The organism is Maribacter litoralis, assembly GCF_902506355.1.
In the GTDB taxonomy this organism is placed as follows: domain Bacteria; phylum Bacteroidota; class Bacteroidia; order Flavobacteriales; family Flavobacteriaceae; genus Maribacter; species Maribacter litoralis.
The window spans coordinates 2509804-2567474 of the sequence record NZ_LR733271.1 but is presented as its reverse complement, the minus strand read 5'-3'; the positions used below and the strand labels follow the sequence as shown (position 1 = coordinate 2567474).

General features: G+C 36.4%; 61 protein-coding genes (1 of these 61 running past the window's edge). 18 read left to right on the top strand and 43 right to left on the bottom strand.

Annotated features, from left to right (window positions below):
- Nucleotides 1-39: 39 nt before the first annotated feature.
- The 29 genes from rpsK to rpsL all read right to left on the bottom strand — a co-directional run bounded on the left by rpsK (nucleotide 40) and on the right by rpsL (nucleotide 14834).
- Nucleotides 40-432 carry a 30S ribosomal protein S11 gene (rpsK, locus tag EXIGUO8A_RS10735; RefSeq protein ID WP_027064807.1) on the bottom strand — a complete coding sequence of 131 codons (393 nt, stop codon included), beginning with the start codon at nucleotides 430-432 and terminating at the stop codon, nucleotides 40-42.
- A 9-nt stretch (nucleotides 433-441) separates the two neighbouring features.
- Complete coding sequence (gene rpsM / locus EXIGUO8A_RS10730; RefSeq protein ID WP_116770437.1) at nucleotides 442-816, bottom strand: 30S ribosomal protein S13; 375 nt, start codon at nucleotides 814-816, stop codon at nucleotides 442-444.
- Nucleotides 817-818: 2 nt separating this feature from the next.
- Complete coding sequence (gene ykgO, locus EXIGUO8A_RS10725) at nucleotides 819-935, bottom strand: type B 50S ribosomal protein L36 (protein WP_013305171.1); 117 nt, start codon at nucleotides 933-935, stop codon at nucleotides 819-821.
- 8 nt (nucleotides 936-943) lie between these two features.
- Nucleotides 944-1159, bottom strand: coding sequence for a translation initiation factor IF-1 (infA, locus tag EXIGUO8A_RS10720; RefSeq protein ID WP_013305172.1), 216 nt, complete (start codon nucleotides 1157-1159; stop codon nucleotides 944-946).
- A 3-nt stretch (nucleotides 1160-1162) separates the two neighbouring features.
- Nucleotides 1163-2506, bottom strand: a complete 1344-nt coding sequence (gene secY, locus EXIGUO8A_RS10715) for a preprotein translocase subunit SecY (protein WP_058103815.1) — start codon at nucleotides 2504-2506, stop codon at nucleotides 1163-1165.
- Between the two features lie 14 nt (nucleotides 2507-2520).
- Entirely contained in the window at nucleotides 2521-2973 is a 453-nt protein-coding gene (gene rplO / locus EXIGUO8A_RS10710) for a 50S ribosomal protein L15 (protein WP_159303111.1), read from the bottom strand.
- 12 nt (nucleotides 2974-2985) lie between these two features.
- Nucleotides 2986-3165, bottom strand: a complete 180-nt coding sequence (rpmD, locus tag EXIGUO8A_RS10705) for a 50S ribosomal protein L30 (protein ID WP_027064811.1) — start codon at nucleotides 3163-3165, stop codon at nucleotides 2986-2988.
- Nucleotides 3166-3175: 10 nt separating this feature from the next.
- Nucleotides 3176-3700 (bottom strand): 30S ribosomal protein S5, encoded by a 525-nt coding sequence (gene rpsE / locus EXIGUO8A_RS10700; protein WP_116770435.1) that lies wholly within the window; start codon nucleotides 3698-3700, stop codon nucleotides 3176-3178.
- Nucleotides 3701-3709: 9 nt separating this feature from the next.
- Complete coding sequence (rplR, locus tag EXIGUO8A_RS10695; protein WP_058103818.1) at nucleotides 3710-4066, bottom strand: 50S ribosomal protein L18; 357 nt, start codon at nucleotides 4064-4066, stop codon at nucleotides 3710-3712.
- A 12-nt stretch (nucleotides 4067-4078) separates the two neighbouring features.
- Entirely contained in the window at nucleotides 4079-4621 is a 543-nt protein-coding gene (rplF, locus tag EXIGUO8A_RS10690) for a 50S ribosomal protein L6 (RefSeq protein WP_058103819.1), read from the bottom strand.
- A gap of 19 nt (nucleotides 4622-4640) precedes the next feature.
- Nucleotides 4641-5039, bottom strand: a complete 399-nt coding sequence (gene rpsH / locus EXIGUO8A_RS10685) for a 30S ribosomal protein S8 (protein ID WP_058103820.1) — start codon at nucleotides 5037-5039, stop codon at nucleotides 4641-4643.
- A gap of 66 nt (nucleotides 5040-5105) precedes the next feature.
- The gene (gene rpsN, locus EXIGUO8A_RS10680) at nucleotides 5106-5375 is read right to left on the bottom strand and encodes a 30S ribosomal protein S14 (RefSeq protein ID WP_116770434.1); all 270 of its coding nucleotides are present in this window, start codon (nucleotides 5373-5375) and stop codon (nucleotides 5106-5108) included.
- Between the two features lies 1 nt (nucleotide 5376).
- Nucleotides 5377-5928, bottom strand: coding sequence for a 50S ribosomal protein L5 (gene rplE / locus EXIGUO8A_RS10675; protein WP_058103822.1), 552 nt, complete (start codon nucleotides 5926-5928; stop codon nucleotides 5377-5379).
- 2 nt (nucleotides 5929-5930) lie between these two features.
- Nucleotides 5931-6245 (bottom strand): 50S ribosomal protein L24, encoded by a 315-nt coding sequence (gene rplX, locus EXIGUO8A_RS10670; RefSeq protein ID WP_116770433.1) that lies wholly within the window; start codon nucleotides 6243-6245, stop codon nucleotides 5931-5933.
- Between the two features lie 13 nt (nucleotides 6246-6258).
- Nucleotides 6259-6627: a 50S ribosomal protein L14 gene (gene rplN / locus EXIGUO8A_RS10665; RefSeq protein ID WP_027064819.1), complete on the bottom strand. Its 369-nt coding sequence runs from the start codon at nucleotides 6625-6627 to the stop codon at nucleotides 6259-6261.
- Nucleotides 6628-6630: 3 nt separating this feature from the next.
- Nucleotides 6631-6888 carry a 30S ribosomal protein S17 gene (gene rpsQ / locus EXIGUO8A_RS10660; protein WP_027064820.1) on the bottom strand — a complete coding sequence of 86 codons (258 nt, stop codon included), beginning with the start codon at nucleotides 6886-6888 and terminating at the stop codon, nucleotides 6631-6633.
- A 12-nt stretch (nucleotides 6889-6900) separates the two neighbouring features.
- Complete coding sequence (gene rpmC / locus EXIGUO8A_RS10655; protein ID WP_159303110.1) at nucleotides 6901-7092, bottom strand: 50S ribosomal protein L29; 192 nt, start codon at nucleotides 7090-7092, stop codon at nucleotides 6901-6903.
- Between the two features lie 12 nt (nucleotides 7093-7104).
- A complete protein-coding gene (gene rplP, locus EXIGUO8A_RS10650) occupies nucleotides 7105-7533 on the bottom strand; it encodes a 50S ribosomal protein L16 (RefSeq protein ID WP_036152144.1) in 429 nt (142 codons plus the stop codon).
- Between the two features lie 20 nt (nucleotides 7534-7553).
- Nucleotides 7554-8270, bottom strand: coding sequence for a 30S ribosomal protein S3 (gene rpsC / locus EXIGUO8A_RS10645; protein ID WP_058103826.1), 717 nt, complete (start codon nucleotides 8268-8270; stop codon nucleotides 7554-7556).
- 1 nt (nucleotide 8271) lies between these two features.
- Complete coding sequence (gene rplV, locus EXIGUO8A_RS10640) at nucleotides 8272-8679, bottom strand: 50S ribosomal protein L22 (RefSeq protein WP_116770431.1); 408 nt, start codon at nucleotides 8677-8679, stop codon at nucleotides 8272-8274.
- 3 nt (nucleotides 8680-8682) lie between these two features.
- On the bottom strand, nucleotides 8683-8961 hold the full coding sequence (gene rpsS, locus EXIGUO8A_RS10635; RefSeq protein WP_036152139.1) for a 30S ribosomal protein S19: 279 nt from the start codon (nucleotides 8959-8961) through the stop codon (nucleotides 8683-8685).
- 14 nt (nucleotides 8962-8975) lie between these two features.
- Nucleotides 8976-9800: a 50S ribosomal protein L2 gene (rplB, locus tag EXIGUO8A_RS10630; RefSeq protein ID WP_116770430.1), complete on the bottom strand. Its 825-nt coding sequence runs from the start codon at nucleotides 9798-9800 to the stop codon at nucleotides 8976-8978.
- A 9-nt stretch (nucleotides 9801-9809) separates the two neighbouring features.
- Nucleotides 9810-10100 carry a 50S ribosomal protein L23 gene (gene rplW, locus EXIGUO8A_RS10625; RefSeq protein ID WP_073242596.1) on the bottom strand — a complete coding sequence of 97 codons (291 nt, stop codon included), beginning with the start codon at nucleotides 10098-10100 and terminating at the stop codon, nucleotides 9810-9812.
- A 4-nt stretch (nucleotides 10101-10104) separates the two neighbouring features.
- Nucleotides 10105-10737 carry a 50S ribosomal protein L4 gene (gene rplD / locus EXIGUO8A_RS10620; RefSeq protein WP_058103829.1) on the bottom strand — a complete coding sequence of 211 codons (633 nt, stop codon included), beginning with the start codon at nucleotides 10735-10737 and terminating at the stop codon, nucleotides 10105-10107.
- A gap of 5 nt (nucleotides 10738-10742) precedes the next feature.
- Nucleotides 10743-11360: a 50S ribosomal protein L3 gene (rplC, locus tag EXIGUO8A_RS10615; RefSeq protein ID WP_116770429.1), complete on the bottom strand. Its 618-nt coding sequence runs from the start codon at nucleotides 11358-11360 to the stop codon at nucleotides 10743-10745.
- 145 nt (nucleotides 11361-11505) lie between these two features.
- Entirely contained in the window at nucleotides 11506-11811 is a 306-nt protein-coding gene (rpsJ, locus tag EXIGUO8A_RS10610) for a 30S ribosomal protein S10 (protein WP_007094989.1), read from the bottom strand.
- Nucleotides 11812-11820: 9 nt separating this feature from the next.
- Nucleotides 11821-13953: an elongation factor G gene (fusA, locus tag EXIGUO8A_RS10605; protein WP_116770428.1), complete on the bottom strand. Its 2133-nt coding sequence runs from the start codon at nucleotides 13951-13953 to the stop codon at nucleotides 11821-11823.
- Nucleotides 13954-13959: 6 nt separating this feature from the next.
- On the bottom strand, nucleotides 13960-14436 hold the full coding sequence (rpsG, locus tag EXIGUO8A_RS10600) for a 30S ribosomal protein S7 (RefSeq protein ID WP_116770427.1): 477 nt from the start codon (nucleotides 14434-14436) through the stop codon (nucleotides 13960-13962).
- Nucleotides 14437-14459: 23 nt separating this feature from the next.
- Entirely contained in the window at nucleotides 14460-14834 is a 375-nt protein-coding gene (gene rpsL, locus EXIGUO8A_RS10595; protein ID WP_036152127.1) for a 30S ribosomal protein S12, read from the bottom strand.
- A 400-nt stretch (nucleotides 14835-15234) separates the two neighbouring features.
- On the opposite strand from rpsL, the gene EXIGUO8A_RS10590 reads away from it, so the two are divergent.
- The 6 genes from EXIGUO8A_RS10590 to rlmB all read left to right on the top strand — a co-directional run bounded on the left by EXIGUO8A_RS10590 (nucleotide 15235) and on the right by rlmB (nucleotide 26123).
- Nucleotides 15235-18468 carry a SusC/RagA family TonB-linked outer membrane protein gene (locus EXIGUO8A_RS10590; RefSeq protein ID WP_159303109.1) on the top strand — a complete coding sequence of 1078 codons (3234 nt, stop codon included), beginning with the start codon at nucleotides 15235-15237 and terminating at the stop codon, nucleotides 18466-18468.
- Between the two features lie 30 nt (nucleotides 18469-18498).
- A complete protein-coding gene (locus EXIGUO8A_RS10585; protein ID WP_116770425.1) occupies nucleotides 18499-20175 on the top strand; it encodes a SusD/RagB family nutrient-binding outer membrane lipoprotein in 1677 nt (558 codons plus the stop codon).
- 11 nt (nucleotides 20176-20186) lie between these two features.
- Nucleotides 20187-21053, top strand: a complete 867-nt coding sequence (locus EXIGUO8A_RS10580) for a hypothetical protein (protein WP_159303108.1) — start codon at nucleotides 20187-20189, stop codon at nucleotides 21051-21053.
- A gap of 88 nt (nucleotides 21054-21141) precedes the next feature.
- On the top strand, nucleotides 21142-24513 hold the full coding sequence (locus tag EXIGUO8A_RS10575; protein ID WP_159303107.1) for a VCBS repeat-containing protein: 3372 nt from the start codon (nucleotides 21142-21144) through the stop codon (nucleotides 24511-24513).
- A 62-nt stretch (nucleotides 24514-24575) separates the two neighbouring features.
- Entirely contained in the window at nucleotides 24576-25322 is a 747-nt protein-coding gene (locus EXIGUO8A_RS10570) for a hypothetical protein (protein WP_159303106.1), read from the top strand.
- Nucleotides 25323-25388: 66 nt separating this feature from the next.
- Nucleotides 25389-26123, top strand: a complete 735-nt coding sequence (rlmB, locus tag EXIGUO8A_RS10565) for a 23S rRNA (guanosine(2251)-2'-O)-methyltransferase RlmB (RefSeq protein WP_159303105.1) — start codon at nucleotides 25389-25391, stop codon at nucleotides 26121-26123.
- A 7-nt stretch (nucleotides 26124-26130) separates the two neighbouring features.
- Here the strand turns inward: rlmB and EXIGUO8A_RS10560 are convergent, their stop codons facing one another.
- A complete protein-coding gene (locus tag EXIGUO8A_RS10560) occupies nucleotides 26131-26877 on the bottom strand; it encodes a rhomboid family intramembrane serine protease (RefSeq protein ID WP_159303104.1) in 747 nt (248 codons plus the stop codon).
- Between the two features lie 139 nt (nucleotides 26878-27016).
- On the opposite strand from EXIGUO8A_RS10560, the gene EXIGUO8A_RS10555 reads away from it, so the two are divergent.
- Complete coding sequence (locus tag EXIGUO8A_RS10555; protein ID WP_159303103.1) at nucleotides 27017-28294, top strand: replication-associated recombination protein A; 1278 nt, start codon at nucleotides 27017-27019, stop codon at nucleotides 28292-28294.
- On the opposite strand, the gene EXIGUO8A_RS10550 is transcribed toward EXIGUO8A_RS10555, so the two are convergent.
- From EXIGUO8A_RS10550 to radC, 6 genes are all read right to left on the bottom strand, one after another.
- The gene (locus EXIGUO8A_RS10550) at nucleotides 28291-29196 is read right to left on the bottom strand and encodes a hypothetical protein (protein ID WP_159303102.1); all 906 of its coding nucleotides are present in this window, start codon (nucleotides 29194-29196) and stop codon (nucleotides 28291-28293) included. The genes EXIGUO8A_RS10555 and EXIGUO8A_RS10550 overlap by 4 nt on opposite strands.
- Nucleotides 29197-29273: 77 nt before the next feature.
- Entirely contained in the window at nucleotides 29274-30716 is a 1443-nt protein-coding gene (locus tag EXIGUO8A_RS10545) for a DUF5723 family protein (RefSeq protein WP_159303101.1), read from the bottom strand.
- Nucleotides 30713-31234, bottom strand: a complete 522-nt coding sequence (locus tag EXIGUO8A_RS10540; RefSeq protein ID WP_236564469.1) for a hypothetical protein — start codon at nucleotides 31232-31234, stop codon at nucleotides 30713-30715. Before EXIGUO8A_RS10540 ends, EXIGUO8A_RS10545 begins: the two co-directional genes overlap by 4 nt.
- A 74-nt stretch (nucleotides 31235-31308) precedes the next feature.
- Nucleotides 31309-31998: a YjjG family noncanonical pyrimidine nucleotidase gene (locus EXIGUO8A_RS10535; RefSeq protein WP_159303099.1), complete on the bottom strand. Its 690-nt coding sequence runs from the start codon at nucleotides 31996-31998 to the stop codon at nucleotides 31309-31311.
- The gene (locus EXIGUO8A_RS10530; protein WP_236564468.1) at nucleotides 31991-33238 is read right to left on the bottom strand and encodes a polysaccharide deacetylase family protein; all 1248 of its coding nucleotides are present in this window, start codon (nucleotides 33236-33238) and stop codon (nucleotides 31991-31993) included. Before EXIGUO8A_RS10530 ends, EXIGUO8A_RS10535 begins: the two co-directional genes overlap by 8 nt.
- 48 nt (nucleotides 33239-33286) lie before the next feature.
- Nucleotides 33287-33985: a RadC family protein gene (radC, locus tag EXIGUO8A_RS10525; RefSeq protein ID WP_116770415.1), complete on the bottom strand. Its 699-nt coding sequence runs from the start codon at nucleotides 33983-33985 to the stop codon at nucleotides 33287-33289.
- Nucleotides 33986-34042: 57 nt separating this feature from the next.
- Between radC and EXIGUO8A_RS10520 the strand changes: the two genes are divergently transcribed.
- On the top strand, nucleotides 34043-34486 hold the full coding sequence (locus EXIGUO8A_RS10520; RefSeq protein ID WP_159303098.1) for a DUF1569 domain-containing protein: 444 nt from the start codon (nucleotides 34043-34045) through the stop codon (nucleotides 34484-34486).
- 104 nt (nucleotides 34487-34590) lie between these two features.
- Here EXIGUO8A_RS10520 and EXIGUO8A_RS10515 read toward each other — a convergent pair whose 3' ends face one another.
- Nucleotides 34591-35946 carry a UDP-N-acetylmuramate--L-alanine ligase gene (locus tag EXIGUO8A_RS10515; RefSeq protein WP_159303097.1) on the bottom strand — a complete coding sequence of 452 codons (1356 nt, stop codon included), beginning with the start codon at nucleotides 35944-35946 and terminating at the stop codon, nucleotides 34591-34593.
- Between the two features lie 252 nt (nucleotides 35947-36198).
- Here EXIGUO8A_RS10515 and EXIGUO8A_RS10510 point away from each other — a divergent pair, with 252 nt between their 5' ends.
- The 6 genes from EXIGUO8A_RS10510 to EXIGUO8A_RS18790 all read left to right on the top strand — a co-directional run bounded on the left by EXIGUO8A_RS10510 (nucleotide 36199) and on the right by EXIGUO8A_RS18790 (nucleotide 44891).
- Nucleotides 36199-39051 carry a gliding motility-associated C-terminal domain-containing protein gene (locus tag EXIGUO8A_RS10510; RefSeq protein ID WP_159303096.1) on the top strand — a complete coding sequence of 951 codons (2853 nt, stop codon included), beginning with the start codon at nucleotides 36199-36201 and terminating at the stop codon, nucleotides 39049-39051.
- Nucleotides 39052-39054: 3 nt separating this feature from the next.
- Nucleotides 39055-40008 (top strand): PorP/SprF family type IX secretion system membrane protein, encoded by a 954-nt coding sequence (locus EXIGUO8A_RS10505; RefSeq protein WP_159303095.1) that lies wholly within the window; start codon nucleotides 39055-39057, stop codon nucleotides 40006-40008.
- A gap of 1 nt (nucleotide 40009) precedes the next feature.
- The gene (locus EXIGUO8A_RS10500; RefSeq protein ID WP_159303094.1) at nucleotides 40010-42187 is read left to right on the top strand and encodes an OmpA family protein; all 2178 of its coding nucleotides are present in this window, start codon (nucleotides 40010-40012) and stop codon (nucleotides 42185-42187) included.
- Between the two features lie 98 nt (nucleotides 42188-42285).
- Nucleotides 42286-42603, top strand: a complete 318-nt coding sequence (locus EXIGUO8A_RS10495; protein WP_116770410.1) for a cupin domain-containing protein — start codon at nucleotides 42286-42288, stop codon at nucleotides 42601-42603.
- 54 nt (nucleotides 42604-42657) lie between these two features.
- Nucleotides 42658-43443 (top strand): SDR family oxidoreductase, encoded by a 786-nt coding sequence (locus EXIGUO8A_RS10490; protein ID WP_159303093.1) that lies wholly within the window; start codon nucleotides 42658-42660, stop codon nucleotides 43441-43443.
- A 263-nt stretch (nucleotides 43444-43706) separates the two neighbouring features.
- Nucleotides 43707-44891 (top strand): YHYH protein, encoded by a 1185-nt coding sequence (locus EXIGUO8A_RS18790; RefSeq protein ID WP_159303092.1) that lies wholly within the window; start codon nucleotides 43707-43709, stop codon nucleotides 44889-44891.
- 31 nt (nucleotides 44892-44922) lie between these two features.
- On the opposite strand, the gene EXIGUO8A_RS10480 is transcribed toward EXIGUO8A_RS18790, so the two are convergent.
- From EXIGUO8A_RS10480 to EXIGUO8A_RS10470, 3 genes are read right to left on the bottom strand one after another with little or no spacing between them, the layout of a single operon-like run.
- Nucleotides 44923-45660 (bottom strand): MIP/aquaporin family protein, encoded by a 738-nt coding sequence (locus tag EXIGUO8A_RS10480; RefSeq protein WP_159303091.1) that lies wholly within the window; start codon nucleotides 45658-45660, stop codon nucleotides 44923-44925.
- Between the two features lie 23 nt (nucleotides 45661-45683).
- Nucleotides 45684-47180 carry a glycerol kinase GlpK gene (gene glpK / locus EXIGUO8A_RS10475; RefSeq protein WP_159303090.1) on the bottom strand — a complete coding sequence of 499 codons (1497 nt, stop codon included), beginning with the start codon at nucleotides 47178-47180 and terminating at the stop codon, nucleotides 45684-45686.
- 56 nt (nucleotides 47181-47236) lie between these two features.
- The gene (locus EXIGUO8A_RS10470; RefSeq protein WP_159303089.1) at nucleotides 47237-48796 is read right to left on the bottom strand and encodes a glycerol-3-phosphate dehydrogenase/oxidase; all 1560 of its coding nucleotides are present in this window, start codon (nucleotides 48794-48796) and stop codon (nucleotides 47237-47239) included.
- A 301-nt stretch (nucleotides 48797-49097) separates the two neighbouring features.
- On the opposite strand from EXIGUO8A_RS10470, the gene EXIGUO8A_RS10465 reads away from it, so the two are divergent.
- The 3 genes from EXIGUO8A_RS10465 (at nucleotide 49098) to EXIGUO8A_RS10455 (ending at nucleotide 50940) form a co-directional block, all read left to right on the top strand.
- Nucleotides 49098-49859: a DeoR/GlpR family DNA-binding transcription regulator gene (locus EXIGUO8A_RS10465; RefSeq protein ID WP_116770403.1), complete on the top strand. Its 762-nt coding sequence runs from the start codon at nucleotides 49098-49100 to the stop codon at nucleotides 49857-49859.
- A 27-nt stretch (nucleotides 49860-49886) separates the two neighbouring features.
- Nucleotides 49887-50372 carry a hypothetical protein gene (locus tag EXIGUO8A_RS10460; protein ID WP_159303088.1) on the top strand — a complete coding sequence of 162 codons (486 nt, stop codon included), beginning with the start codon at nucleotides 49887-49889 and terminating at the stop codon, nucleotides 50370-50372.
- Nucleotides 50373-50472: 100 nt separating this feature from the next.
- A complete protein-coding gene (locus tag EXIGUO8A_RS10455) occupies nucleotides 50473-50940 on the top strand; it encodes a type II secretion system protein GspG (protein ID WP_159303087.1) in 468 nt (155 codons plus the stop codon).
- An 82-nt stretch (nucleotides 50941-51022) separates the two neighbouring features.
- Here EXIGUO8A_RS10455 and EXIGUO8A_RS10450 read toward each other — a convergent pair whose 3' ends face one another.
- From EXIGUO8A_RS10450 to EXIGUO8A_RS10440, 3 genes are all read right to left on the bottom strand, one after another.
- The gene (locus tag EXIGUO8A_RS10450) at nucleotides 51023-52627 is read right to left on the bottom strand and encodes a choice-of-anchor I family protein (protein ID WP_159303086.1); all 1605 of its coding nucleotides are present in this window, start codon (nucleotides 52625-52627) and stop codon (nucleotides 51023-51025) included.
- Nucleotides 52628-52770: 143 nt separating this feature from the next.
- Nucleotides 52771-56334, bottom strand: a complete 3564-nt coding sequence (locus EXIGUO8A_RS10445) for a BamA/TamA family outer membrane protein (protein WP_159303085.1) — start codon at nucleotides 56332-56334, stop codon at nucleotides 52771-52773.
- A gap of 251 nt (nucleotides 56335-56585) precedes the next feature.
- Entirely contained in the window at nucleotides 56586-57038 is a 453-nt protein-coding gene (locus tag EXIGUO8A_RS10440; protein WP_159303084.1) for an Lrp/AsnC family transcriptional regulator, read from the bottom strand.
- Between the two features lie 163 nt (nucleotides 57039-57201).
- Between EXIGUO8A_RS10440 and EXIGUO8A_RS10435 the strand changes: the two genes are divergently transcribed.
- Nucleotides 57202-57671 carry the beginning of a histidine decarboxylase gene (locus EXIGUO8A_RS10435; protein WP_159303083.1) on the top strand. Its footprint extends 679 nt past the window's final position, so only the first 470 of its 1149 coding nucleotides appear in the window; its start codon is at nucleotides 57202-57204; its stop codon lies off the right edge, out of view.

Here is a 57671-nt window from a genome sequence, read left to right as displayed (position 1 = left end):
AATCGTAATTACACTTTCGGTGAAATTATTTGTAATTAATTAAACTCTTCTTCTTTTTGGAGGTCTACACCCATTGTGAGGCATTGGAGTAACATCAATAATTTCAGTTACTTCTATACCTGCATTATGTAAAGATCTAATTGCTGATTCTCTTCCGTTACCAGGACCTTTTACATAAACCTTTACTTTTCTCAAACCTGCTTCATGAGCAACTTTTGAGCAATCCTCTGCAGCTACTTGAGCAGCATAAGGTGTATTTTTCTTAGATCCTCTAAAACCTAATTTACCAGCAGATGACCAAGAAATAACATCTCCTTTTTTATTTGTCAAAGAGATAATGATATTGTTGAAAGAAGCGCTAATATGTGCTTCACCAACAGAATCAACTATAACTTTACGTTTCTTGGTAACTTTAGTACTTGCCTTTGCCATACCTAATTATTATTTAGTCGCTTTCTTCTTGTTAGCAACTGTTTTACGCTTTCCTTTTCTAGTTCTAGAGTTGTTCTTAGTTCGCTGACCTCTTAAAGGTAAACCTGATCTATGACGAATTCCTCTATAACAACCAATATCCATTAAACGCTTAATGTTCAATTGGGTTTCAGAACGTAATTCACCTTCAATCGTAAATTGAGAAACAGCTTCTCTGATACGTCCTATTTCATCATCATTCCAATCAGAAACCTTAGTATCTTCGCTAACTTGGGCTTTACTCAATATTTCTTGCGACCTACTTCTTCCAATTCCAAAAATGTAGGTTAAGGCGATAACACCTCTCTTTTGTTTTGGTATATCTATACCTGCGATTCTTGCCATAATTACCCTTGTCTTTGTTTAAATCTAGGATTCTTTTTGTTGATTACGTACAACCTGCCTTTTCTGCGAACAATCTTGCAGTCGGCACTTCTCTTCTTAACTGATGCTCTTACTTTCATCTTGTATCTTAGTATCTATATGTAATTCTTGCTTTTGTAAGGTCATACGGACTCATCTCCAATTTCACCTTATCTCCAGGTAATAGTTTTATATAGTGCATACGCATCTTACCTGATATATGCGCTGTTACCACATGTCCATTCTCCAGTTCTACACGAAACATTGCATTTGATAATGCTTCAATGATAGATCCATCTTGTTCTATTGCTGCCTGCTTAGCCATAAATTATGCTACTTTTCTATTTTTACCGGTTTTCATTAAACCATCATAATGTCTGTTCAACAAATACGAATTTACCTGTTGCACTGTATCTATAGCAACACCCACCATAATTAAAAGGGAAGTACCACCATAAAATAACGCCCATCCAGCCTGAACATCCATCAACTTTACCACCACCGCTGGTAAAATAGCCAGCAAAGCTAAGAAAATAGATCCAGGTAACGTTATTAAAGACATAATCTTATCTAAATAATCTCCAGTTTCTTTACCAGGACGTATTCCTGGGATAAAACCACCACTTCTTTTTAAGTCATCTGCCATTTTATTGGTAGGAACCGTAATAGCAGTATAAAAATATGTGAAGATTATAATCAATATTGCAAAAAGTAAATTGTAAGCCCATCCGAAAATGTCGCTAAACTGAACTTGCATCCACTGTCCAAATGAAGTATCATCAAAAGCTCCACCAATCATACCAGGCACGAACATTATAGCTTGTGCAAATATAATTGGCATTACACCAGAAGCATTTAACTTCAATGGTATGTACTGTCTAGAACCCATTATATTCTTTTCGTAGCCACCAGAAGCGGTACGTCTAGCATATTGAACCGGAATTTGTCTTGTTGCCATCACTAAAAGTATACAAGCCAAAATAACCAAGAACCAAATTATTACTTCTATCAATATGAACATTAGTCCACCATTGTTATTAGTTGTTCTAGATATAAATTCTTGAACAAAAGATTGAGGCATTGTTGCGATAATACCGATCATGATCAATAAAGATATACCATTACCAATACCCTTATCGGTTATTTTCTCACCTAACCACATTGCAAATACAGTACCTGTTACTAAAATTATAACAGCAGGAACCATAAAATCAAGTCCTTTTCCTAATAAAAATGCACTATCCCTTACACCAAAGGCTTCTAAACCATATAAGTAAGCAGGCGCTTGAACAATACAAATACCGATGGTCAACCATCTAGTTATTTGATTGATTGTCTTACGACCACTTTCACCTTCTTTCTGTAATTTTTGAAGATAAGGAATTGCAATACCCATCAACTGAACTACAATGGAAGCAGAGATATAAGGCATTATACCTAATGCAAAAACAGAAGCGTTGGCAAAAGCCCCTCCTGTAAATGCATTTAAAAGACCAAATATACCTTGATCAGTGCCATCTGTTAACCCACCTAATTGTGTTGAATCTATACCCGGAAGTACGATTTGACAACCAAAACGATAAACCAACAAAAGACCTAGTGTAATAAGAATTCTATTTCTTAGCTCTTCTATCTTCCAAATATTGGATATTGTATCAATAAAATTCTTCATGCTCTCGTTTATGCTTACAAACTTATTGCTTCACCACCTGCTGCCTCAATAGCTGCTTTGGCAGATGCTGTAAATTTATGTACTGAAACTTTAAGAGAAGCTTTTAATTCGCCATTTCCTAAAATTTTCACTAAATCATTCTTACCTACTAAACCATTTTCAATTAAGATGTCTAAAGACACTTCATCAGTTATGATCTTATTATCAACAAGCTCTTGTAACTTTTCTAAGTTGATACCTTGGTAATTTTTACGGTTAATGTTCGTAAAACCAAATTTAGGTACACGACGTTGCAAAGGCATTTGACCACCTTCAAAACCAATTTTCTTAGAATAACCAGATCTTGATTTTGCTCCTTTATGCCCTCTTGCAGCAGTTCCACCTTTACCAGAACCCTGACCTCTTCCAAGGCGTTTTCCGTCTCTATTTACTGAACCTTCTGCAGGCTGTAGACTATGTAAACCCATTTTATTCTTAATTTAAGCCTCCTCAGTGGAAACTAAATGTTTAACTTTATTTATCATTCCAAGAATGTTAGGAGTATCATCATGCTCAACTACCTGTCCTATTCTCTTCAAACCAAGAGCCTCTAAAGTTCTTTTTTGATTTTGAGGTTTCTTAATTCCGCTTTTTACCTGTGTAACTTTAATCTTTGCCATAATTTTCCTCTTAGCCTTTAAATACTTTTTCTAAAGAAACACCTCTTTGTGATGCAATGGTTTTCGCATCCCTAAGTTGCAATAAAGCATCGAAAGTAGCTTTAACAACATTATGTGGGTTCGAAGAACCTTGGGATTTTGACAATACATCATGTACACCTACAGATTCAAGTACTGATCTTACAGCACCCCCAGCAATAACACCGGTACCATGAGATGCAGGCTGAATATACACTCTAGCCCCACCAAATTTACCTTTTTGCTCATGAGGTAAAGTTCCCTTGTTCAATGGAATACGTACTAAATTCTTTTTACCATCTTCAATTGCTTTCGCAATTGCAGTAGCAACTTCTTTAGATTTACCTAAACCGTGACCTACAACACCATTCTCATCACCTACAACAACAATTGCAGAAAAACCGAATGCTCTACCACCTTTTGTTACCTTAGTTACACGTTGAATACCAACTAATTTATCTTTTAAATCTAAACCACCTGGCTTAACAGTTTCTACGTTTTTATATTTTTGGAACATACTAGTATATTAGAATTTTAGACCTGCTTCTCTTGCACCTTCAGCTAGAGATTTAACTCTACCATGATACAAATTACCCCCTCTATCAAAAGCTACTTTATCTAAACCAGCTTTTACAGATTTCTCAGCGATTGTTTTACCAACCAAAGCAGCAATCTCGGTTTTATTTCCTTTTACTTTTGCAATATCCTTATCTCTTGAAGAAGCAGATACTAAAGTGACTCCTTTAACGTCGTCTATAACTTGAGCGTAAATTTCGCTATTACTTCTAAATACAGATAACCTAGGTCTTGCTGCAGTTCCAGAAGAAACCTTTCGAATTCTACGACGGATTCTTAATTTTCTTTGTGTTTTTGATAATCCCATAATATCCTATTATTAAGCTGACTTACCAGCTTTTCTTCTTAATATTTCACCTACAAACTTGATACCTTTCCCTTTGTATGGCTCTGGCTTACGGAAAGATCTTATTTTCGCTGCAATATGACCAACTAACTGCTTGTCATGTGAAGTCAGCTTTACGATAGGATTCTTACCCTTTTCTGATATAGTTTCAACCTTCACCTCTGGTGCCAAGTCAAAAACAATGTTGTGAGAGAAACCTAAAGCCAAATCAAGTTTTTGACCTTGATTGCTTGCTCTATACCCTACCCCAACTAATTCCAATTCTTTGGTCCATCCTTTAGAAACACCTTCTACCATGTTAGTGATAAGTGATCTATACAAACCGTGTTTAGCTTTATGCTCTTTAGAATCTGAAGGTCTTGTTACCCAAGCCTGACCATCTTCTACTTTAATCGCTACGCCAGAGAATTCTTGAGTCAATTCACCTAACTTTCCTTTAACAGAAATAATATTGTCATTGATTTCAATTGTAACTCCTTCTGGAATTGCGACTGGATTATTACCTATTCTAGACATTTTCTAAATCTTTAATCAATTAATAAACGTAGCACAAAACTTCACCACCAACTTTCTCTGCCTTGGCCTGTTTGCTAGTCATTACACCATGTGATGTAGAAACAATTGCAATACCTAAACCATTTAATACACGTGGCAATTCTTCACTGCCAGCATATTTTCTAAGACCAGGCTTACTTATACGCTGTATTTTCTTGATAACAGGCTCTTTTGTAAGCTTATCATATTTCAAAGCTATCTTTATAGAACCTTGAACCTTGTCTTCTTCAAACTTATAACTTAAAATATACCCTTGATCGAATAATATTTTAGTTATCTCTTTCTTTAGATTTGACGCAGGGATTTCAACAACCCTATGTCCCGCTCTACTGGCGTTTCTAACTCTCGTTAGGTAATCTGCAATAGTATCTGTTACCATGTATATATAATTCGGAGACGGTTTTCAGCAATATAGCCAAACCTGAATCCATTAATAATTCTTTTCTTACCAGCTAGCTTTCTTAACTCCTGGAATTAATCCAGCGTTAGCCATCTCTCTGAACATTACCCTAGAAATACCAAAAGTTCTCATGTAACCTTTTGGTCTACCAGTTAATTTACATCTATTGTGCAAACGTACCGGAGAAGCATTTTTAGGTAATTTCTGTAACGCTTCATAATCGCCAGCTTCTTTCAAAGCTTTACGTTTCTCAGCATATTTCGCTACAGTTCTTTCCCTTTTTCTCTCACGGGCTTTCATTGATTCCTTAGCCATACTAATTCTTTTTAAAAGGTAATCCTAATTCTGTTAATAATGATTTCGCTTCTTTATCCGTATTGGCAGAAGTTACAAATGTAATATCCATACCGTTAATTCTATTGATTTTATCAATATTAACTTCTGGAAATATAATCTGTTCCGTAATACCTAAGTTATAATTTCCACGACCATCAAAACCAGTAGCTTTAATACCTTGAAAATCTCTTACACGTGGTAAAGCAGAAGTAACCAAACGATCTAAAAATTCGTACATACGCTCACCTCTTAAGGTAACTTTTGCACCAATTGGCATACCTTTTCTTAATTTAAAGGCAGCAACATCTTTTTTAGACATTGTAGCAACAGCTTTCTGACCGGTAATCATAGTCATTTCATCTATTGCATGGTCAATAAGTTTCTTGTCAGCAACAGCAGCTCCAACTCCTCTACTCATTACTATCTTTTCTAACTTAGGAACCTGCATTACATTACTGTAACCAAACTCTTCGGTAAGGGCAGCTATAATTCGCTCCTTATACTCTTTCTTTAATCTTGCAACGTATGCCATAACTAAATTACTTCATTGGATTTTTTGGAAACCCTAACTTTTTTACCATCTCTAACTTCGTAACCCACTCTAGTTACATCTCCAGATTTACTGTCGATTAAAGCTAGGTTTGAAATATGGATTAAAGCTTCTTTTTTTACAATACCACCTTGAGGGTTTTTAGCACTAGGCTTCTCATGTTTAGATACCATATTGGCACCTTCTACGATGGCTTTATTTTTCTCAAGATCCACACGCATTACTTTACCTTCGGTACCTTTATGGTCACCAGCAGTAATTCTTACCGTATCTCCTGTTTTGATTTTCAACTTTTTCATCTTGTCCGTTATATTATAATACCTCTGGGGCCAATGATACAATCTTCATGAACTGCTTATCCCTAAGCTCTCTTGCTACAGGTCCAAAAACACGAGTTCCTCTCATTTCTCCGGCAGGATTCAATAACACACAAGCGTTATCATCAAATCTGATATAAGACCCATCAGGTCTTCTAACCTCTTTCTTTGTACGAACTACAACAGCAGTTGATACTGCACCTTTTTTGATACCTCCGTTCGGAGTAGCTTCTTTAACGGTAACAACTATTTTATCACCTATTGAAGCATATCTTCTTTTGGTACCACCAAGAACACGGATAGTTAAAACTTCCTTTGCTCCGGTGTTATCCGCTACTTTTAGTCTAGATTCTTGCTGTAACATAACTTATTTAGCTCTTTCTAAGATTTCTACTAATCTCCAACATTTGGTTTTACTCATAGGACGAGTCTCCATGATCTTTACAGTATCACCAATGTTACAATCGTTCTTTTCGTCATGTGCAACATACTTCTTTGTCTTCAAAACGAATTTACCGTACATAGGATGTTTTACTCTTTTTACTTCAGCAATTACAATAGATTTCTCCATTTTATTACTAGTAACAACTCCTACTCTTTCTTTTCTTAAGTTTCTTTTCTCCATAAAGCCCACCAATTATTGGTTCTCCCTATTAGTTAATTCAGTCGCTAATCTTGCTACCGTTCTCCTTACTTTTCTAATCTGAAGTGGATTTTCTAACGGAGTTACAAAATGCGCAATTTTCAAATCTGAATGTTGCTTCTTGTACTCGGCTAATTTCTCCGTAAGTCCTTCCACAGACAATTCTTTAATCTCTTGTTTTTTCATTATTCCTTACGTTTAATTTCCAGCCTCGTAATCACGAGCTACAATAAATTTAGTTTTAACAGGAAGTTTTTGAGCCGCCAATCTTAAAGCTTCTTTTGCTACTTCCATAGGAACTCCGGCCACTTCGAACATAATTCTACCTGGCTTTACCACGGCTACGAAATATTCTGGCGCACCCTTACCTTTACCCATACGTACTTCTAATGGTTTTTTGGTAATCGGCTTGTCCGGAAATATTTTAATCCACAATTGACCTTCCCTTTTCATAAATCTAGTAGCAGCAATACGCGCAGCTTCTATTTGACGTGAAGTTAAAAATGCAGCATCATCAACATTCTTTATACCGAACATACCATTTGAAAGTTGGTGTCCTCTTCCAGCAAGACCTTTCATACGGCCTTTCTGCATCTTACGGAACTTTGTTCTTTTCGGTTGTAACATTACTTTAGTTCTTTAAAAAATTACTTTCTACGACGTTGTTTTCTTCCACCTTCTTGCTTACCACCTTTAGAAGAATCCTTTTGCATTCCTACTAATGGAGATAATTCTCTTTTACCGTAAACCTCACCTTTCATAATCCAAACTTTAATACCAAGTTTACCATATGTAGTTTGAGCTTCCTGTAAAGCATAATCAATATCAGCTCTAAAGGTCGATAATGGAATTCTACCATCTTTATACGATTCTGAACGTGCCATTTCAGCACCATTCAATCTACCAGAGATTTGAATCTTAATTCCTTCGGCATTCATACGCATTGCTGCAGCGATTGCCATTTTTATTGCTCTTCTAAAAGAAATTCTACTTTCAATTTGACGAGCTACACTTGCCGCAACCAAATTAGCGTCAAGTTCTGGTCTCTTTATTTCAAAAATGTTGATTTGAACCTCCTTATTGGTGATCTTTTTCAACTCTTCCTTCAACTTATCAACTTCTTGACCACCTTTACCGATAATGATACCAGGTCTTGCAGTTGTTACTGTTACAGTAATAAGTTTTAAGGTACGTTCTATTATAACTCTTGAAACACTAGCCTTAGAAAGTCTTGCATGAATATACTTACGTATTTTATCATCCTCAGCCAATTTATCTCCGTAATCGTTTCCACCATACCAGTTAGACTCCCAACCTCTGATGATTCCTAGACGATTTCCTATTGGATTTGTTTTCTGTCCCATTCTAGTTTTCTGTTATATTTTTTGACCCTAAAACCAATGTAACATGGTTTGAACGTTTTCTAATTCTGTGCGCTCTACCTTGTGGAGCAGGACGCAATCTCTTAAGCATAGCACCGCTATCAACTCTAATCTCAGCAACAATCAAATCTGCATCTTCTAAATTTGCATCTTCGTTTTTCGCTTGCCAATTAGCCAAAGCTGAAAGTAACAACTTCTCTAATTTTCTAGAAGCCTCTTTCGGATTAAACCTCAATATAGCCAATGCTTGCTCTACTTTTACACCACGAATTAAATCAGCAACTAAGCGCATTTTTCTAGGTGAAGTAGGACAGTTGTTCAACTTAGCGAAAGCCACTTTTTTCTTCTCAGCCTTAATTCTTTCGGCCATCTGTTTTTTACGAACTCCCATAGCTTACTTTTTTCCTTTGTTTTTTGCACCTGCGTGACCTCTAAAAGATCTAGTAGGTGAAAATTCCCCAAGTTTATGTCCTACCATATTTTCTGTTACAAAAACAGGTACAAATTGTTTTCCGTTATGAACCGCTATCGTCATCCCAACAAAATCAGGAGTAATCATAGAAGCTCTTGACCATGTTTTGATTACCGATTTTTTACCGGATGATACACTTTGTTGGATTTTTTTCTCCAAACTATAGTGAACGTATGGTCCTTTTTTTAGTGAACGTGCCATTTCTTTCTACTTTTTTATTTCTTTCTACGTTCTATTATATACTTATTGGTGCTCTTGGTCTTCGTACGAGTTCTAAAACCTTTTGCAGGTATACCGTTTCTCGATCTTGGATGACCACCTGAAGCTCTACCTTCACCACCACCCATTGGATGATCCACAGGGTTCATAGCTACCGGTCTAGTTCTAGGTCTTCTACCTAACCATCTACTTCTACCAGCCTTACCTGATACCAATAATTGATGGTCAGAGTTAGAAATAGCCCCAATTGTTGCAAGACAACCAGAAAGAATCAATCTTGTTTCACCTGATGGCATTTTTACAGTAACGAACTTACCATCCTTTGCCATTAACTGAGCAAATGTTCCAGCACTACGTGCCATAACAGCACCTTGCCCAGGTCTAAGCTCAATACATGAAATTATAGTACCTAATGGAATCTCACTTAAAGGAAGAGCATTTCCAATCTCAGGAGCCACATCAGTACCAGCAGAAACCTGCTGACCTACCTGCAATCCATTTTGAGCGATAACATAACGCTTTTCACCATCCGCATATTCCAAAAGAGCAATAAATGCAGTTCTATTTGGATCGTACTCAATAGTTTTAACAGTAGCAAGCACACCTTGCTTATCTCTTTTAAAATCTATTACACGATACCTTCTTTTATGACCTCCACCTTTTTGGCGCATGGTCATTTTTCCTTGACTGTTTCTACCTCCGGACTTTTTTAACGGAGCAAGCAAGCTTTTTTCCGGCTTATCAGCAGTAATGGCGTCAAATCCATTTACTACTCTAAAACGCTGCCCTGGAGTGATTGGTTTTAATTTTCTAACTGACATTTCTTGTCTTTATAGATTACTGTAAAAATCGATAATATCACCTTCTACAACATCAACAATTGCCTTCTTAATTGCATTTGTCTTACCATGCTGTACACCAGTTTTTGTATATCTGGATTTTCTTGTAGGCCCGTAATTCATTGTACGAACTTTCTTCACAGAAACACCATAAGTAGCCTCAACCGCATCTTTGATCTGCAACTTGTTAGCCTTAGGGTCAACTACGAATCCATAACGGTTATTCAACTCGCTATCAGCAGTCATTTTTTCCGTTATAATTGGTTTTATCAACACACTCATGATATTATTGTTTATTTAAATTCGATTCAATTCCCTCTAAAGAGCTCTCTAACAACACCACACTATTAGCATGAAGAATTTTGTAAGTACTTAATTCTGAGTTAGTTATAACTTCCGACCCTTTAAAATTACGCGAAGACAAATATACACCTTTATTTGAATCACCCAACACTATTAAAGACTTTTTATTCTCAAGACCTAATGTCTTTAAAACACCAACAAAATCTTTTGTTTTTGGAGTATCAAAATCGAAGTCTTCAACTACTAAAATTGCATTTTCTTTTGACTTTAACGTCAATGCAGATTTTCTTGCCAAACGCTTCAAGTTTTTATTCAACTTTTGGCTATAATCTTTAGGTCTAGGTCCGAATATTCTACCACCACCTCTAAAAACCGGTGATTTAATACTACCTGCTCTTGCAGTACCTGTACCTTTTTGCTTCTTTATCTTTCTAGTACTACCAGCTATTTCAGCTCTTTCCTTAGCTTTGTGCGTACCTTGTCTTTGATGAGCCAAATACTGCTTAACATCAAGGTAAACTGCATGCTCGTTAGGCTCTATAGCGAAAACATCATCAGAAAGGTTTGCCTTTCTACCTGTGTCTTTTCCTTTAATATCTAAAACTGCTACTTTCATTACATCTACCTTTGTATAGTTACATAAGCATTCTTATGGCCCGGAACACAACCTTTAACTACTAAAAGATTCTTTTCTGGAACTACTTTTAAAACTCTAAGGTTTTGAACCGTTACACGGTCCGTACCCATTCTACCGGCCATTTTCATACCCTTGAATACTCTTGCAGGATATGACGCAGCTCCAATAGAACCAGGAGCTCTAAGTCTGTTATGCTGACCGTGCGTTGCTTGACCAACACCACCAAAACCGTGACGCTTTACAACACCTTGAAAACCTTTTCCTTTAGATGTACCAATAACATCTACGAACTGACCTTCTTCGAAAACATCAACACCTACGGTATCGCCTAATTTAAAATCACCTTCAAAATCTTGAAACTCAACGACTTTTTTCTTAGGAGAAGCACCTGCTTTTTTAAAATGGCCTAATTCAGCCTTATTAGCACGACTTTCTGCCTTGTCATCGAAACCAAGTTGAAGGGCACTATACCCGTCTACCTCTTCGGTTCTGACTTGGGTAACTACACATGGTCCAGCCTCAATAACGGTACAAGGAATGTTCTTTCCGTTCTCGTCAAAAATACTAGTCATGCCTACTTTCTTTCCTATTAACCCAGACATACTTATTTATATTAATTATTACTTATTAAATTCTTTTCAAAAAAATAGGGTCAAAATAATTTAACCCTAAATTATTTTTTCCGTTTTTCCCTCGCACGCAGCTTAGGACATGTAGCCCAACTCTTTTAATAGAGATGGACGATAATTACACCTTGATCTCTACCTCAACACCACTTGGAAGCTCTAACTTCATTAGTGCATCAATAGTCTTAGATGAAGAGCTATAAATATCCAATAATCTCTTATAAGAACTTAATTGAAATTGCTCTCTTGATTTTTTATTCACGTGTGGTGAACGTAAAACCGTAAATATCTTTTTATGCGTTGGTAAAGGAATTGGTCCTGTTACAACAGCACCGGTAGTTTTTACCGTTTTTACAATCTTTTCAGCAGACTTATCCACCAAATTGTGATCGTAAGATTTTAGTTTTATTCTAATTTTCTGACTCATGTCCTAAATTTATGCTGTTATACCTTTTGCTGCTTTGATCACTTCTTCCGAAATATTAGAAGGAGTTTCTGCATAATGTGAAAATTCCATTGTTGAAGTTGCACGACCCGAAGACAATGTTCTCAACGAAGTAACATAACCGAACATCTCAGATAAAGGTACAGTACCTTTAACCACTTTTGCCCCAGCTCTATCACTCATATCACCAATAGTACCTCTACGTCTATTTAAATCTCCAACGATATCACCCATGTTTTCTTCAGGAGTAATAACCTCTAATTTCATAATAGGCTCCATAATTACGGCACCAGCAGCTTTACCAGCAGCTTTATACCCCATTTTAGCAGCTAATTCGAAAGAAAGAGCATCTGAATCCACAGGGTGGAAAGATCCATCCTTAAGAACAACTTTCATGGAATCCATTTCATATCCAGCCAAAGGTCCGTTTTGCATAGCAACGGTAAATCCTTTTTCTACAGATGGTATAAATTCTTTTGGAATACGACCACCTTTAATCTCATCAACAAACTGTAACCCATCTCCTTCGAAATCCGCATCAGCAGGACCCATTTCGAAAACAATGTCACCAAATTTACCACGACCACCAGACTGCTTTTTATAAGTTTCTCTATGTGATGCAGTTTTTGTTAATGCTTCTTTATATTCAACTTGTGGCTCACCTTGGCTAACCTCAACTTTAAATTCTCTTTTAAGACGATCAACGATAATATCTAAGTGAAGCTCACCCATACCAGATATAATAGTCTGCCCTGATGCTTCATCGGTTCTAACCGTAAAAGTTGGATCCTCTTCAGCCAATTTACCTAAGGCCATACCTAACTTATCTACATCCGCCTTAGTTTTAGGCTCTACAGCAATACCAATTACCGGCTCTGGAAAATCCATACTCTCTAAAACGATAGGATGTTTTTCATCAGACATCGTATCACCTGTCTTAATATCCTTAAAACCTACAGCAGCACCAATATCACCAGCTTCGATATAATCGATAGCATTTTGTTTATTAGAGTGCATTTGATAAATACGTGAAATACGCTCTTTTTTACCTGAACGGTTATTCAATATATAAGAACCAGCATCTAAACGACCAGAATATGTTCTAAAGAACGCCAATCTACCCACAAAAGGATCGGTAGCAATCTTAAATGCCAAAGCCGAAAAAGGCTCTTTTACATTAGGCTTACGCTTTTCAACAGCACCTGTATCTGGGTTTGTACCCTCTATATCATCCTTATCCACTGGAGAAGGTAAATATCTACAAACAGCATCCAACAAAAACTGAACACCCTTGTTCTTAAATGACGAACCACAAATCATAGGAATAATCGCGCGATCCATAACCGCAGCTCTTAAAGCAGCATGAACTTCTTCTTCTGTGATAGAATCTTCATCTTCGAAGAATTTCTCCATCAACTCCTCATCATATTCCGCAACAGCTTCGATCAAGGCAGCTCTATACTCCTTAACCTCTGCTTTCATATCTTCTGGAATGTCGATAACATCAAATGTTGAACCGAAACCTTCATCGTGCCATACAATTGCTCTGTTCTTTGCCAAATCAACGATGCCTTTAAAATCAGCCTCTTCACCAATAGGCAAAACAATTGGAACTGCATTTGAACCCAACATTTCCTTAACTTGCTTACAAACCATAAGGAAATTAGAACCTTGACGGTCCATTTTGTTCACGAAACCAATTCTTGGAACCTTATAATTATCAGCCAATCTCCAGTTAGTTTCAGATTGAGGCTCTACACCATCAACAGCACTAAACAAAAAGACCAAACCATCCAAAACACGCAAAGAACGATTCACCTCAACGGTAAAATCAACGTGCCCAGGAGTATCAATAATATTAAAGTGATAATCCTTTGTATCAGGCAATTCTTTTGCATTCTCTAAAGGAAACTTCCATGTACATGTAGTAGCAGCAGAAGTAATAGTAATACCTCTTTCTTGCTCCTGCTCCATCCAGTCCATAGTTGCAGCACCATCATGTACCTCACCTATTTTATGACTAACACCCGTATAAAAAAGAATACGTTCAGTAGTAGTAGTTTTTCCAGCATCAATATGTGCTGCAATACCAATATTTCTTGTAAATTTTAAATCTCTTGCCATGTCTATTTAGAATCTAAAGTGCGAAAATGCTTTGTTTGCCTCAGCCATCTTGTGCGTATCGACTCTTTTCTTAACAGCTGCACCTTCTTCTTTGGCCGCCGCTAAAATTTCTCCAGCCAACTTTTGAGCCATACCTTTTTCATTACGCTTTCTAGCATAACTGATCAACCACTTCATAGCTGTTGATATTTTACGGTCTGGTCTAATTTGCATTGGAATCTGAAATGTTGCACCACCAACTCTTCTACTTCTAACTTCAACGTGAGGCATAACATTACTTAATGCATCCTTCCAAAGCTCTAAAGCTGTTTTTTCATCGTCGGTCTTTTTAGCATCTACGATATCTATTGCATCGTAAAAAACACCAAAAGCAACTGATTTTTTACCATCCCACATCATCATATTGACGAAACGCGTCACCAATTGATCATTAAATCTTGGATCTGGTAAAAGTGGTCTTTTCTTTGCCTGTCTTTTTCTCATTACTTCGTTTTAAACAAGTTTAATTACTTCTTTGGACGCTTTGCACCATATTTTGATCTACGTTGTGTTCTACCGGCCACACCTGCTGTGTCCAATGCACCACGTACAATATGATACCTAACTCCTGGTAAATCCTTAACTCTTCCGCCTCTTACTAATACTATCGAGTGCTCTTGCAAATTGTGACCCTCACCAGGTATGTAAGCATTCACTTCCTTACCATTTGTTAACCTAACCCTTGCTACTTTTCTCATAGCTGAATTTGGTTTCTTTGGCGTGGTAGTATAAACACGTGTACAAACACCTCTTCTTTGAGGACACGAATCCAAAGCAGCCGATTTACTCTTCTTAGTAATCGTCTCTCTTCCTATTCGTACTAATTGTGATATTGTTGGCATACTATAATAATATATAAAAATTACCCCTACTTTAAGGGTCGGCAAATGTAGTCATATTTCGGTAAAATTCAAATCATTATGAATTTATTTTTATTTTTTTTTAATCCCACCAAATTTACTCACAAAATACACTGTTAAAACAACCTTAATTTATTTAAAACTCCACGTAAATTCCCATACAATTTTCACTTTAAATTAAATGCAGGTTTTTTGGACTTTTTCTGCAGAATTATGAATATGATAAAAAAAACCGTGTTGAATTATATAACTTTAAATATGGATCGTGTTTAATCTGTAACTCCGAATTTTATAACAAGTTCTTAAAGTTTTATTAAAATTATCTTGCATTATTAACACATTATTGTGAAGTTTGTCGCTAGCTAATTCAAATAATTTAAAAATGAGAACAAAACTAAATGGATTGTTAACGCTACTATTGGCGTTAGTTGTGCATATTTCTTTTGCACAGCAAAAAACAGTTTCCGGTACGGTTACTGATCAGGGAGGGCTTCCTTTGCCCGGGGTTAACATCGTAGTTGAAGGTACCACTACTGGTACTCAAACAGATTTTGATGGTAACTATTCCATTATGGCCTCACAAGGCGAAACATTATTATTTACTTACATTGGTCAAAAAGCCGTTAGACAATCGGTTGGTGCCGGTAACACAGTAAATGTGCAAATGGAAGAAGATGCACAAGCACTGGAAGAAGTGGTTGTTACCGCTCAAGGTATTAAACGTGAGAAAAAAGCTTTAGGTTTTGCAGTATCATCTGTAGACGAAGAAGATTTGGAGTCTCGTTCTGAAGGTGATGTTGCCCGTGTACTTTCGGGAAAAGCATCTGGTGTACAGATTACCGCTGCAGGTGGTATGTCTGGTTCTGCGACAAATGTTGTAGTAAGGGGTTTAAGTTCCTTTAGTGGAAGTAACCAAGCTCTTTTTGTTGTTGATGGTGTACCTTTTAGTAGTGATACTAACGCACAGGATACAAATGGTGGTGGTTCTAACTTTTTAACAGGTAACACTGGTTCTTCTAGATTTTTAGATTTAGACCCAAACAACATTGCAAAAATTGAAGTATTGAAAGGTCTTGCAGCTGCAACACTTTACGGTTCTCAAGGTAAAAATGGTGTAATTCTAATTACAACTAAAGCAGGCTCTGCTGTTGGTGGTAAGAAGAAAACTGAAATTACAGTTAACCAATCTTACTTTGTTAACGAATTTGCTTCATTACCGGATTACCAAGATGAATACGGTAATGGTTTTGATCAAGCATTTGGTTGGTTCTTTAGTAATTGGGGACCAAGTTTTGAAGAAAGCGGTCTTTCAGGTTGGGGAAGACAATCTGCAATTGATGAAAATGGAACTTTAGAACATCCTTATAGTAGTACAGCAGTTGCTGCTACTAGAGAAGCATTTCCTGAATTACAAGGGACAAGATATGATTGGAAACCTTACGATTCTGTTGAAGATTACTTTAAGCCAGGTTCAGTAAGTTCTACCTCTGTTAACATTAATGGTGCTTCTGAAGATGGAAATACAACTTTCAACGCTAACTTTGGTTATTTAGACGATGAATCTTTCGTTCCAGGTAACGGTTTAACAAGAGCCAACATTTCTTTGGGAGGTAGATCTAAACTATCAAACAGGTTTACTGTTTCTGGTGCTATGAATTACTCTAGAACTGATTATAGCTCACCTCCAATTGCGGCAAGTGAAGGTAACGGTACAACTGGTCTATCAATTTTTGGTAATATATATTTTACACCACGAAGTGTAGATTTATTAGGTTTACCATATCAAAACCCAATTGATGGTTCTAGTGTATACTATAGAAATGGTAATGACATTATCAACCCACGTTGGACTGAAAATAACGTAAAATACTCTCAGTTAACAACACGTGTTTTCTGGAATGCTTCTGTACAATATGACATCAATGATAACCTAAACATGACCTATAGAGCAGGTTTAGATTATTATAATGAAAGAAATGAACAATACTCTAATAAGGGTGGTGTTGCATTTACAAGTGCAATATTTGGTTTCTTGAATACCTATGATAACAATAATACGATTTGGGACCACTATTTAGCCCTTAATGGTAATTATGATTTATCTGAAAAATTAGGTTTGTCATTCAACGCAGGTGCTACAACAAGATCTACAACTTTTGATCAGCAGGGTGTTGCTAGTACTGGTCAAATTGTATTTGACATACAGAGACATTTTAACTACTCTAACCAATCCCCTATTCAATATTCTGAAAAAAGAAATATTGCTGGTTTATTAGGACAGGTTACTTTGGACTACGACAACATGTTATTCCTTACAGCATCTACTAGAACTGACTGGGTTTCTAACTTAACTACAGAAAACAACAGTCAAACATATCCAAGTGCTAGTGCATCTTTCTTGCCTACTGCTGCTTGGCCTGGTATTAAATCTGAAAAAGGTCTTAACTTCTTGAAATTAAGAGCTGGTTTAGGACAGTCTGCGACTTTCCCAACTGCTTATCCAACTGTTAGTGTTGTTGAGCAAAATACGCAAGTATATGGTGAAGGCGGTGAAGTTACAACCAACCAGGTTGCTGCTTTCAAAGCTAATCCTGACTTAAAACCTGAGCTATTATCAGAATTTGAAGTAGGATTTGAATCTAAATTCTTTAACAATAGAGTTTCTTTAGATTTCACATATTTTGACAGAACTACAAAAGACTTGATCGTTAGAGAGCCTCTTTCTCCTTCAACCGGTTTTACTTTCACACAAAGTAACGTAGGTAAAATAGAAGGTGATGGTATTGAAATAGATTTAGGTGTTGACTGGGTAAGAGGTGACAACTTCAACTGGAACACAAGAGCTAACTTCACTAAAAACAAATTTATAGTAACTGAGCAAGAGCAAGATATCATTATCTATGCTGGTAGTTCAACTTTATCAGTAGGTGGTAACGCCGCAATTAAAGGTGAGCAGTTAGGTGTTATTGTAGGTGATGCAATTGCAAGAGATGCGGATGGCAACTTCTTAATTGATGATGGTGGTGATTATGTAACTACAGAGGTAGATGCTAATGGTAATGTTCCAATCATCGGTAACCCAAACCCTGATTATATTATGAACATCATAAACTCTCTTTCTTACAAGAATTGGAATTTAGGTTTTCAAATTAGTCATACCAAAGGTGGTGACATAGTTTCTAACACTATTGGTACATTATTAGGTAGAGGTTTAATTACTGAAACTTTAGATAGAGAGAACACTTATATTTTACCTGGTGTATCTCAGAGCACTGGAGAAGTAAACAATAAGCAGATCAATAACTCTACTTACTACTTCAACAACATCTTATTCGGACCAACAGAATTAAAAGTTTATGATGCTTCTGTAGTACGTTTACAAGAACTTTCTTTAGGATACACTTTCCCTGCAAAAGCATTAGAAAGAACTCCTTTCGGTTCATTGACAATCACTGCCCAAGGATTTAACCTTTGGTATGATGCTTACAACACACCAGATGGAGCTAACTTCGATCCAAACATTCAAGGTGCTGGTGTTGGTAACTCTCAAGGTTTTGACTTTATCAACGGTCCAAGTTCTAGAAGATATGGAGTTAGTATTAAAGCAACCTTTTAAAAATTGCTAATCTTAATTAATAGAAATATTATGAAAAAAATAATTAAATATATAACCGTTGTTTTTGCAGCTGGAGTGTTATTCAACTCTTGTGAAACAACAGATCTAGATCTTAGGACTAGCCCTAATGATCTTGCTGCTGATCAAGCAGATCCTAACCTATTATTGAATTCAATTCAATTAGCGTATGTTGCTAACATGTATACAATAAATGATATTGGTTCTGAATTAACTAGAATTGATTACATGCTTGGTCGTAACTACTTTAACACATACCCTGGTGATACGTTTGATGACATCTGGGAACGTTTGTACAGTAGTACAGATGGAAATGGTGATGTTTTTAGCACTGCTGTTGACCTAGGTATTTTCCCTAATGTTGACAACTTGCAAACTATAGATGCTGAAAGTGATATTGATTACTCTTTCCATATTGCCGTAGGTCAAACATTAAAAGCTCACATGCTTTTATTGTTAGTTGATTATCTTGGAAAAGCGACATTGAGCGAAGCAGGTAATCCAGTAGATTTTCCAGCTCCTATGTTAGATGATGGTCAAGATGTTTATACAGGAGCGTTAGCTCTTTTAAGCGAAGCAGAAGCATTATTTGCAGCTGACCCTTCAACCCAAGGTGGAGAAGATTTCTTTTACGGTGGTGATACTGAAAATTGGATTAAATTAATTAACACTATTAGATTAAAAGCTGCTGTTACTACCGGTGACACAAGTACATTTAATTCTATAATTGCTGGAGGTGAATATATTGCTGATTCTGCAGATGATTTTCAATGGCAATATGGAACTAGAGAATTACAACCAGATACACGTCACCCAGATTATCAAGATGATTACACCACTAGTGGTGCAAACATTTACCAAAATAACTGGTTGATGAACAACATGATGGTGAAAAACGATCCTAGGATTAGATATTATTTCTATCGTCAAGAAAGCGCTACTCCAGGTGCAGCGGGTGAACCAGCCAATGAAGAGCTATTAGCTTGTTCATTAGCTACAGCACCGGCACATTATGACGGCTTCATCTATTGTTCCGTACCTAACGGATACTGGGGCAGATCTCATGGTAACAATGAAGGTACCCCTCCAGATGGTTTCCAAAGAACGGCTGTAGGTGTTTACCCTGCAGGAGGTCGTTTTGACGATAGCAGCTTTGATGTTGTAGGTCTTGGCCTTGGTGGCGGAGGTGGCGGTATAGAGCCGATCATCTTAGCATCTTATGTTGATTTCTGGCAAGCTGAAATGGCTTCATCTGCAGCTGAAAAAGCAACTTTCTTAGAGTCTGCAATGACCAAGTCTATAGCTAAAGTTCAAAGTTTTGGATCATTGGATTCTGGTGCAGATTTATCTGTAGCCCCTTCTGATGATGAAGTTACTACTTACATTGAAGATACGGTTGCTGATTACCTAGCTGCAACAGGAGATGATCAAATGAATATTTTATCTGAACAATACTGGATAGCACTTTACGGTGGTGGTGTTGAAGCATATAACTATTATAGAAGAACTGGCTTCCCTACTACATTGGCTCCAAACTGGGAGTTAAATCCAGGTGCTTTCCCAAGATCATTTTTGTATCCTCAGACAGAGGTTATTACAAACTCAAATGTATCGCAGAAATCAGATTTATCAACTCAAGTATTTTGGGATACAAATCCAGCCGGACCAGCATTCCCATCTGCTAACTAAAAAATAAGAAAATGAAAATAAACAATAAAATATTAGGCGCTATTCTAGGTGTTTCTACGCTACTAATATCATCATGTGATGATGGTGACAAAGTTATTGACACTGTTTTTGACGAAACAACTAGAGGTGCAGTTCTTAGAACAATTGAAGCAGACGGTATTTTTGATCGTTTTGACACTTCAACCACCTTTGGGTTTACCTTTGAAGAACAAGATTACGAAGATGGTGATCTTTTAGAAAAAGTGGACCTTTACATTAGTTTTGAAGATAATACAGAAGCAAATGGTGACTCTACAGTCGATGAAATTTTAATCGAGACTTTTTTACCAGCTGATTTTACCGATGGTGAATTTGGATTACCAAGAGCAAGCTATGAAACAACCTTAGCAAATGCTTTATCTCAATTAGGTTTAGTTGAAGGCGACTTTGATGGTGGAGATGCAATTCAGTTTCGTTTAATATTAACATTAACTGACGGAAGAACTTTTACCAATGATGATAGTACAGGTACTATTACAGGTTCTTTCTTTAACGCACCTTTTTTCTATGCACCTATAATTAAATGTATTCCTCCTGCACCAGTTGCCGGTGAGTATACTATAGAGCTTGAAGATAGTTACGGTGATGGATGGAACGGTGCTTCGATAGATGTAGTTATTGACGGTGTGGAAACATCTTACACACTAGATAGCGGAGCTGCAGGCACCGAAACATTTACAGTACCAGAAGGAACTACAGAGTTTACTTTAGCGTTTTCTTCAGGAGACTGGGATGGTGAAATTACTTATGAAATTATTGCACCAACAGAAGAGTTAGCTCTTTCTGACGGACCAACACCAGCTGTTGGTATTCAAACATTGAATATCTGTGGTGGGTAATCTTAAATAATATTTCATTTATTAATATAGCTGCCTTAACTTAAACTAAGGCAGCTATTTTGTTTATAGCAACATTTAACTTCCCCTTATGAAACTTGTATTAGAGACCAACAGAATAAAAAAAATGGCTAAAATTATTTCTATGTCATTACTGTCTGCTATGTATTCCTGCTCTGAACAAACAAATAACAACACAAAAGAAATTGCTCTAAAAGAAGACAGCAATACTAAAATTTTTGAAAGCATTCCAAGTGAGTACAGTTCTATAGATTTCATTAATAATCTAAAGGAAAATGTTGAAACCTATGAAAATGTATTCAATTTTGATTACTTCTATAATGGAGCCGGAGTCGGCGTAGAAGATATTAACAATGACGGCTTATTGGACATCTTCTTTTCTGGTAATCAAGTTGAGAATAAACTGTACTTAAATAAAGGAAATTTTAGATTTGAGGATATCTCTTCTTTGGCAGGCATCAACATTAATAAAAAATGGTGCAACGGCATTACATTCGTAGACATCAACAATGATGGCTGGCAAGATATATATGTTTCCCAAGGCGGTCCAAATAATAGAAGTAATAGGAACAATCTATTATTCATTAACAATCAAGACTTAACTTTTACCGAAAAAGCACAGGAATACGGTTTAGATGATCCAGGTATTTCAACCCAAACTGCTTTTTTCGATTATGATAAAGATGGTGATTTAGATTGCATAGTTATGAATGAAAATGAACTTTATGGTCTGGATCCTATTTCCCTATTAAAAACCGTAAATACTTCCAACGAATCAAAATACTTCAACAGTAGTCATTTTTATAAAAATGTTGACGGAAAATACATAGACGTCACTAAAGAAGTAGGTTTAGAAAACCCCATATTTGGTTTAGGTCTTTGTGTATCCGATATAAATTCTGATGGATACCTAGATATTTATATGTCCAGCGACTATTATTTACCAGATGCTCTATACATTAACAATCAGAAGGGGCTATTTATCAACTCCGTTAACGAATTAACACAACAAATTTCATTTTATGGTATGGGCTTGGATATTGCCGATATCAACAACGATAACTTGCAAGATATATTTGTACTGGATATGGCATCAAATGACCATTTTAGAGCAAAAACCCTTATGGCATCTATGAGTGTAGAAAGATTTAACTTCTTAACAAATACAGCCGGCTTTCAACATCAATATATGTTCAACTCCCTACAGTTGAATCAAGGAAACGATCATTTCTCAAACATAGCACAACTTACGGGAATGGCAAGCTCAGATTGGAGCTGGTCTGTCTTAATGTCCGACTATAATAATGACGGAGAAAAAGATGTGTTTATTACTAATGGATATCGCAAATACGCCCTAGACAATGATTTCCAGAACAAAGTTTATAATGCAAAAATTAAATATAAAGGCAATATACCAAGCAATTTAAAACAACAACTTTATAATGAAATGCCATCTGAAAGTCTAAGCAACTTAATGTATACAAATAAAGGAGATTTAAAGTTTCAAGAAATCAGTAATGACTGGGGGCTTAATGAACTAACTTTTAGCAATGGAGCGGCACAAGGCGATTTTGACAATGATGGTGACTTGGATTTGGTCATTAACAATATCGATCAAAAAGCTTTATTATATAAGAATACAACTGTAGACAACAACCTTGGTAATTTTCTAAAAGTTACAACCCTAGATAATACACCAGAATCTTTTGCCAAAATCACAATTTCCTATAATAATAAAACACAGCACCAAGAAATAAAAAGAATAAGAGGCTACATGTCTTCTCAAGAAAATTCCGCCCACTTTGGTATAGGCAGTTCAAAAATTATTGACACAGTAAAAGTGGAATGGCTTAGTGGAAAAGTGTCATACAAATTAAACGTTGAGGCTAACTCTTCATTAAAATTCTTAGAAGAAGAGTCTGTTGATCCGATATTAAAATCAACATTGGTAAGCACTCCCTTTTTTAATTTAAAAAACACAAAAGACCTTAGCTTAAATTACCGTCATCAAGAAACAACTTATGATGATTTTGAGCAAGAAATCCTACTACCTTACAAACAGTCTAACACTGGTCCATTTTTAGCTAAAGGCGATGTAAATGGCGATGGTAAAGAAGACATGTATGTTGGCGGAGGTTCAAGACAAGCAGGTGCTTTATTCCTTCAGACAGCAAATGGATTTATTAAGAACACACAAAAATGTTTTGAATTGGATAAAGAAAAAGAGGATGCTGAATCTGTATTTTTTGATTTTGACAATGATAATGATTTAGATCTATATGTGGTTAGCGGGGGAAATGAATATGGAGAAAGCTCTTCATATTATGCCGATAGATTGTACATAAATGACGGTAAGGGAAATTTTGAAAAATTAGACACTCCTATTTTACAATCCTTTCCAAAAAGTGGTAAATCTGTCACAATAATAGATTTCGACAAAGATGGTGACAACGATGTATTAGTAGGTAATAGAATTATACCTCATAACTATCCGAAGTATAGTGCATCCATACTATATGAAAATGATAACGGTGTTTTGAAAAATGTTACAAATACCATTGTACCAGAATTGGAAAATTTTGGTTTGATCAATAGTATTATCACAACAGATTTTAATAATGATGGATGGCAAGACTTTATAGCTGTAGGTGAATGGACACCAATTGGAATGTTCGAAAACAAAAATGGCAAATTCCAACGTCTACCTGTCGAAGGCAATGTACTTAACACTAAAGGCTGGTGGTTTAAGGTGAAAGAGACCGATATTAACAATGATGGAAATAAAGATTACATTGTTGGCAATGTTGGTAGAAATATAAAATTTACAGCTAGCGAAGAAAAACCTTTTAAAATATACGCCAACGATTTTGATGATAATGGTATTAACGATGTGGTGTTAAGTAAGAAATATCATGAAACCTATGTACCCGTAAGAGGTAGAGAATGCTCATCTCAACAAATGCCGTTTATTAAAGAGAAATTTTCTACCTATAATGATTTTGCCCAGGCTTCTATGGAGGATATTTATGGTGATAAATTAAAAGAATCTTATACTGGCGAAGTCAACGATTTTAATTCCATTCTTCTATTGAACAAAGGGAATAATAGCTTTGAAAAAATTACGCTTCCTAGTGAATCACAATTATTTCCGATTTTAGCGATATCAGTTTTTGATTTGAATAATGACGGATTTGAAGACTGTGTTATCTCTGGAAATATATATGAAACGGAGGTAGAAACCCCTAGACTCGATGCTGTTTCTGGTTTAGCACTTATATCCAATGGAAAAGATGGGTATACACCTGCATCGATGGAAAAAACCGGACTTTACATTAAAGGCAACGTAAAAAGTACAGAATCCATAAAATTTAATGACCAGACTTTATTAGTTGCAGGCATAAACGATGATAAACTGCGAACTTTCGAATTAACAAAAAATTAAACATACTGAATATAAGCAGGTTAAAAAAATTTTCTAAATTATACCTCTTAAACAACCATACCATGAGAAAAATTTTAATGTTAGTTATTACCACTATAGCTAGTACAACTTTACAAGCACAATATTCTGGGCAAGTACCATCCAATTTAGGCGGTGCAAGTCAAAATGCAGCGGCAGGTGCAGCAATTGCAAATTTTTTGGGTCCCGTTAACGAAGCTTATCAAAAAAGAAGAGAAATAGATTTAGATAAATTTCAAGGTTCACCTTATACTTCAAACACCTTTGCCCCTACTGTATTAAAATATGAAGATGAAGTAGTAGGCTCAATTTATTATCGATACAATGCCTTAAATGAGGAAATTGAAATAAAGAAAACCTCTTCTGAAGATGAACCATATCAAGCTTTGGTAAAGGATAAAGAGATTAGTTTATTAATAAATTCAAAACCATTAAGTTTTAAAACTTTCGTAACTGAAAAAAATACAACGACCAATGGTTATTTAACCCTACTCGATAAAGGTAGTAAATACGACCTTTACCAAAGAACCCTAGTTAAATTTACTGAAGGTCAACCCGCGCAAAACTCATTTGTTGCAGCAGTACCTAGTAGATTTACAAAATTTACCGAATATTATTTTCAGAAAGATGGTGTAAACAGAATAGATCAGATTCCTCAAAAAAATAAAAAGTTTTTAAAGTTACTTGATGCCTCTAAAAGAGAGGATGTAAAAGTATTTTTAAAAGAGAACAGCTTAAACATTAAGAACGAGCAAGATTTAATTAAAGTGTTTGATTATTTAAACAGCTAAAAATTTAAATCTTAAGATTAATAGCCGCCCAACAATAGTTGGGCGGTTTTTATTTACCTTTGCCCCATGCAAAAAACCACTCAAATTTATGGCTTAAGAGCCATCATAGAAGCTGTTAACTCCAATGAGGAAATAGATAAGGTATTTCTACAAAAAGGTCTTAAAGGAGATCTTATGAAAGAATTAGAGGGTTTATTGCGTCGCAATGAAATTAATATGGTCTATGTGCCTATTGAAAAACTGAACAGGTTAACAAAAAACAATCATCAAGGTGCCGTTGCCAACATCTCCCCTATTGCATTTCATACTCTTGAAGATTTAGTGGAAAGAGCGAACGAGAAAGAAGGTCCCGCTTTATTTTTATTATTGGACCAACTTTCAGATGTACGTAATTTTGGTGCAATCATTAGAACTGCGGAATGTACCGGAGTTGACGGAATCATTGTTCAAAAGAAAGGTGCCGCTCCTGTAACCGCAGACACCATAAAAACTTCTGCCGGTGCTGCATATAGAGTGCCAATAGCAAAAGTAGACCACTTAAAAGATGCTATATTTTACCTACAGGCATCAGATATTAAAATAGTTTCGGCTACCGAAAAAACAGATGATTCTATTTATGATGTTCCTTTTACAGATTCTATAGCAATTGTTATGGGTGCTGAAGATCGTGGTATTACACCTTCTATTTTAAAAGCTTCTGACTATAGAGCTAAACTTCCATTATTAGGTGAGATTGAATCGTTGAATGTTTCCGTTGCATGTGCCGTTTTCTTATACGAAGCGGTTCGCCAACGTTTGTAATTACAATTTATCCATCTGAATCACTTTTAGAGCTTTTCTTGAAGATGTAGTTGTATTTAAAACTTTCTTCTTCCTCGAAATCTTCTTCAATGGGTAATTCCCTAAAGTTTCCGTTTTCATCAAAATGTCTTAAAAAAAGATCATCTTCTTCATTATAGTCGTCTTTTTCCCAATCATATTTTTTAGTTTGGGGAATACGCGCCTTTACCATTTTCGCTAAAACCAATCCGGTAATGAATCCTGCTAAATGACCTTCCCAAGACATACCTTCTTTCACTGGAAATATATACCATAGCATACTTCCGTAGATAAATACAACTATTAAAGATAGCGCCACCAATCTATAATAGGAGCTAAAAACTCCCTTAAAGAATACGAAACTGGCCAGAACATAGATAAGGCCACTTGCTCCAATATGATATGAAGTTCTACCGATGAGCCAAGTTATAATTCCAGATAACAAAACACCATAAACAACAACTTTCCAAGCGACATCCCTATAAAAATACCACAACGCTGAAAGTAAAATTGCTAAAGGAATGGTATTGTTATACAAATGCTCAAGAGAACCATGAATAAACGGACATAATATTATACCACGTAAACCTGTAACAGTTCTTGGCATAACGCCAAATTCATTAAAATTAATTCCTAAAGAAAGCTCTAACCAATATACCGCCCATATAAGTATCATAGCTAAAAGAGGTATAGCTACAACTTTATTAGAAAACTTAAAATGTCCTATTTCCGACATGAGCTTCTTTTGATATTATCAATTACAATTATACTACCATTCTATTCAAATTGGTCATATTGTCACTCTAATCCTTACTTAACAATCAATTGGCATCTTACTTTTCTTATCTCTTTTAAGATTATCATACTTTTGTATTATGAATGAACCTTTAGCAGAACGGGTACGACCAAAAACATTAGACGAGTACATAAGTCAACATCATTTGGTGGGCGAAAAGGGCTCGCTTACGCATCAAATTAAAAAGGGTATTATTCCCTCTTTAATACTATGGGGACCACCTGGCACCGGAAAAACAACCTTGGCCAATATTATTGCAGAAGAAAGTAAGAGACCTTTTTACGTACTTAGTGCAATTAATAGTGGGGTTAAAGACATTCGTGAAGTTATTGATAAGGCAAAACAAGCTGGAGGTCTATTTACGGCCAAAAACCCCATATTATTTATAGATGAGATACACCGTTTTAGTAAGTCTCAACAAGATTCGCTCTTAGCAGCTGTAGAAAAAGGATGGGTCACTTTGATCGGTGCTACCACCGAAAATCCGAGTTTTGAAGTTATACCGGCCCTACTTTCGCGCTGTCAGGTCTATATTTTAAATGCCTTCGGAAAAACCGATTTAGAAAACCTGATCAAAAGGGCAATGGAAAAGGATTCATTGCTTAAATCAAAAATAATAGACCTTAAAGAAACGGAAGCTTTATTGCGTATATCAGGGGGTGATGGAAGAAAACTACTGAATGTTTTTGAACTGGTCGTTAATTCAGAAGAAAGTGACACAGTTGTTATTACCGATGATTTAGTACTATCTAAAGTTCAAAAGAACACAGTACTGTACGATAAAACCGGGGAACAACATTACGATATTGTTTCTGCATTTATCAAATCTATACGCGGTAGTGACCCAAACGGAGCCGTTTATTGGTTAGCTAGAATGATCGAAGGTGGAGAAGATGTAAAGTTCATTGCACGTAGAATGCTTATATCTGCCTCTGAAGATATTGGCTTAGCAAACCCTACAGCGTTAGTTATGGCGAATACCACTTTTCAAGCTGTAACGACTATTGGCTATCCAGAAGCCAGAATAGTGCTTAGTCAATGCGCAATATACTTGGCTACCTCGGCAAAGAGTAATGCCAGCTATATGGCAATTGGGAAAGCCCAGCAAGCCGTAAAGCAAACGGGCAATTTAACTGTACCGCTACCTTTAAGAAATGCGCCTACTAAATTAATGAAGGATCTTGGTTACGGACAAGAATATAAATATGCCCACGATTATCAAAACAATTTTGTAGATGCAGAATTTTTACCGGACGAACTTACCGGAACTACTTTCTATAAACCTGGAAACAATGCGAGGGAAAAAGCTCTTAGCGATTTTCTAAAAAACAGGTGGAAAGAAAAGTATGATTTTTAAAATTTGATATTCAGTTCTTCTTGAACTAAAGTATCATTTTCATAATATTCAAATATCCATTTACCATCTTTTTGATATACCATACCATTTCTAGTATCGGTCTTGGCCATATAGACGTTATCGGCAGAACTTTTCATCAAGTTCATTCTAACCTTTGGTGAACTATCTACCAATTGATACCCGGTTTCGGTGGCTTGCGCATACCAAATATCCTTAATGGCAGACTTGTTTACTTCTAAGCTTTTAAAAGCAGGTTTTTCCGCTGTTGCCTTTTCTATGTTAGATTTTACAGGAGCATTATCTTTATAATACTGTGTCTTTTCTGTTTCTTTAGAGATAACGGCTGGTTCTTTATTTATTGGTGTGGCAGCTTCCATTTCCTTTTCCGCCTGTACTACTTTATCCGCTTTAGAGGCATCCAACTTTTTCACATCATTTTTAAAACTAACGGTAACTGCATCTTTCTTATCATTTTTACCACTGTAAGTATAATTAACACCATTGAATGTACGCATAGACTCTCTAATAGCTTCATTATAGGCCTCTTTATACTGTTTCTCTTTACTAATACCTTGCATACTACTATACACAATATTATCGTTGCAATCAATTAGGTTTACAGTTGTTTTAGTAGAGAACATAGTGCTATCATCTTGTAAATCCGCAATTACCCCTAAACATCTATTAAATTTTAAATCTTCGGGTAATTGATCGTCATATACCGTGGTAAAACCTTTACCTGTAAAAAGATATTTTATTAATGTGCTTGTTTGGTGTTCATTCATATTCTTGAAAGCATCAAACTTTTTTGGAACGATGATATATTTATAATCGTTCAAGTTTGCTTGGGCAAAAGTTGCGTATCCTATAAATGTAAGTAGTATGGTAATAACAGTTTTCAAAACGATATAAAATTTAAATTCATGGTAATATATGAAAAAAGCATGCCAAAAATTTAAAATTGAGGTAAGAAGATTTACTATTTTCTACGCCCCCAAGATATGATATTTAAGCCAAATTGAAACGAAGCATAGTGAGAATCGGCAATATTATTATAAGACAATAAGTTATCTGCCATGATGTAAAAATTAACCGGTCCGGCTTGTAGGTTCATTCCCAGACCAACATTGGTATAACTAAATTTATCTACGGTATAAGTACCTTTTAATGCCAAACCATTTCCAAATCTACGCATGTAAAAACCGGTTAAGGCCATTTGCGGACCCCGTGGTCTATTAATTACATAAACCTGTCCTCCAAACGAATTTCTATATTTGGTTCTTAATTCTCCCCCACCCGAAGAACCTGCGGTACAATCACAATTTTGCATACCACTATTGCCTACAGGTTCACCAAAATCATTTCTAATGGATGCATATAACTTTGTAGGCCTAAACGTAATATAGCTTTTGGTATCCGTATCAAAAGGTACGGCAGTTTCCACCTCATCTACCAAGTCTTGCCAAAAATCCCTATCAAGACTGGCAAAATTTTCTAGAATGTCTATCTCAATACCTTCAACCGTAGTATTCCCATCAAGACTATAACTTTTTAGGTCACTGGTATGATAAATAAAACCTACATCCAATAAGCTACCGGTAATGGTAGTTCTTTCAGACAAGTGGTACGTAAAGCCAACATCTACACCTACACCTAAATCTCCACCAAAAAATGCCCTACTTATAATTTCATTGGTAAGCATATCATCATTATTGGCATCATCCAAATCTTGAAGTCCAGAGGTCTGTAAAAGCAGATCGGCATTTAAGGTTGATGATATAATATTATTCTGACCTTCTATGTTTCTTAAGGACCCACTGTTACGTGTTGAACTATAATCAACGATACCAGAATAAATTTTACCTCTAGCACCAATAGTTAAGTTACGGTCAACTTTTTTATTTATGCCAAAGTGTAAAACGTTCACTAAAGAACCACGGGTTTTAAAATCACCCAAATCATACCGTCTACCTAATTGGTCGGCATTTCCATCAAATATTAAAAAAGCATAGTCTTGTGGCCAATAGGTAATATTATCAAATTCAAGATAACCCCCAAATGAATAAAACATATTTGGATTTCTACCTCTAAAACCTCCTGTAAGATATTCCAGTTGAATCGTAGAGCTAAACTCATCTCTTGGCGATAGTTCGTTTAAGGCTCGTTCCCTAAATTTCACATTAATATCCAAACCATCATCTGCAAAAAGATCATGAACAGAAATACCATTAGTTCCAAAATTGCCATAAACTCCAGATAATAGTGGTACACCTGCAAACCATTTAAAATCTGATTCTACACCTGGATTCAAAGACAATGATTGGGGAATTTCATTAAAATCGTAGAGTATTTGCTTGTTTTGAGCTTTTAACCCAAAAGCAAATAACATGCTGATTATAAATAAGCAATGCGATAATCTCATTGCAATTCTAATGTAAATTGCGCGCTAGAACGAAGCTCTATAGCTGAGTCGGGAATATTTGATTCGCTACTGTTATCTCCTAAATTTACAGCTGTCAGTCTTATTTTTGATGTTGTTCTAATAATATCCAAACTTTTACCGGTAGGTCCATATGCTACATCTCTACTTAAAACAGAAGTGGGCGCTGGGTCCATACTAAACACTTCGGTATCTATTACATTTTCATTGGTATCCAAAAATTCAAGTACGATCTCTATAGGTTTGCTTGTGGTATTTTCCAGCTCATAGGTCAATACACCAGATACTACCCTTTCGGTAAAAAAAGGCTCTTCAAATGCATCAAAATTAAAATCTTGGGTAAAAAAGTTGAGTCCGGCTACTCTATTGATCAAGGTTTCTTGCGCCTTAACATAAAAAATACTGGTTTCATAACTTGGAACAATGGCCAAATCATCTATTTGATCAAAGTCTTGATTTTCAGAACAAGAGATTACCATTAGGAAGCCTAATAAAAACATACATATAATGAGTAACCCTTTCATCGTTCCTTCAATGTTTTAAAATAACACAGTTGTCTGTACTAGTAGTAACTCTATAAAAACGATTTTATTTCTTCTAAATCATAAATAATTGGTGCAAGATCATGGCTGTTTTCTCTATGCGCATTAAAATGTATAGTGTGAAAACCTAAAGATTTTGCACCTAGTATATCTGCTTCTAAACTATCACCAATCATTAGAGAACGTTCTGGTTTAGCACCTGCCTTGTTTAATGCCAAATTAAAAATGATAGGATTTGGCTTTTTGACCCCAGCCATTTCCGAATCAATGATTTGATCAAAAAAACCATGAATTCCAGAATTTCTCAGTTTCTTTTCCTGTACCTCTTGAAAACCATTGGTAATAATATGCAATTTATAATTAGGCCGCAGATAATCTAAAACTTCAATAGTATTAGGAAACAATGAATTAAAAGAAGATAAATGATTAATATATTCTTCTGACAATACATGAATTATATCATCTGTAGCCGGATATTTCATTTCATCGAATACAGATTTTAACCGTTGATAACGCAATTCTTCTTTGGTTATCTTCTCTTCACGATACAACTTCCAGAATTTAAGGTTTGCCGGTACGTATACCTTTAAAAAATCATTTAGTTCAACATTGATTTTTTGATCAATAAATATTTTTTGAAACGTATGGGCAGAGTTTTTATCAAAATCCCATAATGTGTGATCTAAATCAAAAAAAACATCGGTAACCTTATTTTTAAACATGTTGCTGTTTTATAATGTCTGAGTAAACGGCCATCCAATCCCTATCTTCTTTATTTCCCAAAACTTCATTTGAGAACATAGCTATTAGCGTACCATTTACTTTTTTGACCTCAGTGGTAATAGCCTTTACTTGCCTTAATACATCAGCGTCTTTTTTTATTTTCGATAATGAAATATCATGTATGGCAAACGGATGCACTTTTATAGGTTGCTTTACTTCTAAGGGAATATCGTAAAATTGAAAAGCAGTGCAAGTACCTGCCCTAAAACCAAGTTCAAAAGTATATCCCATGGTATAGTCATTTGTAAATTCTGCAGCAATTAAATTCCGATACGTTTGTGGTACATCTACCCTATTATAGCGCATTTTAGAATTATTTACAGGTCGTTTAATGACTTCTTCTAAGTTCGCCTTTTCCTTCTTTAACAATTCTAAATCTGAAAAAGAACTGTAACTCGCCGCCATGGAAACTGGCACATAATCAGCTACGTGCTTAATTAACGACTTAAATTTTATACTATTTGTAGAAACGTTTTTATCGTATTTTGAATAATCTGCAAACTGAAAAAAGAAATTACATTTTATCTTATACTTCTTATGTAAATCTATTAGCTCGCCATAATTATCATATGGATCTTTTTGTTTGTTCAAACCTACGGCAATACGTTCGTAAACCCGTTTGAATTTAAAAGTGCCCAAATCCATTAACATGCCTACCAAACCACGCACAACACCACGATTTGCATAACAATGAGAAGTAGCTACATCTATTACGGATATAAAATCGTACGTTTTGTGCTTGTATTCCAAATCTTCAAAACGCTCTTTAAGTGCCTCAAGCAATTTATAGGCCCAAATATCAACTACAGGCTTTTGCAAAAATCCGTTTTGATATGCTATACTATCTTTTGGAGAAAACCTGCCATGAATATCCTTTACGTGGGGCAAATACTCTTCGTACCTTGATAGCATAAAGAAGCTGGCAGCAAATATGTCAAAAGGCAACGTACTTTTCTCACCTGTCTGAAAAAAACAAGGCGTACCTTCCCAATCCCCAATATTTAATTGAATATCATTAATACCCTGCTCAAATAACAATTCATTACTACGAACAAAAAATTCGTTCTGCAAGGGTTGTTTTGTATATGTGATTTTAGCTCCTGTATGTTTTATAAAGTCTTCTACCTTAGTGGTAAAATCTATTTCAACACCCAATATACCCACAAAGATATGCCTCATAACATATGTAAGGCGCGGAGTTATTTTATGTGTATAGATCAATAACATTTATAGCATATTTTCATCTGCAAAGCTATAGTAACTTTTTTGGGTAATAATCAAATGATCCAATACTTTAATATCTAAAGTTTCGCTTGCCGTCTTTATTTTTTGGGTAATCTGTTTATCTGCACCGCTAGGTCGTAAGGTGCCGGAAGGATGGTTATGCGCCAAAATTATGGCAACGGCTCCTAATTCTAACGCCTGTTTCATTACGATCCTTACATCTACCAAGGTTCCTGTTATACCACCTTTGCTTAATTGTGCCTTATGTAAAACCTTGTTAGAGTTATTCAGAAAAAGAATCCAAAACTCTTCATGCTCCAATTCACCCAACATCGGCTGCAAAATATCGTACGCATCTTTACTGCTCCCTATTTTCTCTATTTTAAGAGCATCTTCACCCCTTCTTCTTCTACCGACCTCTAAAGCTGCGGCAATGCTTACAGCTTTTGCTTCGCCAATACCTTTAAATGCCATTAACTGTTTAATGGACAACCTCCCTAATTCATTCAAATTATTGTCTACCGATGCCAAAATACGTTTTGAAAGTTCAACAGCACTTTCAGACCTGCTACCAGAACCGATTAAAATAGCGATCAATTCAGCATCCGACAGAACCGAACGCCCCTTATTTACTAGCTTTTCCCTTGGCTTGTCATCATCTGACCAATTTTTTATGGAGAACGAAACCGATTTATCCTGCATTGGCTAAAGATACAGAACTAATTATTTTATGCTAAATTTATACATCAATTAAAAACCATGAAATCACTTTTAACAAAAGAAGCCTACGAGGAAATCAATCAAAGAATTGAGCAACTTACCGAAAATTCAGAAAGAGGTTGGGGTAAAATGAGCGTAGGTCAAATGTGTTGGCATTGTCAATACCCATTACAATTGGCCATTAAAAACAAACCCAATACATCTAAAGGCAATTGGTTTATAAAAACTTTCTTTAAAAAATCATTGTACAATGATAAACCTTGGAGAAAAAATTTACCTACCGCTCCCCAATTAAAAGCCAAGGAAGAAAAGGACTTTAAAACTGAGCATACGCTTCTGAAAAATTTGGTGAACGATTTTTATGCCGTAAGAGACCGTGAAGAATGGTACCCACACCCAGCTTTTGGACCATTTACCAAAGAACAATGGGGGCAAGTTCAATACAAGCACCTAGACCATCATTTAAAGCAATTTGGAGTTTAACTTTGTTGTTGGCAAAAAAACTCAAGTTCAAATTCAAGAATCAAGTTCAAGTTCAAGTTCAAAAAAGACTTAATACTTTTCACTTAATACTGTGTACTTCCACCTTAACTCAACAACTCTTGAAATTTTTTCAAATCGAATCCGCCATAATTTCCTGAACTCATGAGTAACAATGTGGTGTTATCATATGGCTGACTTTCCAAATACTCATGAAATGAAGCGGCGTCTGTAAATATTTTTAAATCGTCTCTTTGAAAAGCTTCTGATATTTGCTTTGGAGTAACCGCTTCTAACTTTTTAATAGCTACAGATTCTGGCAAGAAGAAAATAACCGCTTCATCGGCAGCATCTAAAGCACCTTTGTATTCCTTTAAAAACTCAGGATTAAAACTACTATAAGTATGTAATTCTAAGCAAGCAATAAGCTTTCTATTAGGATATTGCTCTGTTACCGCCTTTGTTGTTGCAGCAACCTTACTAGGTGAGTGCGCAAAATCTTTATAGGCTATACTAGATGTACCTTCCGCTATTTTCTCTAAACGTTTAGAGGCTCCTTTAAATGTAGCAATAGCTTCATAAAAATCATCTTCATCAACACCCATGTTTTGACAGATCCATTTTGCACCTGCCAAATTACTTAGGTTGTGCTTGCCAAAAACTTCAATTGGCATTGGTCCTTCATTAGTTTCTAACAAGGTTTCTCCGTCTTCAACGGTATATTCAGGTGTAGTATATGGTAATTTTCTAATCGCATTTTCAGATGCTTCTACTACTTCCTTTACTGCGGTATCTTCAATGTTAAAAGTGATAGAACCACCATTTACTATGCTATCCACAAATATTTTAAACTGCTCTACGTAATTCTCAAAAGTGGGAAATACATTGATATGATCCCAAGCTATACCACTTAGCAAGGCAATGTTAGGTTGATATAAATGGAATTTAGGTCTTCTATCTATTGGAGATGACAAATACTCATCGCCCTCTAATACGATAAAATCGTTGTCCTCGGTTAAATGAACCATTCTATCAAATCCATCCAATTGGGCACCTACCATATAATCCACTTCAATATCATGAAAGTTGAGTACATGTAAAATCATAGAGGTAATAGTCGTTTTACCGTGACTACCGCCAATAACAACCCTAGTTTTGTTTTTAGATTGTTCGTATAAAAATTCAGGATAAGAATAAATAACTATACCTAGTTCTTGCGCTTTTAATAATTCAGGATTATCTGCTTTAGCATGCATTCCTAGTACGATTGCATCAAGATCATTTGTTATTTTTTCTGGGAACCAGCCAAATTCATCAGGTAACAATCCTTTAGCCGCCAATCTAGATTTAGAAGGTTCAAAAATAACATCATCACTACCAGTAATAGCATAACCTTTATGTTCCAATGCCAGGGCTAAATTGTGCATGGCACTTCCGCCTATCGCAATAAAATGTATTCGCATTCCTAAATTTTAGGTGTCAAAGATACGTATTGTCCAATTAAAAAAATTGAGTTTACACCGTGTAAGAAAGCTATAAAGCCATTAAAAACCAACGTTATTATCGATGAAAAACGATAAATTTTAACAGTTCTTATCAAATTTAGTAGTATTCACCTTACATTTTAATGCTTTTACAACATATAATTTCTTACAAATGTTAACAAAAATATCTTAGCCCGTATCAAAATGCATATTGCAACCAACCCCCTATGAATGAATAATACAAAACTTAGGCTCTTTACCTTTTTGTTTTTCTTAATCGGTATTTCAAACTTTCTTCAGGCACAATGTGCCGGTGAAAACGCAACTATTGAAATTTGTGAAAAAGATGCCGATAGTGCATATCGAAACTTCGACCTATTTGCACAACTTGGTGGATCACCTATTACAGGTGGTACATGGGCCACAACAAATCCTGAAAATTTTTATGCTTTAAACCAAAGTACAGGTATCGTAGATCTGTGGCGTATCAATAATTACGGTACGCATTCTTTTGTATATACCAATACAGTTTGTAACCAAAGTGCTACGGTAACCATTGAGCTTGGTGGATATCCTGGCGAAGATAATATAGATGGTAGTGCCAATGCCTGCGGTGATGACAGCAGTGTAAACTTACATGGTTTTTTAGGCAGTAATGTAGACGGTAAAGTTCAAGATTTCAATGGCTTGTGGGAAGAAGACCCTGCAACTTTTACCGGTCAATTAAATGAAAATTTGTTCAATGCAAGAGAAGCAGGGCCCGGAATATACAATTTTACTTATACGGTACCTGATGTAAATGGTTGTTCAGGAAGAACCTCAACAATAATATTAGAGGTGCATCCACCGCCAAATGCAGGTACGGCTCCCGTTCTAACCTTTTGTGCAGGTGATGATCTATCGGCTTACACCGCATTTGATCTTAGCGATCATTTGATAGGCGAAGACCCTAACGGGACCTGGACAGAAAATGGAACCAATCAATTAAGTGACCTTAACGATACTATCATTAATATTGAAGAAATATATAACAATTTTGGGTATGGAGATTTCACCTTCAATTACACCGTTTTCCCCAGCCATCCGGTTTGTGAAAAAAGAGTGTCTGAAGTAAGCATAAGAATACTGCCAATATTAGATGGCACAATTGTTACTGATGATATCTGTGTAGGGGAAAGCTATGTTGTTGAACTAACTTATGACAATACGCTTTTACACAATGGCGATTTTATATTACAGTTTCTCGTTAACGATGATTTAGGTGAATCGCCAACAACTTTGATTGACGGCAATGGAAGTTTTGTAATTGACCAAGGTTTGGTGCCTCTAAATGAAGAGGTTACCCTAGAAGTTATTGGTATAAGAAGTGTAACACCTCCCCGAGATGTTTGCCCAAGAGTTATAGTACCACCTACCACTTTTATAGTAACAAGTTCAGATATTACTGCTCAAGATATATGCATACAGACAGACAATACCATTCAAATTATTGAAATTCTTGATGCTGACGGCAATTTTGCAACTGGCAGTTTCTCTACGACATATGCATTGACAACTCCTAATGGTAGCACCACAAGTTCTCCAACATTTGAACTTGAATTCACTAATGGTAATGCTTCATTTATAGTGCCTGCGAGTAACTTTACTTTGGACGGGGAATACACTATTAGACCTACAATTTCAGGGATTTATGCAACAAGTTGCCCATTAGTAGATACTTTTACAGTTACCCCTTTACCCGATGCTATTCAATTAGACCTCATTGTGGACAATAATTGTGATGCTACACAAATTGATGTTTTAGTCGATGCGCCAATTTTGCCAAACGGAACATACACGATAACCTACGACGTAACTGAATTAGATTCCAATACCGTATTAACTACAAATACGATCAACTTTACGGGCGGTACCGCTGCTTATCAAATAGATGTAGATGCCTTACCGATCGGTAATTACACGGCGAGCGTACGCAGTATACAAAACGACAATACCCCTTGCCGATTAGATTTTGAGTTCGAAGAAAGTGAAAATTTCTCCAGAGGCGGTGTACCAGAAGCTCCACAGGCAGATGCCAATCAAATATTTTGTTTGAGTAACTACCCGGGCTCACCTACCTTAATGGACATTGAGGTCACTGCTGACGGCGATTTATTATTCTACGATACAGAAACCGATTCCAACATCTTGCCCATTTCGACGGCATTGGTCGATGGTGAAGATTATTTTGTAACCAATAGCGACCCACTAACAAATTGTGAAGGTACCGATCGCGTTCAAATTACGGTTAGTTTTAGTGACCCTAATGCACCTACAGCGAGTACTGTAAATCCGCAGTTTTGTGCAGAAGCGATTCCGACATTGGCGAATATAGCTATTGATGTTTCTACTGGCAGTTCGGTTACTTGGTTCGATGCAGCTACAGGCGGAAGTGAATTGGATGCATCAACCGTATTGGTCGACAATCAATCGTATTTTGCAGCAACTAACAACAATGGTTGTACCAGTACTAATCGCTTAGAAGTAACACCAACAGTAATTACCGTTACTCCTACATCGTTATCATCGGATATGTTACAGGTCTGCGGACTGGATAACCCTACGATTGCGGCCCTTCGTATTTTGGAAAATGAAACCGACAACGATGTACATTGGTTTATGACAGAAACTGACGGTACCGCGTTGACAGATGATGCTCTTCTAATACAGAATACTACTTACTACGCAGAAAATTACAATCCGCTTACCGGTTGCTCTTCTGCTACAAGGGTCCCTGTGACCATTGATTTTAGTGATTGCGACCCCGAGAATTATGGCTTTTTTATTCCAGATGGGTTCTCACCGAATGACGATGGTAGAAACGATACGTTTTTCATACCGAACATAGAAACCATATTCCCGAATTTCACATTAGAAATATTGAATAGATACGGTACGTCATTGTTCAAAGGAGACATAAACAACCCCGCTTGGAATGGTAGAAATGGTTCTGCCACAGCACCGAACGGAGTCTATTTCTATATCATAAATTACAATAAGGACAATGCAGAACCTATTCAAGGTCGCTTATACTTAAACAGATAACCCATGCATAAAAAAATCACAAACACAACTTGGGGCATCTGCATAGTTATGCTTTTGTTCTTAATGAAACTGCAAGGACAACAAGATCCGCAGTATACACAGTACATGTATAACATGAACGTGGTAAACCCTGCGTATACTACAAATGAACCTGGCATGCTCAATTTTGGTACATTATACAGAACCCAATGGGAAAATGCCGTGGGCGCACCAAAGACCCTAACCTTTTTTGCCCACACTCCCCTTTCAGAAAAAATTGAAATGGGTGCATCTATCATTTCAGATGATATTGGTGACGGTTCTTTGAAAGAAAACAATATATACGTAGACTTCGCCTACATTTTAAAATTAGATGAACAGAGCAATTTAAGTTTGGGTTTAAAAGGAGGTATCACAACGTTTGAGACCAACTTTAACGGATTCAGACTTCCAGAGGTTCAAGACGACCCCGCTTTCAATGAGAATATGAACAATACCTACCCTAACATTGGTATTGGAGCATTTTACAATAGAGATAAATTTTATGCAGGGTTATCCATTCCTAATTTATTAACCTCAAAACATTTGGATAATAAAGACGGCATTACCAGAAGGGGATCAGAAGAAATTCATCTTTTCGGTATGGCAGGCTATGTTTTTGATGTGAATTCCAGTCTAAAACTAAAACCTTCCATTTTAACAAAAATGGTTTCTGGCGCACCCATTACGGCAGACGTTTCTTTTAATGCTCTATTCAATAACCGATTTGAAGGGGGTGTTTCCTATCGCTTAGATGATTCGGTAAATGCCATGTTCAATATAGCGGTGATACCATCATTACGAATTGGCTATGCCTATGATTACACCTTATCAAATTTGGGTGCTTTCAATAATGGATCTCACGAGATATTCGTGTTGTTCGACCTAGACCTTTGGGGACTTAAAAAAGGCTATGACAAATCTCCTAGATTCTACTAAAATGAAAAAGTTACAACTATATCTCATCTTATTCATCGGTGTATTTCAAACAGGGTGGACACAGCAAGATCTAAAGCGTGCCAACGACCTGTTTGAAAAATCTTACTATGCAGATGCCATAGCTTTATATAAAACAGCCTTACCTAGCAATAAAAGTAGTCAGGTAATAAAAAATTTGGCAGACAGTTACTATCATACCTTCGACTTAAAATCTGCAGCTCGCTGGTATCGTTATTTAATTTCAAATTATGGCGACACGGTTAACGAGCAATACTATTTTAGACTGAACCAATCTTTGAAAGCTATTGGTGAGTATGAAGAGGCAAATAATATACTTATAGATTATTATACGAAAGAGGAAAATGTCTCCCGTTTACAGCAACTAAGAAAGGACATAACTTATCTAGAAAATGTAAGCGCTATCGGTGACCGTTTTGCCATAGAAAACAGCAAGCTGAATACGACAACATCAGAATTTGGAGCAATGCAAGTGCGCAATACGCTTTGGTATACCGCAACGCACAAAAACGCTACCGCCAAAACCTATAGATGGAACAATCAGCATTACTTAGATATTTACACCCATGCCATCGATAAAGAACAATATGGTGACAGTCTAAGTACTAGTCTATCAAAACAAATAAATACAAAACTACATGAGGGAGCATTTACAGTTTCAGCTGACGGTAATACCATGTACTTTACACGTAACAACTCGAATAGCGGAAAACGAAAAACAGACGATAAAAAAGTTTCCAATTTAAAAATTTACAGTGCCAATTTGGTAGATGGGGAATGGAGAAACATTATAGAACTACCATTTAACAGCGATGATTTTTCTAATGAACACCCGGCTTTGAATGCAGATGGCACAAAATTATATTTCTCTTCGGATAGACCTGGCGGATTTGGTTCTTTTGATATTTATGAAGTGAACATACAGGCAGATAATACATTTAGCACACCCGTAAATTTAGGTAGTATCATAAACACGGATAAGAAGGAACAGTTCCCTTTTATCTCGTCGGATAATTCTCTTTATTTTTCATCTAACGGTCACCCGGGTTTCGGGCTCTTAGATGTCTTTATCTCTAAAAAAGAGAACGGGACATTTCAGCAACCGGATAATTTAGGTTTACCAGTAAACAGTGGTTATGATGACTTCTCATATGTATTGAATACCGATAACACATCTGGCTATTTTGCAAGTAATAGACCGTCTGGTAAAGGAAGTGATGATATCTACAGTTTTAAAGAAACAAAAGAATTAGTAATAGAAGATTGTTATCAATTCATTACTGGTATTATAACGGATCGTACCACTACCCTTCCCTTAGCAAATGCAACGGTAACTTTAATAAACCCAAAAAATGAGGTGATATCTACCTGCATTACAAAGCAAAATGGAGCGTTCGATTTTAATATTGACTGTGCAACGTTTTATAAAGTGAAAGCGACAAAAGATGGTTATGAGGGCAATTCAAAATCTATCCGTAGTACAAAAGAAAGGAGTGCAGAACATGATGCATCGATGAACTTATATTCCGTAGAAGAAAAGGAAAAAGCAGCTGCATTAGTATTACAACAAAAACAAGAAGCAGAAAAACTTAGGGCAGAACAAGAAGCCATTAAAAAATTGGAAGCCGACAGAAAAGCAGCAGCACTTGCAGCAAAACAATCTGCCGAAAAGGCGAAACGTATTGAGCAAGAGAGGATAGCCAAAAAAGCGGAATCTGAAAAAGCATTGGCAAAGAAAGTTGAAGATGCCATACAGACGGAAGAAGCATTGGTAAAAGAAACTGACCGAACCATAATAAAAACCGAAGAAATTCACTTTGATTATAGCTTGTGGTACTTACGTCGAGAATCTAGAGAACGTTTACAGACCGTTATAGATGTCATGAAAAAGAATCCTGGTATGATCATAGAGATTGGCACACATACCGATATTAGAGGTAATAGCGGCTATAACAAAGGACTGTCTCAAAAACGTGCAGATTCAGCAAAAGACTATTTGATTAAAAACGGCATTGCTCCTGGCAGAATAGTTTCAAAAGGATATGGCGAATCTAAACCAATAGTTGTTTGCCCAACCGAAAATGCATGTTCAGAAGAAGATCATGAGTGGAACCGACGTTGCGAATTTGTTGTCGTAGGTTGGAACTATGAGAGCAAATAACCAACAAATTCAGATTTCACACCCTAGTAAATTTTTTATAAGAGCTTTTTAAAATTGTAAGTGTTTCCAGTATCTTTAGTTTTTAAACCAAAGGTATTATGAAATTGAATCTTACAACTATTACCTCAAAAGAAATAATGCCCGGGCTACACGGTAAATTGGTGCATTCCGAGCATATGAGTATGGCATTTTGGGATGTGGAAAAAGGTGCCGAAGTACCTGAACACGCTCATATGAACGAGCAGATAATGCATGTTATGGAAGGTGAATTTCAATTTACCCTAGATGGTGACACCCAAATATACTACCCGGGCGACATTGTGGTCATTGCCCCGCATAAAAAACATAGTGGCATTGCCTTGACCCCATGTAAATTATTAGATGTTTTTAGCCCTACAAGAGAAGAATACAGGTAGAGGATGGTTGTTAACAAAAGCTACGCACAGTTACCTAATCTTAAAACATAAGAAATGAATATATCTTTAAAAAATAGAAAAGCATTGGTAGGTGGTAGTAGCGGTGGTATCGGAAAAGCAATTGCCCAACAACTTGCAGCTAGTGGAGCCAGCGTTACCTTAATGTCCCATAGTGAGGAGAAACTACATCATATCGTTAATGAACTACCAACAGATCAAGGTCAACAACACCAATATTTGGCTGTAGATTTTAGTAACTTCAAAGACTACAAAAAAGTAATCAGCGCCTATTTTGAAAACAATTCAGTTGATATTTTGGTGAATAATACCCAAGGACCTGCTGCTGGTAGTGCCACCGAAAAAAATATAGACGACTACCAAAATGCATTTGACCTTTTATTCAAGACCGTGGTATTCACCACAGAACTGGCGTTAAAATCGATGATGGAAAATAATTGGGGGCGAATTATCAATGTGGCATCGGTTTCTGTAAAAGAGCCTTTAGCTTACTTGGCCTTATCCAATTCTATACGAGCGGCAGTAGTAACCTGGGCAAAAACTTTAGCTACAGATGTCGGTAAGCATAATATTACGGTAAATAGTGTATTAACAGGATATTTTAATACGAACCGTATAGCACAATTAAATGCGAAGAAAGCTGAACAACTTGGCATAGACCAAAGCGAAGTCCTCAATGAAATGGAATCTAGGGTAGCAGTAAAAAGAATTGGTGAACCTGAAGAATACGGCTTTCTAGCTGCTTTTTTAGCTTCAGACAATGCAGCCTATATTACGGGCACCAATATTCCTATAGATGGTGGGTTATTAAAATCGCTATAGAATTAATTTATAGACGTAAAAAAGCCGAATTATATTTTCAATTATAATTCGGCTTTTTCATTAATTATATATCATCCCCAATTAAATAATAGTGCACCACCTCTTTTGATACAAAATATCTTATCTTTCATTTGAGTGCGCCAGTCTCACTGAACATAGCCATAATGTAAAAACCAGAAGTATCTGTAAATACTCAGGATTTGGTGCACATTCTACTAAGATTCCAAAAGAGGATTACAGACAATTATAACATACCGAGTAAAATGAAAAATGTATTATTTACCATTATTATCGTAGCACTTTTATTTTCCTGCAAAACAAAACAAGAAAAAAAAGACCCATCTCAGCGTAATGGGGAAAGACCAACATCTTCTCAAATAATATCTGAAATGGATGAGGATAATGATGAAAGACTTTCCATGGACGAAGTAAAAGGACGAATCGCTAATGATTTCGATGCCATTGACAGTAATAATGACGGATATTTAACCCTTGAAGAGCTCGATAAAGCTGGTAAAAATCAACAAGGAAGACCCCCTCGAGAATCAGATACAAATAAGGATTTATCGAATGAAATAGACACATCTGTAAAAGTTGTACCTGTAAATACGGATTATTTTATTAAAGAAAATATTATTGACGGTATACAAGAACAAAGGATAGTTTTAAATGGGGTTGAAACATTATGCTACGTAATAAAAACCCATTCACAGGCAACCGAACATCAAATGGGACCATGGTGCCCAAGGCATATAGATGACGGAATGGAAAAAGCTGGAATTTGGTTTAAAGATGATAAAGTTTACGATGTATCTGGTCATTTTATAGCAAATTTAGATGAGTTTTACAGTGACGATCAATGGAAACTTTACAGAGAAGATGGCACTGTAAAATATACGGATACAGAAGAGGCTTGTTTAGCGGCCGCTAAACCAGATGTTGATGAAGAGTACCACAACTATTGTGTAGAATGCTTACCAGAGTACTTTAAAGAACAAGTAACGACTTTTGTTATTCCTGCAACTCCCAAATATTTAAAAACCGTTCAAAATTTCGGGAATGGAGGTATTGGAATGGCATTTAATGGCGTAAACTATGATCCACCAGCACCAACACACGCAATATTGGCCGCACATACCATTGCACCATTAGATGACCATGGAGGACACGTAAACCCTCATGGTGGTTATCACTACCATGCCGTTACAGGATCAACTAAAGAAGTTGCCCAAAAAGATTCTCATTCACCAATTTTAGGTTATGCAATAGATGGTTTCGGTATTTATGCCCTAAAAGATGACAATGGAAACACACCTGCTGATTTAGACGAATGTGGCGGGCATTTCGATGATATTAGAGGGTATCATTATCATGCCGGTGAGCCAGGTGGAAACCAAATTATAAAATGCCTGCATGGATTACCTGGGTATACCGAAGTAAAAGAATAGCGAGCAAACCTTATTTATCCACCAAGCAAGATTACAATAAAGCTAAATACAACAAAGCAGCCAATAGACACCCAATAATAGGTCCCACAACAGGAATCCAAGCATAACCCCAATCACTATTACCTTTTACCGGAAGTAGCGCGTGCATGATCCGTGGTCCCAAATCTCGGGCGGGGTTGATGGCATAACCTGTGGTACCACCCAATGATAAGCCGATTACCCATACAAGAAATGCTACGGGTAACGCACCAATAGACCCCAAACCGATAATTGCCCGCGAATCTACATCGCCAATAATATCAAGCTCAGGACCGGCGAAATAAAATATGACAAAGACCAGAACGAAAGTGCCTATAATTTCACTGATCAAATTAGAAAAGGTATTCTTTATTGCTGGCCCCGTACTAAAACAAGCCAACTTACCCCCTTCATCATCGGTAATTTTAAAATGATCTTTATAAAACAACCATACCAAAAACGCACCGAGCATGGCACCGAGCAGTTCTCCTGCCAAATATTCCGGCACAATATCCCATGATATTTTACCGGCGACCGCTAAAGCAATTGTAACTGCAGGATTTAAATGTGCCCCGCTATACGGCCCTGCGACTACCACACCTACGAATACTGCTAGGGCCCAGCCCGTTGTAATTACGATCCACCCCGAACCGTTTCCTTTGGTATTTTTCAAGACCACATTGGCCACGACACCATTACCCAAAAGAATGAGTAGCATGGTGCCCAATAATTCTGCTATAAAAATTGACATAATTTAAGTTGGTTGTTAGTTAGTTATTCTTCGATCCAATGCTGTGCGCATTTAACCGCCTTGTTCCAGTAATAGAGCATATTTTCTACTTTCTCTTTAGGAGCTTCTGGATAAAATTCTTTATCTATACTCCACTGTGATTGTATGTCATCTATACTGTCCCAATAACCAACCGCCAAACCTGCCAGGTAAGCAGCACCCATTGCAGTAGTCTCTAATGTCTTAGGTCTAATGATCTTAAACCCGAATAAATCGGACTGTATCTGCATTAATAAATTACTGGCACTGGCACCACCGTCTACACGTAGTTCAATGCTCTCTTCACCAGCGTCTGCCTCCATAGCTTTTACAATATCGTACACCTGAAAAGCAACACCTTCAATAGTAGCTCTTGCAATATGGGCATCTGTAGTACCACGGGTAATACCCAACATGGCACCACGTGCATATTGATCCCAATGCGGAGCACCCAAACCGGTCAATGCCGGAACAAAGTATACACCTCCGTTATCTTCTACCGTTTCTGCCAAATGATTTATACCCGGTGCTGTTTTCACCATTTTAGCACCGTCGCGCAACCATTGTATGGCTGCTCCACCTACAAATACGCTGCCCTCAAGGGCATAGGTAATTTCTCCGTTAATTTTCCATCCAATGGTGGTCAAAAGATTATTCTCGGAATACACCGCTTTATCTCCGGTATTCATAAGCAGAAAACAACCCGTACCATAGGTGTTTTTGACCATACCTGGCTTGGTACACATTTGCCCGAACAGGGCTGCTTGCTGATCACCAGCAATACCAGCGATAGGGATTTTAGTAGAAAACAATGTAGTAGCCGTAGTACCATAAATTTCACTGCTTTCTTTAACTTCTGGCAGTAGGGCTTTTGGTATATTGAACAAGTTCAACAACTCGTCATCCCATTCTAAGGTGTGAATATTATACAACATGGTTCTACTTGCGTTAGACACATCGGTAATAAACATTTTACCACGGGTAAGTTTCCAAATTAGCCAAGTATCTACCGTACCAAAACACAGTTTACCGGCTTCTGCCTTTTCTCTAGCTCCTTCCACATTGTCAAGAATCCATTTTAGCTTGGTCGCCGAAAAATAAGCATCGATAACCAAGCCGGTTTTCTTTTTTATTACATCTATATGTCCGGCATCCTTTAGCTCATCACAATATTTGGCCGTTCTTCTATCTTGCCAAACAATTGCATTATAAATAGGTTCACTTGTCTCACGGTCCCAAACCACCACGGTTTCGCGTTGATTGGTAATACCAATTGCAGCCACATTATCTCCTGTAATGCCTTGTTGGGCAATAACCTCAGCCGCTACCGATATTTGAGAAGACCAAATTTCATTGGGATCATGTTCTACCCAACCCGGCTTCGGAAAAATCTGTTCGAAAGGTTTTTGCGAAACCCTTACTATTTCTCCGTTATGATTAAATAAAATGGCACGTGAAGAAGTTGTGCCCTGATCTAATGCTAAAATTAATTTTGAATTCATTGAGTAGTTGATTTAAGTTAGTTTAATTGCTAGTTGAGGACAATTAAATTTGTTGTCTATAAAATATAATTTGAGGTAACTTTAGTATAATCTTCCACTTGTTCAGCCTGCCATACAGCATCTTTACCAAGCTCAGTTGCCATAATTTCTGCTACTTTTGGCGCCATACGAACACTTTCTTTGGCATCCAATAACTGACAACGGGTTCTACGAGCCAGAAAATCTTCCACATTCAATGCCATTTCATTACGAACTGCCCATACCACCTGACCTTCTAAAACACCTAAAGAGTCACTTATTGAAGTATTCCATCCATTTTCTTGGGATAGATTTACCAACGGCTCTTCATCGCTACCATAAAAATATAAAGGGTCGTTAAGATCAACATCCGTCTTATACCCATGTATTTTCAAGTTTTTGGTTTGGGTCGGTATGTGTTTCCAAGCATTGTTCTTCTCGGCTTTATTTACCAAGTCTTCACCCATTTTTCTAAAAGTGGTCCATTTACCGCCAACGATAGTCAATAAACCAGATTCAGAAGTATAGATTTTATGACTACGGGATATCTCTTTTGTTTTACTACCATCTTCGCTTGGTGCGGCCAAAGGCCGTAACCCAGCATAAACACTTAACACATCGCTTCTCTTGGGCGCTTTTGTTAAATACCTGCTTGCAGTATTTAAAATAAACCCTATTTCTTCCTCTAAGGCTACAGGTTCTAATGATTCTTTTTCTACGGGAGTATCTGTAGTACCCACAATAACCTTATTATGCCAAGGCACTAAAAACAACACTCTTCCGTCATCCGTTTTTGGTATCGTAATGGCATCATCACCGGGTAGAAATGATTTATCAAGCATTAGGTGTACACCTTGGCTTGGCGCTATAGTTTTTTTAGAACCAGGTGCATCCATCTGCAATACATCATCTGCAAATACGCCGGTAGCATTAACCACTTGCTTACCTTTTATTTCAAAAGATTCATTTCCATCCTCATCATGGACCTTAACACCGGTTATTTTTCCGTCGCTATCTTTCAATAATCCTTTTACAGTACAATAGTTGGCTACTACGGCTCCTAATTCAGCTGAACTTTGCAGGGTGTTGATAGCTAATCGCGAATCATCGAACTGACCGTCATAATACACCACACCCGCAGAAATTTTATCTGGATTAATCAAAGAAATACGTTTTAGCGTTTTTGCCTTTGAAATTCTTTTGGACCTACCCAAGCTTAGTCTACCCGCTAACAGATCGTAAAAAGTTAACCCTACCGTGTATAGAATTTCGTCCCACAAACCATGGGTGGGTATCACAAATGACTGGGTTTTGGTGATATGGGGAGCATTTTTTAATAACAGACCTCTTTCTACCACTGCTTCACGAACCAAACCTACATTGCCTTGAGCTAAATATCTAACCCCACCATGTACCAATTTAGTTGCTTTACTAGAAGTAGATTTCGTAAAATCTGATTTTTCCAACAACACAACGGAATACCCTCTAGCAGACGCTTCTAAAGCAATACCGATACCGGTAGCACCACCACCTATTATTATAAAATCATAAGCTTCAGTAGTATTCTTAAGCTTACTGATCATTTCCTTTCTTTTCATAAAAGCTTCTTTTTATTACGCTTTTCTAAATTTTTCATCAAAACTACAAAATATCGAAACATTTCAAAACCTAAATATTGTTATTTCTTTCTTTTTGGTTTAATAAATTAACATAAGCTTTAATAAACAAATACAATAATTTAGAAATCATCAGTTATATTCAGTTTTTAGAGGTATTGTAATAATTAGATTATTATCAATTTTATAGTTTCGTTTTATTACGAATAATAATTACACAAGTCAAAAACCATCCATATTGATGGTTTATCTCCTATATTTGTAGAAACGAAACCTCAAAAAGTTGAATATTGTAGATCGACATAAGCTTATTTTAAAAAAGCTAGAAGAAGAAGGCTTTGTAAAAGTCAATGAACTAAGTCAGGAATTCAATGTTTCGTTGGTCACCATAAGAAAGGACCTTAAATTACTTGAAGAGCGAAAATTACTTTTTAGATCTCACGGAAAAGCCATTCCCGCAAATCCGTATATCGCAGAGAATTCTGTAAACATTAAGGAGAAGATACATCCGCAGGAAAAAAACAAAATAGCCATTGCTGCAGCAGCCACATTAGAACCTCATGATTGCATTATCATTGCTTCAGGTACTTCTGTCATTGAATTTGCAAGACATATAAAACCTATTGAAGGACTTACCGTTTTAACAGCGTCATTGAATACTGCCATTATTCTAGCGGAACATAACGAAATCGATGTGATGCAATTGGGCGGAAATGTAAGATCTAGCTCCTCGTCTGTAGTAGGACCTATTGCAGAAAAAATGCTTACAGAATTCACCTTTACCAAATTGTTTTTAGGTGTAGATGGCATTGACCTTGAATTCGGACTTACAACCACCAGTTCTATGGAAGCCTCTTTGAACAAACAAATGATCAAAGCTGCACATAAAATAATTGTACTGGCAGATTCATCTAAATTCAGCAAAAAAGGTTTTGGCAGAATATGCGGAATAGATGAAGTAGACCACATTATTACCGATGCCGGTATCGATGAGAAAACAAAAGAAAGATTAATAGAACTTGGTGTAGAGCTCACTATTGTTTAAACGAACAACAAAATTATAACCGTTACCATGAAACTTATACCTTCAGAAAAATTAGAATTGACCACCTCCTTTTCTGTAGCAGAATTAGAAGAACACCTGAGGGAAAACATTCAAAAACACAGGAGTTATAAAATCGGATCAATAAAAAAATCAAACAAGTATTTTGTAGGCACGGTCTTCCAAGGCCATTTCAAATGCAAAAAATTCACCTACCAACGAAATTCATTTTTACCTCAGGTAACCGGTATATTTTATGAAGAGCCAACAGGTACCAAAGTAGCGACAACCTTAAAAATAGACTCATTTGTCAGCATATTCTTAATCTTATTTTACGCCTTCATTATATGCGCAATATTTGCCACCATATATTTGGCGTCATACCAAAAAATTGAAGCGTACTTTATTCTAGTTCCTATCGGATTATTTTTGCTAGTTTTTGGAATACCGCATTTAGGGTTTAATCTAGAAAAAGATAGCACCATTACAGAGCTAAAGAAAATGTTGACCGTATAGCCAAATACAGAACTTCTCTAAAAGAAATTAAATAATACCAATAGTCACCTAACTACTGTATGTTGTTTACATCAATAACTTCAACTGAAAAGTACAATTAATGATAGAAACCATACTTTCAATTTTAGTAGATTTCGGTTTACTACGAGAAGATTATTTACACAAAAAGAGAATACGTAAAAAAGAAGAACATGATGGCAAAAAACGCCCTTTTCAGAATTATCTATTTCAACCAAGCCTAATAATATTCTGTATTTTAATATTCGTAACTAGCATTAGTTCAGTTTTATTTTTCACCTATCATAGCACCACAATTATTCCAAAGAACACACAAAATGAAATTCTTGAAATAAGGGAAAGAGTAGAGAATTATAAGGAGACGCTTGGTTATTACCCTAAAGAATTAAATGATCTAATTCGCAATAATCCGTTGAGACAAAAATGGAAAACAGATGGTTGGAATAGACCGTATTCCTATATCATTATAGAAAATGGGAATAACTTTTTAATAACATCGTTAGGACCGGATGGTAAACTAGGCACTAAAGACGACATAAACTCAAAGTAATTTACCCTAAAATAAAAAAACGCCAAATTAAATTATTTGGCGTTTTCGTTTCAAATATTCTCTGAAATAATGATATTCAAATTTATTTCATTTCATAAATAGCAATGGTACTAGATACTTCGTGTGTGGCAATCATTAAATAATTTCCTGTAGGGCTATCCTCTTTATCGACCACGATAATACCTTCTGGAGAAATATCGGTAGCATCGTAGATCCAAGTAACAAAAACAGGGTTATACGGGTTGGTAACATTATATGCTAAAATTCCGCTTGTTCTTTCCAATCCTACGAACAACAAAGTTTCATCACCTACTTTTAATGTTTTCACAGCTTCTGGCTCAGCACCTTTATCATCTGATCTACCATCTACTTCACCTTCATCTTGATTGAAAATAGATGGAGCCAGTGCCAATGTTCTTCTTGATATTTCAGAACCGGAATCATACACCAATTGTCCGTTAGTATCCCAAATAGAAAAAGAACGAGCACCGTATGAATAGATTTGCTCATAGAATCCGTCGTTATCTTCGTCTCCGTTTGCCGTTGTCGTTTTTAATCGACCTAGATTTTCATCTTCTTGCAATTCCTCAAAATCAGGATAAAAAGTAGGGTCTAAATCCAAATCCTTAACCCGTACTTCTTCAGAATACCCATCATAATCCCTTGAATCGCCTTCATTGGCAGAAACGATATACCCACTTCCATTTGCTGTGAAATAGTCTATTGCATCGGGCATATAGAACCCTAATACATTCCAGTTTTTTAGATTTCCGGCAATTCCGTCTTCATTAGACGCATCGATTTCGTTACCTGATACGTTATGGTTTTTAGTTCCAAGACCAACTAGACCCGTAATCGTTTTAGTAGTCAAGTCAACTATCGCCATACCATTATTTTCTTGCAACCCAATATACGCCGTGCTAGAATCATCTGATATGGTAACATACTCCGGTTCCACATCTTGTACAAAAGTAGAAGCACCATCATTACCAAATACCCTGAATCCGTTTCCAGGATCCATTTGACCGGTAAAGGAAATTTGCGTTGCAGTTTCCGTAGCTACTTCAATAACCGTTATGGAACCTTCTGGATCAACAGTATAGTCGTCGTTTGGCTCACCTTCGTTTGCAGAAACAATATATTCGCCATCTGGAGAAAAGGCAACCATATCTGGCAAAGCGCCCGCAACATAAGACTTGATCAAAACTTGCGTATCGGTATCAAAAGTCTCAATTGTACCATTTGCCTGTTTATCGGTATTTTCTACGGCAACAGCTAAAATACCGTTATGTACCGCTACAGAATTCGGACTTCCCGCTAAAGCAATGGAAGTTCCTTTTACGGGGTTGGTCGCATCCGTTAGATCTAAAACTGAAATTTCATCTTCTTCTGGGTTAACAATGAACAACTTGCTCGTAACCGCATCAAAGGCAGATATTTCAGCAAAGGCTTCATCATTACCGTTAGTGAAAGATCCAATTTTAGAAAAGCTAAGCTGATCAATAGTTATTGGGAATTCAGCATCCATGCCATCGGCACCGTCAGCTCCATCTGCCCCGTCGGCCCCATCAGCACCGTCTACACCATCGACTCCGTCTACACCATCGATACCATCATCGGCACAAGAGGTAAACAGAATAGAAATCGCAAGAATTGACACACAAAAAGGTCGTAATACATTTTTCATTTTAATACAGTTTGGTTTTAAGTATCAAAACAAAAGAATGAATGTAAAGTTGGGGTTAACTGTGGCGGAAATAATTATTACGAACGCATTAAGTTCTTGTAAACTAATGCTTTTACTATGTAAAATTAAAAAACATGCTGTGTTTAAAAATTGAATCCTACACTGAAAATGACACGGTTACCATCTTCCCCATGGTAAAAACCTAAGTTACCCGTAAGTGCGCTGAAGCCCGACACCCAAATCGAACCGCCATAATCATTATGCCATTGAGAAGAATTATCGTTATCTGTCCACACACGACCATAATCAAAACCTGCACTTACACCTAATTGCAGCGGAATAAAGTTGGTTTTGAATCTTGTAATACCCACTCTTAAATCTGTACTTTGATAAAAGGCAGACTTACCATTAAACCGTTCATTTCTATAAGCTCGCAAACTTTGGTTACCACCCAAAACTGCACCATGATAAAACTCATAATCATTACCTATTAGTGTTTCGCCAGCAATTTTGGTAGCGATTACAGCAACACCACTAGGGTGAAGTGGGTATATAAATTTTAAAGTGGGTTTTACGTAACCAAAACGATTATCATAACGATTAATATTCGATTTATAACCAGCAACCAAGTCTGCTTCCATTGCCCTATTGGGAAAAGCAGGATCATTCTCATTTTTATAATTGTAACCTAACTCAGCGGTAGCGTACAGTTGATCTTCGTAAACATCATTATCTGGTGCAAATGCCTGCCCCACAAAACGATCATCGTCATTTGACACATCAAAAGATTCAATCGCCGCTCTTAAATAGACGCTATTACCTGCATACTTATGTACCAAATAAGGAGAAAATTTCCATTGGCGTATGCGAACCCTGTTATAATCGCGATCAAGGTCACTATCATAATCAGAATCGCTACCCGTACCAAAATAATTCATTGTAAAATTAGGACTGGCATAGCCTAGATCAAAACCTAAGTTCCAATTATAGAATACTTGACCAAATTCTGCATTATAATCGATTGCAAAACCATTGGTTGCAAAAAAGTATTCGGCACCTATGGTATGCTGCGCCTCAAAAGGATTATTGACCAAACCATATGTGGTAAAACGATTTTTTAACCCGAATCTAAACCCTGTATCGGCATCATACCCTATACTCGGAAATACAATGTTTTCATGGTATTTTCTTTTTTGATAATCATAATTATTGACATCATAAGAGTCGGTAAGCCACTTTCTAGATTTCGGATTTACGATAGTGTTGTTCTTACTCTTATAATCATAGAGTTTCACCTTTTTAGTATTCTTAAAATCATAGGTGTCATTTTTCTTACCCCCCATTATTTTGAGATCTATAGGCTTATCACCATTACCCATCACCGTAAACGTATCATTACCATCAAGCCCATAAATCCAAACTTCATCGGTTTGCTTGGTGTCATATGAATTTTCAAAAACCACCGTATCTTTTGATATCGATATTTCGGTAATGCCGTTAGGCTTTCGGGTGATCAAGAACTCATCATCATCTTCAGTACCGAGAACCACCTCAAAATTGTTCAAATAATCATAATATGATTTGGCAATAGATACCAGTCCGTCACGACGTAATCTCAGGTTCTTTTTTATCTTTTCTATACTGCTATCCTGAGCTTCTTTGGGTAAAGATTTAAATGCCGAGTCAATATCAGCATCAGATAGGTTTTCTTGGATAAAATCTACCTGTGCCTTCCAATCTTCCCAATTTGCTTTTTTAACGAAGGTTTTATCCAGCGGATATCCTGAAAAATTAAACCATTTCACATTTTTGATATCGGCATCATAGCTTTCCATCTTTCGAAGTAGCGGAAAACTAAACTTTAATAACGAGATTATTGGTCCGTCATACTTTGGGAAAGCTTGATCCCAATCGCGCGGTATAGCTTCATATCTTTTTTTACCATCGGCCGTTTTAAATTCTGCCCAGCGCCATTGATCTTGGTGCCGATCCCAGTTACCCACCAACATATCAAATAATCGAGCACGAATAAAACTAGCTTCGTCAACATATGCATCTTTAGACTCCCTAAGTTCCATACGAAGGTCGGTAGTACTTAAAATATCGTTGGGGCTCCCAAAAGTTTCGAAACTTTTATTTTCATCGCCCACATGTTCCTCAAGCATAAAAAGTGCATCACCATAATCTTCATTATAAATACCCAATCCCTTTTGTTTGGGCACATAATATATTTTAGGATTTACATGGAGCACGCCCAATGACTCAGAAAGCTCGTTCATAGAAAATTGTGCATATGGGTGTGCAGTTGTATAAAAATCGAGTAAATACCGCTCGGCAATGGTATTTTTAAGATAATCTTCAACATAATGGTTATCTATCGCATTTGTCTGCAGAAAACGAACCGCACTTTTACGTAACGCCCTTAACGTATATTCATGTTCATTATCATCGATCAACCGTAATGATCTAGACTGCGTACCACCACCTTCTGAAATGGGTTTTACATTACCTGGCAATTGCTCTATGTCCAAAACCGGAGCCGTAATTTCTTTACTGTAAAGACTTCTATAATGTTCGCCCCACAAGAATTTGTAAAAACCTGTTTTATCTGTTTCTTCTTCGGTATAGATCGACGCTTTAGTAGTAGCTCCATATGTTTTCTTCGGATAGGATATCTCATCTAAGGATAGTCGATCCCTTTTAATGGTCTTAGTAAAGATTGACACAGCAGCATTGCCCGTCACTTCAAAATATTCTACTTGCGAGCTACCGTCTTTAAAGACCGTCAATTTTGCATACCCTTGCTTTTCACTCTCAAAATGCTCTTCTTTTGGAGCTCTAGCTTTCTCTGTTTTACCTATTGCCCCACTAATAATCTGTGGAATTCCATCATCTTCTAAATACTGTAGATTTCGGTCTTTGCCAGACACAAAAATGACATCTTCGAATTGGCTAGCTATAGTCTCCATTCTACCGCGCAGTTGTCTATTCTGTTTATTCTGATACGACTCTGGCTCAAAACCGCCCATTTTGTCAATTACGGAAACTTTTGAATTACTCATTACAGGTTGGTAGACCGCAACGACTACGGTTTTCCCCTGGCTGTCCTTTAAATCATCCTTAAATTCCGCCAAAAATTGATTCCTGGTTTTGTGTTCACATTTTTCATTAATATATGGGTGATCGTCCCAATCTTCTAAAAACCATTGAGAGTCAACCATTTCAAGTACCACCTCATCATTTATAGTTTCCCGTTCTAAGGGGCATCCATCATTGGGCCAAAATTTAGCTTTACTGTTATCTTGCAAAAAAGACTCTAAATCATCTATGCTCTGCGGTGCATCTTTAAGCCACTCATTTTTTCCAGGCGTCAAAATTACATTACCGTTAAAATTGTCCCATAACTCCATCAATGGTCTTAGATAATCCTTTACCTTATCTTGCTTTTTATCTTTAGAAGAAAACCCTTCTTTGTTCAACACATTACCGATCAATAACAATGTAGCCTCAGCATCATTTACTGAAGCACTATTCATTTGTTCTATAATCTTTTTTGCATCTTCAAAAGGAACATTACCAACATTTGAAGTAATATAAAATGAATGCGAAACCTCTTTTTTCGCCTTAGAGTTTTCATTCCCAGATAATTGTGAATAGGAATGGGTATAACAACATAAAATTAAGGATAGCAATAATAATAAACGCATGTATACTTGTTTTGTTAGCACTCTGTAAGGTTTGAATTTTAGAATATATTTCCCCTTAAAACATAGCACGATTTAAAAAGGAAACGGGGTTTTAAACAACATCAAAAAAAATCCGAAAACTAAAGAATTTCGGAGTTAATTTACTCAAGAACAAAGGTAGGTATTGACTATTACCATGATAACCCAAAACATCATTTAAATGACTTTAAAAATCTGTTATGTGTGCCGTTTTCAATAGTTCAACGCATTTATCAAACGTTAAATGCAGTACTATCTTTAACAGAATCGAGTACAAAAGAGCTGTGTATAATAGAAATTCCATCAATAATAGATAGCTTTTCATTGATAAACTCATGAAATCCTGCTATGTCATTTACCGCTATCTTTAATAAATAATCAAAATTACCGGATACCTGATGGCATTCCATAATATCTGGCAATAACATTATCTCCTTTTTAAAATTGTCGGCAAGCTTTTTTTGTTGCTTCGAAAGCGTTACTTGACAATAGGCAATAAGCTCTTTTCCTATTTTGGTTCTATCGACTAGGGCAACATATGATCTTATAATTTCTTGCTGCTCTAATTTTCTGATCCTTTCATAAGTTGGGGTAACGCTCAGCCCCACTTTAGCTGCAATTTCCTTTGTATTCTGTTTGGCATTACGTTGCAGTTGCATTAAAATTTTTCCATCAGTTGCATCCATAGTAGATTATTATTCTAATTTATTAGATAATTAAGACTAAAACAGTATTGTCGAACCAATATTTCTATTAAAATAGATTTATATACTGTAATTATTAAAAATAAAGTAAAAAATTATCATTAATCGTAATTTTACAGTTCAAAAATACCTTTTAAATTACAATATGATGAATAACGAACAAAAGATAGATGAGCTGCTAACCAAACTAATTCAGGAAAAAGACAGAGTTATTGGTTATCCGGTTGCGAAGGATTTTGATTATTCAAGACTATACGAGTTTTTAAAGCATCCTATAAATAATGTTGGCGACCCTTATGAAGACAATACATATAAGGTACAAACCCATGAAATGGAGCGCGAAGTAGTTGACTTTTTTGCAAAACTTTATAGGGCAGACCCTACCGATTTTTGGGGCTACGTTACCAATGGTGGATCCGAGAGTAATTTATATGGTCTGTACCTAGCTAGAGAATCTCACCCAAAAGCCATGGTCTATTTTTCTGAATCTACCCATTATAGCGTAAAGAAAAACATACACTTGCTTAACCTACCAAGTATAACCATAAGAGCCCAAGAAAATGGAGAGCTAGATTATGAAGACCTAGAGAACACCCTACAATTAAACAGAGACAA

Bases quoted from the DNA above. Each gene is read 5' to 3' on its own strand.
- rplW (WP_073242596.1), bottom strand. From the start codon at position 10,100: ATGAGTGTGTTGATAAAACCAATTATAACGGAAAAAATGACTGCTGAT.
- EXIGUO8A_RS18790 (WP_159303092.1), top strand. From the start codon at position 43,707: ATGAAAAATGTATTATTTACCATTATTATCGTAGCACTTTTATTTTCC.
- rpsE (WP_116770435.1), bottom strand. From the start codon at position 3,700: ATGTTCCAAAAATATAAAAACGTAGAAACTGTTAAGCCAGGTGGTTTA.
- EXIGUO8A_RS10480 (WP_159303091.1), bottom strand. From the start codon at position 45,660: ATGTCAATTTTTATAGCAGAATTATTGGGCACCATGCTACTCATTCTT.
- EXIGUO8A_RS10555 (WP_159303103.1), top strand. From the start codon at position 27,017: ATGAATGAACCTTTAGCAGAACGGGTACGACCAAAAACATTAGACGAG.
- EXIGUO8A_RS10590 (WP_159303109.1), top strand. From the start codon at position 15,235: ATGAGAACAAAACTAAATGGATTGTTAACGCTACTATTGGCGTTAGTT.
- rpsN (WP_116770434.1), bottom strand. From the start codon at position 5,375: ATGGCTAAGGAATCAATGAAAGCCCGTGAGAGAAAAAGGGAAAGAACT.
- rplP (WP_036152144.1), bottom strand. From the start codon at position 7,533: ATGTTACAACCGAAAAGAACAAAGTTCCGTAAGATGCAGAAAGGCCGT.
- EXIGUO8A_RS10540 (WP_236564469.1), bottom strand. From the start codon at position 31,234: ATGTTTTTATTAGGCTTCCTAATGGTAATCTCTTGTTCTGAAAATCAA.
- rpmC (WP_159303110.1), bottom strand. From the start codon at position 7,092: ATGAAAAAACAAGAGATTAAAGAATTGTCTGTGGAAGGACTTACGGAG.
- rpsH (WP_058103820.1), bottom strand. From the start codon at position 5,039: ATGGTAACAGATACTATTGCAGATTACCTAACGAGAGTTAGAAACGCC.
- rplF (WP_058103819.1), bottom strand. From the start codon at position 4,621: ATGTCTAGAATAGGTAATAATCCAGTCGCAATTCCAGAAGGAGTTACA.
- rlmB (WP_159303105.1), top strand. From the start codon at position 25,389: ATGCAAAAAACCACTCAAATTTATGGCTTAAGAGCCATCATAGAAGCT.
- EXIGUO8A_RS10505 (WP_159303095.1), top strand. From the start codon at position 39,055: ATGCATAAAAAAATCACAAACACAACTTGGGGCATCTGCATAGTTATG.
- EXIGUO8A_RS10460 (WP_159303088.1), top strand. From the start codon at position 49,887: ATGAAACTTATACCTTCAGAAAAATTAGAATTGACCACCTCCTTTTCT.
- EXIGUO8A_RS10455 (WP_159303087.1), top strand. From the start codon at position 50,473: ATGATAGAAACCATACTTTCAATTTTAGTAGATTTCGGTTTACTACGA.
- fusA (WP_116770428.1), bottom strand. From the start codon at position 13,953: ATGGCAAGAGATTTAAAATTTACAAGAAATATTGGTATTGCAGCACAT.
- rpsQ (WP_027064820.1), bottom strand. From the start codon at position 6,888: ATGGAGAAAAGAAACTTAAGAAAAGAAAGAGTAGGAGTTGTTACTAGT.
- rpmD (WP_027064811.1), bottom strand. From the start codon at position 3,165: ATGGCAAAGATTAAAGTTACACAGGTAAAAAGCGGAATTAAGAAACCT.
- EXIGUO8A_RS10560 (WP_159303104.1), bottom strand. From the start codon at position 26,877: ATGTCGGAAATAGGACATTTTAAGTTTTCTAATAAAGTTGTAGCTATA.
- rpsG (WP_116770427.1), bottom strand. From the start codon at position 14,436: ATGAGAAAAAGACAGGCAAAGAAAAGACCACTTTTACCAGATCCAAGA.
- rplR (WP_058103818.1), bottom strand. From the start codon at position 4,066: ATGGGATTATCAAAAACACAAAGAAAATTAAGAATCCGTCGTAGAATT.
- rpsK (WP_027064807.1), bottom strand. From the start codon at position 432: ATGGCAAAGGCAAGTACTAAAGTTACCAAGAAACGTAAAGTTATAGTT.
- EXIGUO8A_RS10515 (WP_159303097.1), bottom strand. From the start codon at position 35,946: ATGCGAATACATTTTATTGCGATAGGCGGAAGTGCCATGCACAATTTA.
- EXIGUO8A_RS10510 (WP_159303096.1), top strand. From the start codon at position 36,199: ATGAATAATACAAAACTTAGGCTCTTTACCTTTTTGTTTTTCTTAATC.
- EXIGUO8A_RS10535 (WP_159303099.1), bottom strand. From the start codon at position 31,998: ATGTTTAAAAATAAGGTTACCGATGTTTTTTTTGATTTAGATCACACA.
- EXIGUO8A_RS10490 (WP_159303093.1), top strand. From the start codon at position 42,658: ATGAATATATCTTTAAAAAATAGAAAAGCATTGGTAGGTGGTAGTAGC.
- rpsL (WP_036152127.1), bottom strand. From the start codon at position 14,834: ATGCCAACAATATCACAATTAGTACGAATAGGAAGAGAGACGATTACT.
- rpsS (WP_036152139.1), bottom strand. From the start codon at position 8,961: ATGGCACGTTCACTAAAAAAAGGACCATACGTTCACTATAGTTTGGAG.
- EXIGUO8A_RS10580 (WP_159303108.1), top strand. From the start codon at position 20,187: ATGAAAATAAACAATAAAATATTAGGCGCTATTCTAGGTGTTTCTACG.
- rplB (WP_116770430.1), bottom strand. From the start codon at position 9,800: ATGTCAGTTAGAAAATTAAAACCAATCACTCCAGGGCAGCGTTTTAGA.
- rplX (WP_116770433.1), bottom strand. From the start codon at position 6,245: ATGAAAAAGTTGAAAATCAAAACAGGAGATACGGTAAGAATTACTGCT.
- rplV (WP_116770431.1), bottom strand. From the start codon at position 8,679: ATGGGAGTTCGTAAAAAACAGATGGCCGAAAGAATTAAGGCTGAGAAG.
- rplC (WP_116770429.1), bottom strand. From the start codon at position 11,360: ATGTCTGGGTTAATAGGAAAGAAAGTAGGCATGACTAGTATTTTTGAC.
- EXIGUO8A_RS10585 (WP_116770425.1), top strand. From the start codon at position 18,499: ATGAAAAAAATAATTAAATATATAACCGTTGTTTTTGCAGCTGGAGTG.
- secY (WP_058103815.1), bottom strand. From the start codon at position 2,506: ATGAAGAATTTTATTGATACAATATCCAATATTTGGAAGATAGAAGAG.
- radC (WP_116770415.1), bottom strand. From the start codon at position 33,985: ATGCAGGATAAATCGGTTTCGTTCTCCATAAAAAATTGGTCAGATGAT.
- EXIGUO8A_RS10470 (WP_159303089.1), bottom strand. From the start codon at position 48,796: ATGAAAAGAAAGGAAATGATCAGTAAGCTTAAGAATACTACTGAAGCT.
- rpsM (WP_116770437.1), bottom strand. From the start codon at position 816: ATGGCAAGAATCGCAGGTATAGATATACCAAAACAAAAGAGAGGTGTT.
- EXIGUO8A_RS10495 (WP_116770410.1), top strand. From the start codon at position 42,286: ATGAAATTGAATCTTACAACTATTACCTCAAAAGAAATAATGCCCGGG.
- glpK (WP_159303090.1), bottom strand. From the start codon at position 47,180: ATGAATTCAAAATTAATTTTAGCATTAGATCAGGGCACAACTTCTTCA.
- EXIGUO8A_RS10440 (WP_159303084.1), bottom strand. From the start codon at position 57,038: ATGGATGCAACTGATGGAAAAATTTTAATGCAACTGCAACGTAATGCC.
- EXIGUO8A_RS10520 (WP_159303098.1), top strand. From the start codon at position 34,043: ATGAAATCACTTTTAACAAAAGAAGCCTACGAGGAAATCAATCAAAGA.
- ykgO (WP_013305171.1), bottom strand. From the start codon at position 935: ATGAAAGTAAGAGCATCAGTTAAGAAGAGAAGTGCCGACTGCAAGATT.
- EXIGUO8A_RS10575 (WP_159303107.1), top strand. From the start codon at position 21,142: ATGAAACTTGTATTAGAGACCAACAGAATAAAAAAAATGGCTAAAATT.
- rplN (WP_027064819.1), bottom strand. From the start codon at position 6,627: ATGTTACAGCAAGAATCTAGACTAAAAGTAGCGGATAACACCGGAGCA.
- rplO (WP_159303111.1), bottom strand. From the start codon at position 2,973: ATGGGTTTACATAGTCTACAGCCTGCAGAAGGTTCAGTAAATAGAGAC.
- rpsC (WP_058103826.1), bottom strand. From the start codon at position 8,270: ATGGGACAGAAAACAAATCCAATAGGAAATCGTCTAGGAATCATCAGA.
- rplD (WP_058103829.1), bottom strand. From the start codon at position 10,737: ATGAAAGTAGCAGTTTTAGATATTAAAGGAAAAGACACAGGTAGAAAG.
- EXIGUO8A_RS10545 (WP_159303101.1), bottom strand. From the start codon at position 30,716: ATGAGATTATCGCATTGCTTATTTATAATCAGCATGTTATTTGCTTTT.
- rpsJ (WP_007094989.1), bottom strand. From the start codon at position 11,811: ATGAGTCAGAAAATTAGAATAAAACTAAAATCTTACGATCACAATTTG.
- EXIGUO8A_RS10530 (WP_236564468.1), bottom strand. From the start codon at position 33,238: ATGAGGCATATCTTTGTGGGTATATTGGGTGTTGAAATAGATTTTACC.
- infA (WP_013305172.1), bottom strand. From the start codon at position 1,159: ATGGCTAAGCAGGCAGCAATAGAACAAGATGGATCTATCATTGAAGCA.
- EXIGUO8A_RS10450 (WP_159303086.1), bottom strand. From the start codon at position 52,627: ATGAAAAATGTATTACGACCTTTTTGTGTGTCAATTCTTGCGATTTCT.
- EXIGUO8A_RS10500 (WP_159303094.1), top strand. From the start codon at position 40,010: ATGAAAAAGTTACAACTATATCTCATCTTATTCATCGGTGTATTTCAA.
- EXIGUO8A_RS10445 (WP_159303085.1), bottom strand. From the start codon at position 56,334: ATGCGTTTATTATTATTGCTATCCTTAATTTTATGTTGTTATACCCAT.
- EXIGUO8A_RS10570 (WP_159303106.1), top strand. From the start codon at position 24,576: ATGAGAAAAATTTTAATGTTAGTTATTACCACTATAGCTAGTACAACT.
- rplE (WP_058103822.1), bottom strand. From the start codon at position 5,928: ATGGCATACGTTGCAAGATTAAAGAAAGAGTATAAGGAGCGAATTATA.